Raw genomic sequence first — 57,671 nt, forward strand, 5'->3', positions numbered from 1 at the left:
GATGTCGGCGGTGCGGGTCCCGGCCGCGCGCACCATTCCCGCCAACGGACCGGTCGCGATCGTCAGTGGGTTCCTGACCGACCTGGCGCGGTTGCAGGATCGCGATACCGCCCAGGCCGCCGCGCTCACCGAAACCGCCATCGACCTGATCGCCTCGGCGGCCGCGCTGGTGGCGGGTCAGCCGCTGGCCGGTCCCGGCGAGAGTTCGCTGACCCGCGAGGGCGTGCTGGCCTATGTGCGGGCCAACTACACCGATCCGGCGTTGTCGATCGATGCCCTCGCGGCGGCGTGTTTCGTTTCCCGGCGATCGGTGTACCGCGTGTTCGAGGAGCACGGTGAATCGCCCACCGATCTGTTGCGGCGGCTTCGCGTGCGCCATGCGTGTGGAATGCTGGTCTCCAGACCAGACCTGACGTTCGCTGCCATCGGCGCGGCATCGGGCTTCGCCACGGAACGGCAGTTCTACCGGGCCTTTCGTCGGGAAACAGGCCGAACTCCCGGGGAGTACCGCCGGTTTGGCACGGACGGTCAGTCGAGTGGCACGGTATGACAGTTTATGTCCGCGCTATCTGCGAGAGAGTGAATCGAACACCTTTCAAGGATTGAGCGACAAGGGGTCACGATGTTTGGTCGGGTACGCGTTGCTGCGGTGCAAGCCGAGCCGAAGTGGTTGAACCTGTCCGCCGGGGTCGAGCAGGCCATCGGACTGATCGAAGAAGCCGCCGACGGTGGTGCTCGGCTGGTCGCGTTTCCCGAGACATTCCTGCCCGGATTCCCGTGGTGGATGTGGCTCAACTCGGTCGATTGGGGCGAGGAGTTCCTCGCCCGCTATCTCGCCAATTCCTTGACCGCCGACGGCCCCGAGTTGCGAGCCATCGCCTATGCCGCGCGCCGCAAGGGTATTCACGTGTCGATCGGGTTCGCCGAGCGCGCGGGCCGCGAGGTGTTCATGTCGCAGGCGCTCATCGATGTGCAGGGCGAGATCGCCCTCGCCCGCAAGGGGGAACCGACCGGCCTCGAGCGCACGGTCTTCAGCGCGGCCGACGACGAGGTGCTGGTGCGCGACACCGAGCACGGCCGGATCGGCGTGCTCGGCGGCGCCGACCACATGCGCGCCGCGCTGCGCGCCCGTATGCACGAAGAGCGCGAACAGATCCACATCGCGTCGTGGTCGGGCTTCACCGTGTACTACGGCGAGGGCAAGGAGTGGGGCCCGGAGCTCAACACCGCGGCCAGCGTGCGCTACGCGATGGACGGCGCGGCCTACGTGATCGCTCCCGTCGCCGTGGTGCCGGTCGCCGGCTGGGAGGTCGTCGACGCGCGCCTCCCCGACCGTCGGCTGCTACGCGGTGGTGGCGGCGTCTCCCGCATCTTCGGCCCCGGCGGCCTGGAGCTGGCCACCCCGCTGGCCGAGGGCGCTGAGGGCCTCCTCTACGCCGACCTCGACCTCACCCGCAGCCTCCGCTCCGCCCCGGCCGCCTGCGGCGAGCGCGAGAACTTCCGGGTGCCCAGTGGCCGGATCCGCCGGGAACCGGTTCAAGTCGAGCTGGCGGGCACCTGAGCGCCTGACGGGACTGTCCACGCCGGATACCGTAGGGACGATTACGCCTGACGTCGTGTGTCCCGGAGGGTTGGCTGCCCATGGCCATCGAACCGACAATGCTCGAGTTCTCCTCGCCGACGCCGCGGAGTGCGGCGCGCGACGAGTGGGAAGCGCTGATGTCGCGGACCTATGTGCCGCTCGCCGTCGACACCCATCCCGACCAGCCCTTCTACGGCCGGGTCAGCACCGGATCGCTGGCAGGCAGGGGGGATTTCAGTCTCACCACGGTCGCGGGGAGTAGTCAGGAGTTCCGTCGGACAGCGAGTCACATCGCCCGCTCCGACGACGAGTACCTGCTCGCCAGCATCCATACCGTCGGCCTGGCGTGCCTGAACCAGGACGGCAGGTCGGCGGTCGTCGGTCCCGGCGACATGGTCTTCTACGACACGTCCAGGCCGTACTTCTGGTCCAACGGAACCGATTTCGAGCAGGTCGTGGTGCAGGTGCCGATCCGGCTGCTCCGCGAGCAACCCGGTCTCGGCCAGCTGGACCTGCCGACCGCGGTCACCGTGCCCGCGGCCAGCGCGCCCGGGGTCGTGGCGAGCTTCTTCCGCGGTCTGGTCAGGGTCCGGCGGGAGGCGCCCGCCCAAGCGGAGGTGCTGGCGGGCAACGCCCTCGATCTGTTCGGATCCGCGGTGGTGCTGACCGCCGGATTGCGACCGGTCGAGGCCGCGGCCGACGCGCTCAATCGCGAACAGGTCCTGGTCTTCCTGCGCGAGCATTGCACCGACCCGGACCTGACCGTCGATGAGGTGGCGCATGCGTGCCATATCTCCCGCCGAACCCTGTTCCGGATGTTCGACGGCGCCGGTGACAGTCTCGCCGCGACCTTGCGCAAGATGCGCGTGCAGCGGGCGAAAAGGCTGCTGGCGCGGCATCGTTCGCATCCGCCGTGCACCGTGGCCTTCGACTCCGGCTTCGCCTCCGAACGGCAGTTCTACCGCGCCTTCCAGCAGGAAACCGGCATGACGCCCGGCGAATACCGTCGATCACACATCGGCTGACCCCTTCCGTTCCCGGCGAGCGTCGATGGTGAACGAACCGGCCGCGCCGGATGCGCACTGGTATCGGGTCTTCGGCACGCCCGGCTCGGTCGAGCCGCCGGCTGGCACTGATTGTCAGTGGGATGGCACGGCTGGTCTGTGGATCGGCGTACTCGCTGCCCGACACTGGATTCCAGTGCTGGGTGAGAACAGGGAGCGGGCACAATGGCGATTCGGGTTCGCGCCGCGGCCGTACAGGCAGAGCCGACGTGGTTACATCTGCCCGACGGGGTCGCGCAGACGATCGGATTCATCGAGGACGCGGCGGCGGGTGGCGCGCGGTTGGTCGCGTTTCCCGAGGCCTTCTTGCCGGGCTATCCGTGGTGGCTGTGGCTGAACTCGGTCGACTGGGGCGCGGAGTTCCGGGCGCGGTACCTGGCCAACGCGATGACCAGGGACGGCGCCGAGATGCGGGCCATCGCCGACGCGGCGCGGTGGGCGGGAGTGCACGTGGTGCTCGGCTTCGCCGAGCGCGCGGGCGAGGACCTCTATCTGGCGCAGGCCATGATCAGCCCCGACGGCCGGGTCCGGGTGTCGCACAAGCCGTCGCCGAGATCGCTGGAGCGGGAGGTGTTCGCCGACGGCATCGCGCCGCCGATGGTCCACCACACCGAGCTGGGCCGGATCGGGGTTCTCGGCGGCACCGATCACCTGTGCCCGGACCGGCGCGTCGCCCTGTGGCGGGAGCAGATCCACGTCGCCGCGTTCTCCGGGTTCACCGTGTGTCACGACGTCGACGACGACCTCGCCGTCGCGGTGAACAGCACGGTCGGCGAACAGTACGCCCGCGACAGCCGGACCGTGGTGATCGCGCCGACCGCGCTCGTCCCGATGACCGGCTGGGCCGTCGTCGACGCGCGCCCGCCGGGGCATCCGATGCTCAGCGGTGGCGGTGGGGTCGCCCGGATTCTCGGACCGGACGGCCGCGACCTGGTGCCGCCGCTGCCGCCCGGCAAGCCCGGGGTGCTGTTCGCCGACTTCGTCGTCGACGAGTCGGCGAATCCGTGGACGGACGGCCAGGGCTACCCGCGGGCCTGCTGAGGCCGGTCAGGACCGGACCAGACGCGCGATCGCGTCGGTCGCCTCCTTGATCTTGGCCTCGGCCTCGGGCCCGCCGGCCACCGCCGCGTCGACGACACAATGCGAGATGTGGTCCTCGAGCAGGCCCATCGCGACGGCCTGCAGCGCCTTGGTCATCGCCGAGACCTGGGTCAGGATGTCGATGCAGTACTTCTCCTCCTCGACCATCCGCTGCAGGCCACGCGACTGGCCCTCGATCCGGCGCAGGCGCTTGAGATAGTCCTCTTTGGCGGTGATGTAGCCGTGGCCCTGGTGGCCCGTGTGCTCGCCGCCGGTCGTGGTGTCGGGGGTGGGTGCGGTCACCGGAGGTCTCCTCGCCTGACGGGGTGCCCGGATTACCGAGCTGATACCCCCCTAGGGTACAGTTTCCGGCCGGAAATGTCAGATGCGGCCGCCGGCGCGGTCCCGGTGATGCGCCGGACCTGGCCGGACGGGAGAATCACCGGTATGAGTTCGCTTCCCCGGCCCGCACTCGCCGTCATCGGCGGCAGCGGTTTCTATGACTTCTTCGACAACGACGCGGTGCACGTCGAGGTCGACACACCGTACGGCGCGCCGAGCGCGCCCGTCGCCATCGGCGAGGTCGACGGGCGCGCCGTCGCGTTCCTGCCGCGTCACGGCAAGCAGCACGAGTTCGCCCCGCACACCCTGCCCTACCAGGCCAACATGTGGGCGTTGCGTTCGCTCGGCGTGCGTCGGGTGTTCGCGCCGTGCGCTGTCGGCAGCCTGCGCGCCGACTGGGGCCCGGGCACCGTCGCGGTGCCCGACCAACTCGTCGACCGGACGGCGGGCCGCCCGCAGACCTTCTTCGACGGCGGCGGCGTCCACGTCTCCTTCGCCGACCCCTACTGCGACGACCTGCGCACGGCCGCGGTCAAATCCGCGGGCGACGAACTGCGCGTCGAGGACTCCGGCACGATGGTCGTGGTGCAGGGCCCGCGCTTCTCCACCAGGGCCGAGAGCCGCTGGTTCGCCGGACAGGGCTGGGACCTGGTCAACATGACCGGTCACCCCGAAGCCGTGCTCGCCCGCGAACTCGAGATGTGCTACGCCGCGGTCGCTCTCATCACCGACCTGGACGCCGGCCTCGAGGAGGGCGACGGCGTGCACGCGGTCGACGTCTTCGCCGAGTTCAAGAAGAACCTGGGCCCGTTCAAGGAGCTGATGCGCCGCGCGGTCGCCGCGGTCGACGGCGAGGACACCTGCGAGCGCTGCCGCGTGCACGCCGGGGTCTCGCTGCCCTTCGAACTGCCCTGATCACCGCGCGGGCGCGGTGACCTGCAGCTGGGCCAGCACGAACGCGGGCGCCGTACCGTCGGCGCCCGCGGGCAGCGGCGACACCTCGACGTCGGCGACCAGCCAGCCGCCCGCCTCGGCCGCGAGCCGCAACCCGGTCATCCCCGCGCGGGCCGCGCCCGCCAGGATCTCCGCCCGCGCCGCGACGATTCGGGCGCGGTCGTCGGGGTGCGGGATCAGCCGCTCGTCGATTCCGCGCCAGCGCAACCCGGGCACCGGCTCGGTGACCCATCGCACCTGCCGGACCTGCGCGGTGTCGAGGATGCACAGGTACAGGCCCGGTTGCGTGTCGCGCAGGAGCGCGAGTGTCGCGGCCTCGAACGACTTGGGCTGCGGGGCGATGCTGTCGGTGACGTCCACTGTGAGGCCGCGCCACGAGAACCGCTGTGCCGCGGTCCCGTTGCGGGCCGCTACCAGCAATGACCGGGGTCCGGTCGTCGAGTGCACGGTGGCGATGCCCGACCAGCGGCTGTCCGGGTCCGAACGGGTCAGCGCGGCGACGATATCCAGCGCACGATCGAAGCGCTCGATCCGCTGGAAGGCCTCGGCGCCGGTGAATTCGCCCGGCGTGGAACCGAGATGGGAGCCGAGACCGTCGGGGCGGGTGCGCACCACCCTGGCCTGCGCGTCGATCTGGAACATGCCGACGCCGAGATCGTCGGCGGGCGCCCGCTCGCCCACCCAGACCTTCACCGCGTGCGTCCCGGCGTCGGGCCAGACCACCGGCTCGGCCCGCAACCGCAACTCCGACCAGGGCTGTCGCGACTTGGGCAGCACCCGATCGACCGGTGTGCCGGAATCGTGAGCGGTGGCGATCATCGGTTGCAGCGCGACGGGGATCGCGCGCTGATACGACGCCCACTCCCGCGGCGTCGACCCCGTGGTCAGCATCGACCACCTCGCGCCGAGCGTCTCCACCAGCTGCCACTGCCCGATGATCACCTGTTCTGCCCCCTTCGGTTACTCCCCACCTGCGGATATCGAACGAAATCGCCTGCGCCCATCGTGCCCGATCCGCCGGCCGCCGCGGGGCGGGGGTCCGTCGATAAGCTCGCGGTATGGACACACCGTTGCGGTTGGAGGTCATCGTCGCCAGTACCCGCCCGGAGCGGTTCGCGCCCGTGGTGGCCGACTGGTTCCTCGGTGTGCTCGGCGAGCGGCCGGAGTTCGCGGTCGGGGTGCTCGATCTGCGCGATATCGCCCTGCCCGTCGACCTCACCGAGACGCCCGAAGCCGACGCGTTCCGGGCCAGGCTCGCCGCGGCCGACGCCTTCGCCGTCGTCACCTCCGAGTACAACCACGGATATCCCGCGTCCCTGAAGACGGCGCTGGACAGTGCCAAACGGGAGTGGCGGGCCAAGCCGATCGGCTTCGTCTCCTACGGCGGTCTCTCGGGCGGCCTGCGCGCCGTCGAGCAATTGCGGCAGGTGGTCGCCGAACTGCACATGGTCTCGGTGCGCGAATCGGTGAGCTTCGCCCAGGCCAAGCGGCGCTTCGATGCCCAGGGCGCCACCGACGATCACGCCGCGATCGACGCGAGCGCGCGGATGCTCGGCCAATTGGCTTGGTGGGGAAGAACATTGCGGGCCGCCCGCGCCGCCGACCCCTACCCGGGCTGACCCGATCAAGCCGGTCCTCGTGGCATGCCCGGGCGGCCTGCGGCTACCGCCTCCGCTGACCGGTCAGGCAGGTGCCATCGAGCGTTGCCCGCGCGGCTGGCCGATGTAGGTCGCCTCGCGCGGGATCGACACCAGGGTGAGGTTCACCCTGGTGGTGCCGGTGCGCAGCACCACCCGGTTGCCGATCGCGCCCGGCTGGAAGATCTCCAGATCGGGGCGGGACGCGGGCCAGCCGTTCGGATCGCCGGTCAGGTAGACGGTGGTGACACCGGCGTGCGGCGCGGGGGCGAGCACACCGTCGACGACGGTGGCGGTGAAACCCGCGTCGGACTGGTGTGTTTCGACCGCGATGGTCAGCCGCTCCGGATTGCCGACGGTGTTGACCAGGTGCTCCCAGGCGTGCGCGCGATCGGTCCGCACGAGCACCCGCTCGCCGACGGCCAGCGCGCGGAACACCAACTGCTGGGCCAGATACAGCTCGCCGGCCACGTAGACCGAGGAGATACCGGCGCCGATGATCCTGGTGGCGACGCCGTTGCCCTCGTCGTCGGAGCCGAGCAGCTGGCCGCAGCCCGCCGACGGCAGGTGCAGCGCGCCGATGACATCGATCGGGTATTCGGTGGTCGGCACGGTGTCGTCCACCCCGGGCACCGCGATCGGCAGGTGCGCGAGCAGGGCGTCGCGGTGGCGGCCGTTCATCGAGATCATGCCCTTGGACGCGGTCTTCTCCGGCAGCTCCCGCGCGGTCAATCGCCATGCGGCACCGACACTCACCGACTCGGCGTCGCTGCCGGGGCGCAGCCGCACCGCGACAGTCGTGCCCCGCGAGGGCGCGACCCACAGCTGGGCGAGCAGATCCGAGCCGAGCTGCTTGGGGTCCACCGCGCTGCCGATATTGACGGTGTTGCCGATCTCGGCGAACTTCCACCGCTGGGTGAGCGTGCGCGGGTCGAGGCCCGCGGTGATCTGCTGGACGGCCTTGCGGATCTCGGGCGCGGTGAGGATACGCGCGCTGCAATCGGCGTCCTCGAGCGTGCGCATGATCCGCTGGGTGGCGATGGTGACCGCGCGCGAGGCGCCGTCGGTACCGCCGCCGCGCCGGGCCGTCGCGTCGGGGCATTGCACCGAGTCGTAGCTGATCGCGAGCCAGACCGTGCGGTGCGCGGTCGCGGGTAGCGGGCCGAGCAGAGACTCGTAGATCGCGCCCGCGGGCGTGCCGGAGCGGCTGCGGTGGCCGTGGCTGATGATGTCGATGCCGCTGAGCAGGATGTCGTGCTGGTGCAGACAGGCGGCCAGCTCGGGCAGGGGGAGCAGGTGGGAGGCGTGCACCGCGGTGCGGGCGATCCTGGTCAACCCGCCCTTCGGGGGCAGCACCTCGACCACGGTGACCACCCGGCTGCCATCCCAATACAGACCGAGCGAGCGGCCGTCGGTGTCACGGAAGTCGACGGTGTCGCCGAGGGTGTACTCGCGCTTGCCGAGATAGCGGCGGATCGTGCCGATCCAGTCGAGGATCGTGCGCTTGCCGATCGGGATCAGCGGCACGATCGCGACGACGATCGCGATGCCGAGAGCGGGGAAGGGGCCGAGGCCGCAGACCAGAGCCAGGAGCCCCACGGTCAGGCCGAGCACCTGCGCGATGAGCAGCTGCGGCAACGTGATGCGACCGAACAGTGGACGTGGACCAGCACCGGTGTACTCGGCCATTGGTTCCTCCCCCGAATGTGAACAAGTGCTGCCGGGAACTGTACTGTGTTGCCCGGACGAGAGCACTGTTCGGGGGAGGAACCATGCCTTCAAAACCCACCACACGCTGGCAGGTCAGCGGCTACCGCTTCCTGGTGCGGCGGATGGAGCACGCCCTGGTGCGCCGGGATGTGCGCATGCTGCACGATCCGATGCGCGCCCAGTCCCGTGCCTACGCGGTGGGTTTGGTGCTCGGCCTGGTGGTGCTGGCGGGCTGCGGCATCCTCGCGCTGCTGCGCCCGCAGGACAAGATCGGCGACAACAAGATTCTGATCGGCAAGGAATCCGGTGGCGTCTATGTCGTCATCGACAACGTCGTGCACCCCGCGCTCAACCTGGCCTCCGCCCGGCTCGCCGCCGGTGAGGCGGCCAAGGCGGTCATCGTCAAGGAGTCCGAGCTCGGCAAGAAGCCGCGCGGTCAGCTGATCGGCATTCCGGGCGCGCCCTCGTCGCTGCTGTACGACAAGGACGGCAAGGGCAGGCAGTGGTCGGTGTGCGACCAGCTCAAGTCCGACGGCACCGCCGATCTGACCACCTCGGTGCTGGCCGGTTCGCTCGATCTCGGCGACAAGGCCTCGGCGATGCCGACGAACAAGGCGCTGCTGGTCAAGGCCAAGGACGACGTCTTCCTCGTGTTCGACGGCAAACGCGCCAAGGTCAACATGAACGACCCGGCCGTCACGCTCGCGCTCGGGATCTCCGGTGTCACCCCGCGCACCATCAGCGAGGGCGTGCTCAACGCGATTCCCGAGGTCCTGCCGATCATCGCACCGGTCATCGACAACCCCGGTGGCGTGCCGTCCTACAACGTCAGTGGTCACAAGATCGGCGATGTCGTCCAGGTGTTCAACGCGCCCAACCAGGACTACGTGGTGCTGCAGGACGGTCTGCAGCCCGTCTCGGCGCTGACCGCCCAGATCATCCGCAACTCGGTCAACTCGACCATGCCGGGCACCACGATCCAGAACACCGAGCGCACCTACGCCAAGGAGTCGCGGGCGCTGAAGGTGGACAACTACCCGAAGGAACGACCGGTCCTGATCACCGCCAAGGATCAACCGGTCAGCTGCCTGTCCTGGAAGCCGATCCCCGGCGCCATCGACAACAACGACGCCACCGCGCGCGCCGAACTGACCGTGCTCACCGGTATCGACCTGCCCATCCCGGACAAGGCCAAGCTGGTCAGCCTCGCCCAGGCCGACGGCTCCGGCCCGAAGGCCGACTCGGTCTACATCCCGCCCGCCTCGGGCGCCTACGTCCAGACCACCGGCATCGAACCGGACAGCCGCCGCAAGGACAGCCTGTTCTACATCGCCGACACCGGAGTTCGCTTCGGTATCAAGAACTCCGACGCGGTGAAGGCACTCGGGCTGGAGAACGTGAAGGCCGAGCCCGCGCCGTGGCCGATCGTCGGGCTGCTCGCGGGCGGCCCGAGCCTGGGCCGGGAGGACGCGATGGTCGCGCACGACGGCGTCGCCCCTGACTCGTCCCCGGCCAAGCAGCCGGTGGCCACCGTCGCCAACAGCAAGTAGTCAGCCGACCGGCGGCGATTGCGACCGGGCGGCGCGCAATTCGGCGACCTCCGAACGCAACTCGCGCACCTCGTCGACGAGTTCGGCCAGCGTGCGTTCGGCGCGGTCGGTCGCGTCGTCGACGGTCTTGAGCTGCTCGACGACCCAGCTGGTCATGGTGCCGATGGCGAAGGAGATCAGGCCGATGCCCAGCGTCATCAGGACCAGTGACACCAGCCTGCCCTCGCTGGTCACCGGGTAGACGTCGCCGTAGCCGACCGTCGTCACCGAGACCGCCGACCACCACAGCGCGTCGCCGAAGGTCTCGATCTTGCTCTCGGGCGCACCGAACTCGGCGTCGAAGAAGGCCAGACTCGACAGCAGCAGGATCAGCAGCGAGCTGGTGCCGACGAAGGTGACCAGGCGCGTTCGCGGGTGCGTCGCGCGATTGAGCGTGTCGAGCAGCAGCAGCGCGGCGCGCACCAGACGCAGCGGACGAAACGGCGGCACCAGCACGACGAGCAGGTCGAGCGGATGCTTGCGGACGAATCGGCGCCGATCGGTGGACAACCGCAGCCGGACCGCGAAGTCCACCGCGAAGACCGCCCAGATCCCGACATCGGCCCACACCAGGCAGGCGTCCAGGGTCGGCGAAGCGTCGGTGTCGAGCACCCGCCACGCGTACAGCAGCAGGAACAGCACGGCCAGCACCATCATCGGCAGGTTGGTCGCCTGCTCCCACCGCTGCCGACGGGTCTGCGGGCGCTGCTCTGTGGTCAACGGATCCATACTGCTACCTGGGTCGACGGGCTGCGCGGAGTGCGCTCGACCAGGACGGTACCGCGTCCGCTCCCTCAGGTGTCCTCGCGTACTCCGAATCGACGCCGGATCGGGAACGAGGCGAGCATGCCGAGCACGAACAGCAGCCCGACCACGCCCGCGCCGATCAACCCGACGTTCCTGGCCGTGTTGTCCGGCACCGGGGCAGGCGCGGGAACCGCGAGCTGCACCTGCTTGGCCGGCGACGGCCGCTTGGGTGGCAGCGCCCCGGTGACCTCGGCGGTGAGCGCCGCGATCGGATCGACGCTGCCGTACCCGATGTACTGGTTCCAGCCCTCGGCGGGCGCGTGCGCGGTCGCCTGGATCCGCTTCATCACCTCTTTGGCACTGAGCTCGGGGAACCGCGCGCGCACCAGCGCCACCACCCCGGACACCAGCGGTGTCGCGAAGCTGGTGCCGCTGATCGGGCTGGTCTGGCCCTGCTGGTTCACCGTTCCGGTCGCGGTGCCGGGCCCGCGCGGGTTCAGCGAGGTCATGTTCTCGCCGGGCGCGGCGACGCTGAGCCACGGCCCGGCGACGGTGAACTTCGACGGTGCGCCGTTCGCGTCGATCGAACCGACGGCCAGCACGTACTCGTCCCAGCGCGCCGGGCTGACGTTCATCGCCGTCTTGGTCCACGGGTCGGCGTTGGGCTCCAGCGGATCGACCACCGTGTTCGCCGTCTTGCAGGTATCCGAATTACCCGCCGCCACCACAGGAACCGCGTTCTTGACCTCGACCGCGTACTGCAGGGCCGCGCCGATCGCGCGGTCGTTGACGTCCTTGTTGGTGCCACACCAGACTTCGGAGACGTTGATGACGCCCGCGCCCATGTCGGCGGCGCGCCGGATGGCCGAGGCCATCGTGTTCAGGTTGCCGTAGCCATCGGGCAGGTCCTCGGGCGCCTTGTTCCGGTTGGCGCCCTCCTTCTGATACATCTTGCTGGTCTGCCGGATCGTGAGGATGCGAGCCTCCGGCGCCACTCCCGCGAATCCCTGGCCGGGCACCTGGGTCGCCGCGATCAAACCGGCCACGAAGGTGCCGTGCGCGTCGCAGTCCTCGGCACCGTCACCGGAATTGGCGACGAAGTCGCCGGCCGCGATCATGTCGGGCAGGCGGTCGTGCCTGCTCACGCCGGTGTCGATCACCGCGATCAATTGGCCTGCGCCGCGCGAGAATTCCCATGCCCGAGCCAGATCGAGGGACCGTTGCGCGTCCGGGATGGCTGGCCCGTCGCCACCGGTGGCCACCGTGGTGCACACCGCGTTCGAGCCGACTTCGGTCTTCTCCGGCGGCGCGGCCGGATCGCCCGCGGGCAGATTGGCGGGATCGGCGGCGGGCGGCCGGTCGGCCGAGGCGGGCGCCGCGCCCAACCCGAACGACGCGCCCACACCGAGCGCCACGGCCGCCGCCGCGACGCGCAGGCTCGCGTTCACAGCCCGCGAACGAGGGAGTAGAGCTCGGCGACCCAGAACACCAGCGGCAGCACCGCGGCGACGAACGCGTACTCGAGCAGTTCGACCGCCCGGCGCATCGGCGGCGTCGCCGACTGGTTCGGCACGATCAGGCCGATCACCAGCGCGGCGATCAGGATCGCCAGCGCGGCGCCGAAAACCACCAGCGGCTGGCGCATTTCGAGCGCGACGCCGATCAGCATGATCAGCACGATCGACGCGCCACCGGCGATCAACACGATCGCCTGCTCGGCGCCGGCATAGGTGCGGCTGCGGAACATCAACACCGCGGCGCACACCAGCGCGAGCGCGATGCCGGGCCAGTACGGGTCGTCGGCGGTCGCGTCGATCGCCAGCAGCGCGCCGACGACGGTGACCAGCGTGGTCGCGGTGACCAGACCGGCGAGGTAGTTGCGGGCCCGCTCCGACCGGGCGCGCAACGCGTCCAGAGTGGGCAGCGCGCGATGGTCGTCCGGGTCGTCCTCGGTCGGATCGATCGGGGTGCCGGGGGAGGGGACCGGCGGCAGCGGCAGCTTCGCCAGCAGCATCGACACCCGCGGCGACAGCGAGAGCCCGAGGAGTCCGACCGCGGCGACGACCGCGCCGATGGCCTTGACCGGCTGGTCGGTGAGCAGCCCGACCAGCGCCGCCGGGATGACGAACACCGAGATCGCGGCCGCGCCGATGAACAGCGCGAGGCCGACCCCGGTGACGCGCCAGGCCAGCACGGCGGTCGCGCCGAACAGGGTGGCGCCGAGCAGCAGATGCGCCCAACCGTAGTGATCGGGCACCACCAGCATTCCGCCGGTGAACGCGGTCGGCAGCGCGCAGCCGCCCAGGACCAGCGCGGCCGAGGTGTCGCCGTACATGCGGCTGAGCACCGTGCCCGCGACCACGCACAGGATCGCGACCAGCAGCGCGAGCGAGCCGGTCACCCAGAACGGCAGCGCGTCCGGGGCGGCCAGCAAACCGAAGCAGCCGACCAGCATGGTGACCGCGGCGAGCACCGAACCGGTGATCCGCGCCGTCTTCGGGGTCCAGCTGCGGTAGTGGTCGGCGTCGGCGATCGCGACGTTGTACATGATGTCGTCGAACAGCGGCGTCGGCGCGGTGTGCGAGGCGCTCTCCAGCATGAGGAGCTCGCCGTCGCGCACCCCGTGCTCGCCGAGACTGAGCGAATTCGAGAACGGCGGATGACCGATGCGCGCGAGCACCCATTCGGCAGGCTCGTAGCGCTCACCGTCGTTGTCGAAATCGTTGGAACGGCTGTGCTGGGCGACCATGTCGACCACGCTCGGGATGACGAGCGCGACCGGTACGTCGACCGGAATCGCCATATCGACCTGCGTGTGCTTGGCCAGAATCGTCACCCGGGCCAGATCCGGTGCGCGAACAATGCCGCGCGCGGAATCCTCCTCGAGATGATCGAGTCGCGCGTGCGTCAAAACTCCCCCAACTCCGTCTCTACCTCGTGTTTCCGCTCGACCCCTCGGGCGATCGACAGTTTGCGGAACTCACCGTTCGGACAGCAGAATGCCTGACGAACCATACGACATGTCGGCCGCGACCTCTACACTGAGCCCGTCGCGAGGGAAGACAGCGAATAGTCAAGCAGGGGGAGTCTTCGACCATGAGCACAGTACGGTTCCAGCGCCGTGCCCGGCGCGAGATGCCGCGCACGCCGGGCGGCGAGGTCACCCTGCAGCCACCGCCCGAGATCCCCCGGATCACGCCGGGAAACCTGCTGATGAAGATGATGCCCGTCGTCATGGTCGTGGGCATGGTCGGCATGATGGCGCTGATGTTCACCCAGGGCAGCGGCATGCTGTCCAACCCGATGTCGATGATGTTCCCGCTGATGATGATCATGTCGATGGTCACCATGTTCGGCCAGGGCAGCGGCAAGGGCGCCAAGGCCGCCGAGGCCAACGAAGATCGCAAGGACTACCTGCGCTACCTCGACCAGGTCCGTAAGGACGTCGACGAGACCGCCAAGCAGCAGCGCGCCGCCGTCGAGTGGAGCCACCCCGAGCCCGGCCTGATCTGGATGCTCGCCGGCACCAGCCGCATGTGGGAGCGCCGCTCCGGCGACAAGGACTTCTGCCACGCCCGCATCGGCCTGGGCGGTCAGCGCCTGGCCACCCGCCTGGTCGCCCCGGAGACCGGCCCGGTCGAGGAGCTCGAACCGATCGCCGCGGTGTCCCTGCGCCGCTTCGTCCGCGCCCACTCCACCGTCCCCGACCTGCCCACCGCGATCGCGGTGAAGGGTTTCGGCACCATCGCCCTCGACGGTGACCGCGCCCAGGCCCGCGACATGACTCGCGCGATGTTGTTGCAGCTGTGCATGTTCCAGGCTCCCGACCAGGTGCTCGTCGCCGTGGTCTGCGGTCCTGACACCGCGCGCGAGTGGGAGTGGACCAAATGGCTCCCGCACACCCAGCACCCCGAGGTCTCCGACGGCATCGGCACCCAGCGCATGTTCTACGGCTCCATCCGCGAAGCCCTCAGCAGCCTGCACCCGCTGCTCGGCAACCGTGTGCGTTACTCGCGTAACCAGCCGAACAACCCGAACCTGGTGCACGTGGTGATCGTCGTCGACGGCGGCCTGCTCGAGGCCGAGGACGACCAGCTGCGCGAATCCGGCTTCGAGGGCGTCACCATCATCGACCTGTGCAATTACGCACCCCGCCTTGCCGTTTCGCGCGGCATCAAGATGGTCGTCGAAGACGGCGAATGCCTCGGCCGCGGCGCCACTGGCAACCAGGAACGCTTCGCCACCATCGACCGGGTCAGCGCCGAACAGGCCCAGCAGGCCGCCCGCCGCCTGGCCCCTTACCGCGCCGCCACCCAGCGCAGCAGCGACGTCGAGACCGACGAGTCCGAGACCATCTCGACCTGGTCGCAGCTGATGAACCTGGGCGACATCGGCAACTTCAACCCGGCCAGCGCCTGGCGCCCGCGGTACGGACGTGAGCGTCTGCGCGTGCCGTTCGGCCTCGGCGCCGACGGTGCTCCGGTCGAGCTCGACATCAAGGAAGCCGCCGAGAACGGCATGGGCCCGCACGGCCTGTGCATCGGCGCCACCGGTTCCGGTAAGTCCGAGTTCCTGCGCACCCTGGTGCTCAGCCTGCTCGCCACCCACTCGCCCGACCAGCTCAACCTGGTCCTGGTCGACTTCAAGGGTGGCGCCACCTTCCTCGGCCTCGACGGCGTCCCGCACGTCGCCGCCGTCATCACCAACCTCGAAGACGAGGCCGACCTCGTCGACCGGATGAAGGACGCCCTGGCGGGCGAGATGAACCGCCGCCAGGAGGTCCTGCGCCAGGCGGGCAACTTCGCCAACGTCTCCGAATACGAGAAGGCCCGCGCCGCCGGCGCCGACCTCGACCCGCTGCCCGCCCTGTTCGTCGTGCTCGACGAGTTCTCCGAACTCCTCACCCAGCACCCCGATTTCGCCGAGCTGTTCGTGATGATCGGCCGCCTCGGCCGCTCGCTGCACGTGCACCTCCTGCTCGCCTCGCAGCGACTGGAAGAGGGCAAGCTCAAGGGCCTCGAGTCCCACCTGTCCTACCGCATCGGCCTGAAGACGTTCTCCGCCAACGAGTCCCGCCAGGTCCTCGGTGTCCCCGACGCCTACAACCTGCCCAACTCGCCCGGTGGCGGCTACCTCAAGGCCGACTCCGGCGAGATCCAGCGCTTCCAGGCCTCCTACGTCTCCGGTCCCTACGTCGGCGGCGGCTCACAGCGCGAGGTCACCAGCGCGGGCATCGTCGGCGGCGAAATCGACGTCAACGCACGCCCGTTCAGCGCCAATCACGTCGCCTTCCGCACCTCCGACCGCGTGCCGGTGGCCCCGGAGTCGACCTTCGAGCCCGAGCCCACCGGCGACGACGGCGATCAGATGTCGAACCTGAACATGCTGGTCTCCCGCATCACCGGCCACGGCCGCCCCGCCCATGAGATCTGGCTGCCGCCGCTGGACGAGGCGCCGACGCTGGATCAGCTGAACCCGCGCTCGATCATCACCGGCGAGTACTCGCCGATCGCCACCCTGCGCGCCGCTATCGGCATCGTCGACCGTCCGTACGACCAGCGTCGCGACCCGATGATGCTGGATCTGTCGGGTGCCCGCGGCCACGTGGCCATCGTCGGTGGCCCGCAGTCGGGTAAGTCGACGGCCCTGCGTTCGCTGGTCATGTCGATGTCGATGACCCACACCGCCGAGCAGGTGCAGTTCTACTGCCTCGACTTCGGTGGTGGCACGCTGTCCAGCCTCGAGGGACTCCCGCACGTCGGCTCCGTGGCCAACCGCCTGGACCCGGACAAGGTGCGCCGCACCGTCGCCGAGATGAGCACCCTGGTCCGGCAGCGCGAGCAGCGCTTCCACCAGCTGGGCATCGAGTCCATGGTCGAGTACCGCCGCCTGCGCGCGATGGACCCCAACAGCAGCCCCGCCGCGGCCGGCGCACACGCCGACCCCTACGGTGACGCGTTCCTGGTCATCGACGGCTTCGGCACGATCCGCCAGGACTACGAGGCCCTCGAACAGCAGATCACCAACCTCGCCCTGCAAGGCCTCTCCTACGGCGTGCACGTCGTCATCGGCCTGTCCCGGTGGATGGAAGCGCGACCGGCCCTCAAGGACCAGATCGCCACCCGCATCGAGCTGCGCCTGGGTGACCCGATGGACTCCGACATCGGCCGCAAGTTCGCCTCGCTCGTGCCGCAGGGTCGTCCGGGCCGCGGTATCACCCCGGACGCACTGCACATGCTGATGGCCCTGCCCCGCGTCGACGGCAGCTCCGACCCGCTCGACCTGAGCGCCGGCGTCGCCCACGCGGTCGAACTGATCGCCCAGCGCACCCCCGGCCGCCCGGCCCCCGGCACGCGCACGCTGCCGGACCTGCTGGACCGGACCGAGCTGCTGCGCGGCATGCGCAACTGGCCCGCGGAAGTCGACCGGTCGCGTCCGAACATGCTGGTGCCGATCGGTGTCAACGAGTCCGAACTGGCGCCGGTCATGCTGAATCTGGCCGATACGCCGCACTTCCTGGTCTTCGGTGACAGTGAATGCGGTAAGACCGCGTTGCTGCGGGGAATTGTCCAGGGTCTCGTCGAGTCGAACGAACCGTCGCAGGCCAAGATCATCCTCGGCGACTACCGGCGCACCCTGCTGGGCACCATCGAGACCAATCACCTGGCCGGCTACGCGCCCTCGGCGGAGGTGCTCACGCCGTTCGTCCAGCAGGTCGTCGGGATTCTCAAGTCCCGGATGCCGGGTGCCAACATCACCCAGCAGGAGCTGCGAGCGCGATCGTGGTGGACAGGTCCCGAGCTCTACCTGATCATCGACGACTACGACCTGGTCGTCACCCCGTCGGGTAACCCGCTCTCGCCCCTGGTCGAATTCATCCCGCACGCCAAGGACATCGGCTTCCACCTGATCATCGCCCGCCGCTCCGGTGGCGCGTCGCGCGCGCTGTACGAGCCCGTGGTGTCGCGCATGCGCGACGTCGGTTGCATCGGCCTCGTGATGAGCGGCAGCCGGGACGAAGGCCAGCTCTTCGGCACCGTGCGCGCCAGCGCGATGCCTCCGGGGCGAGGAACCCTCGTGACCAGGAACGCGATCGATCTGGTGCAGTTGGCATGGGCACCGGCCTTGTGACCGACATCGACGTCGTGGTCGGTGATGCGCGCGTCCTGGCGCGCACCTCGGCCCGGCACGTGGATGTCGTTCCGACGGTGATGCCGGTGCCGAACGGCATCCTGGTCGGCGCGCCGACCGGCCCGTCGCAACCGGCGGTCTCGGCGCTGTCGCTGGCCGACTCGGCCTGGATCGGCTATGAGCCGCACCCGCTTTCGATCACCGCGGCCACCGACGCGGTGGTCGACGATGTCCTCGCGGGGGTTGCGCCGACTCCGCCCGGCGCGAGTATCGGTGTCGCACACCCCAGTTCATGGTCGACGGCGCGCCGCTCGATCCTGGCCCGCTCATTCGCCAGGTACTCGGGTGCGGTCACGTTGGAACCGATCGCCGCCCGCGTCGCCCGGCTGCGCCAGACACTGGCGACCACCGAGTTCGTCGTTGTCGTCGAAATCGACCCGCTGGCCGTCACGGTGAGCGCGGTCGACCGTTCCCGGGACCAGATCTCGGTCGCGGCCTGCGAGCACGAACCCACCCTGGGCGCGGGTGACTGGAACGACGACGACATCGATCGCCTGGCGGCCATGATCCGCGAGGTCTCCGACGGCTCCCGCCCGACATCGGTACTGGTCGTCGGCCCGGCCGACGACCACCTGCTGGAGCGCTTGCGCGAGTTCGCCGCCGAAACCTGGACCACCCAACCGACCCCGCTGGTCCAGCCGCTGGCCTTCACCGCGCTGCTGCTGCCGCAATCCGGACTCACCGACGACCGGGCGCGTCCGATCCCGGCACAGAACGCCGAATGGGTCGGCACCCTCCGCGAACGCGCCGCCGCCGCAGCACCCGAACCGCGCCTCGGCACCGCCAAAATCCTTGCGGCAGCAGCGGTATCGCTGGTGGTCGTCACCGCGGGCATCGTCGCGGTCGTGGCCACCCGCAGCACCGATGCCGACGCCGCGGAGGCCACCGTCGCCCAGACCACCTCAACCCCGACACCGGCGCCCCTGTCGCCGAAGCCGTCGACCACCCAGCCGACCGCTGCCCCTACCCAGCACGCGCTGGGCCGCGTCAGCTTCACCGTCCCGGCCGGCTGGCGCCTGGCCACCGGCTCACCAGCAGACCGCGCCGCGCTCGTTCCGCAGACAGCCGCCCCCGGCCGAATTACTGTGACGTACAACACTGTCGCGGACCAGGCTGGATATGATGAAGTGCTTAGGGACATCACCGCGCGGATCTCGCGCGCCGAGCCCGGGCGGTTCGGTACGCCGGAACGCGATGTGGTGTTCGCCGGGCGCCGGGGGATCGGCTACCAAGAGCTTCCTGGCGACGGTTCCGTCGTCAGGTGGTACGTCCTTCTCGACCATGGCGTCCAGACCAACGTCGGCTGCCAGCACGGCTCGGGAGGATGGGGGACTGTCAGTACTGCGTGCGAGGAAGTGATGCGATCAGTGTCGATCTCGCCGTAGGTTTCGGAAATTTCTCCGAAAGATGATGGAACCGAACGCACCGTCGGTGCGTCGAACCTAAGTAGAAGGGCTCAGATCGCCAGCAGGGGGGTCTGGTCCACCTTGACCACGAAGGAGCCAGAAGATGGGTTTCAACGCAACTCCTGACCAGATCAGGACGTTCTCCGACAAGATGAACCAGAAGCACGCCGACATCCAGGGGATGATCACGCGCGCCGAGGGGCATGCCAACGACGTCAACAACCCCTCCTTCCAGGGTGAGGCCGGCCGGGCGTTCCAGACGTCGATGCAGGAGTACCTCAGCAACGCCAAGCGTCTGAACGACGCGCTGGATCAGGCTGCTGACACCGTTGGGCAGATCGCGGGGAAGATCACCGACGCGGAAGTCGACAACGCTGCGCAGATCATGAAGAACAGCGAGTCCTCCGTCCCCCAGCTGAACATGACCACCACCACCACCTAACTCCGCAGCTAACTCCGCGACGACTTTCGAAAGGATTCACCATGGCTGACATCGGTTCAATCAGGTACGACTTCAACGCGATCAACGACGCCGGCGCAGGTCTGCAGTCTCAGGCGCAGAACATCACCACTGCTCTGCAGGACTACGAGAACGAGTTCCAGCGCTTCATCGAGGAGCACTGGTCCGAGGGTGAAGGCTCGACCGCCTTCGCGATCATGCAGACCAAGTGGCAGCAGCAGTCGATGGACCTGAACACGAGCCTCCAGAAGATCGGTGCCACGACTCTGTCGGGTTCCGAGAACATGAAGGCGACTGACGTCGCGCTCGCAAGGATGCTCGAGGGCTGACCGCGGGATTGAAGGCGGGGCGGGTTCAGGCTAGCGCCTGAACCCGCCTTCTTCGTACTCCAAACTTATTCAGTATTCGCGAGAAGCTTATATTGGGCCGCGGTTCGCTGATAGGTATCTTGCAGGTTGGTGCCGACTACTCTCGCTACATATCTGCCCACGACAATCCTGCACTGTGGTCGCAAGTTGCTGTATGTTTCATCTTCGATATCGACGGCGTAGCAGGCTGACGTCGGAATATTCGGGTGTGGAGTCGGTGGCATGAGGCCTGTCAGATCGTGGGCGCCGCCACCGAAAGCGGCTGAAAGTCTATCGGCTGCTTTGGCATCTCTAGCACGGTAGACGATGGCACCTCTGGCATCCGAAACATAATCTACACCGGCGTCCTCGAACGCTCTCGATATATCTAACGGACGTTTGGTGGACGATACAACTGCGCGTGCAGGGTATACCTGTGGAACATTGGCATTCTGTTCACTCGGAATGGTGCGACTGAGCATGCCATCGATGTCGAAGGGGAGTGTGGGTATATCGTGCAGCGGGGTTCTGTGATAATTTGGCAGCAGGCCTATCTGCTTATCATAGAATTTCTTGACTATATTTGAGTAGTCTGAGAAGTCTGGCGGTCGACTTACGGGATCGTCGATCTGCATATAGATCAGTATGTCGTCGTGCACAAGCCAAGAGCGCATCTTGGCGCCACCGAACGGATCCTGGCCCAAGATCTTGGTTAGCGCCGCCGGATGTCCGGGGATTGGGTAGGTATCGCCAGGAGTGCGGTCGACAAGCTTTTGTGCCGCGTTGCGGGCACTGTCGGAAGTCTCGAATCGGAGTGTGTAGGTCTCCAGGTTTCGACCAAGGGTTGGCCACTGGCGGCGTTGTCCGAATGTGCGCCATCCGGCTACCAGTCCGGGGACTTCGTTGGCGAAATCCCTTTCCTTTATTCCAGTAAACTCGAAATACGGTGGCTCGTCGGCTGTCACGCGTTGCCGGTACCCAAATATCGAGCCGTACGCGAATCGGTCATCGTATTCGAAGGGGATGGGCGTATGGTCGGCAATGTTCAATGCTTCACGGATTGCGCCAGACTGTGGAGTTCTGACGGAGGTGATGTCTATTGGCGAAGTCGGATAATTGCCGGAATCCAGCTTCGTGATGTCGATCGTGGTGGTGGAATCCTGCGAGTCGCCGCAGGCACTACTGAAGATGGCGGCAATCGCCAGTGTGACCGCCAGGGCGTTGCGCATTTCGTCACTCGCATTTCTTTAGAATTGCGTACTGTGCGGCTGTCCGTTCCTGCAATGAATGATCGACTTGAGCGGTCGAGTAGAACGAGGTCTGTGCGACGACGGCGACGTACCGATCGTAGACCACGGCGCACATGAGATCGTAATTCCGGCTAGGGTCAGGAGTATCCAGTCGCAAACATTGTGCGTCGGCGATGCCCGGTGGTGGCTCCAGGGCTACATCATTCTTACCTCGCCTGGACAGAAAAGTCTGCAATTGGAATGAAGATGCGAGATCTTTGGTTCGATAAACGGTGCTCCCGCGCCGTGCGATCAGATCAACGCCGGTTTCTTCGAATTTCTTGCGGGCTTCGGCTGGATTTCGTTCGAAATGTAGCATTCCGGCAGGTTGGAAATAGCCGTAATCCTCATCCGATTGAGACGAGTCGCGCTTTTGGTCTCGGACCATGGTTCGACGTACGAGGTTCTCTGGATCGAGTGGCTGGTCGAGGACGTCGTCCAGGGGAATCGGATTCTGTTGATCCAGCGATCGAACTTGCATCCCGAGGGTGTCCTCGACCGATATTGCGAGCTTTTCGGTGCCGGGCGTGGAGGTCCTAACTTCGGTCATCACGATGTAGGGGCCATGCGCAAGCCATGTGACGATCGTTTTGTCGTCGCTTGTGGACGACTTCGCGGTTGGATATCTGGGAGTATCGACTCGGCGCGGATTCGACGCCATCGTAATTCGGTCGAGTTCTTCGGTTGTCCGCGCGCTCACAGTGTCGGACGCGAATCGGAGAACCGCGATGGAGATCGATTTCGGACTGCGCACACTGCCGTTGGACTGGCTAGTTGAAACGCCCGTGACAAACTCGACGCTGTCCTTGAAAACGCGCAGATGCTCGTCGTGTATTCCACCCACGGTGGGGACGGCGTTCTGATCGCCGAAAATGCGGGTACGCCCGGGCACCTTGAGGTCTGGGTCGATGTCTATCGGATGTGCGAGAAAGTTGAGGAGACGCCGCCCCTCGACGAGCCGAACCTGCTCCGGACCTCTTGCTCCAGATTCGATTTCGAACGCGATGGGCTCCGTTTGAAAAGGGCCGGTTCGCAAAAAGTTGGAGTCCACACCGGTGGCGCCCGGAACTGGATTTCCTGTGATCTCTGATCCGCATCCTGTGCTTGCGGTGGTAACGATCCCAACGACCAGTGCTGCGCGCAGGCCGACCTTCAACCAAGACGATTCGGTGGTCATTGTGAGCACAACTTTCTATTTCATCGCCTTTGCGATGGCAGGAACGACCTTTTCGATGAGAATCTGCTGGGATTGGTCACTCCAGACCTGGAAAGCCTGAACGGCTGACGGGTCGTCGATGACCACGACATCGCCTCTTCCGCTGGTCAAGGAGTAGGGGAGTCCGCGGAACCCTCCATTGCCTGCCTGGCTGTCGGTCCGAAAGACAATGACCACATCAGTGTCATTCTTGACGCTGTAGTCTCCAACGGACAGCGGGCGGGGAGATTTCTCGTCGCCAACGGCCTTGTATTGCGAGTTGTAGTCGAAATCCAAGTCGCGCAGGAACTTCCACTGATCGCTCGGATTGAGCACCACGGAGAGTGACGAGTTGCCGAAGTTGTAGGCGGTGACGGTTTTTCCGCTGAACTCAGGGTGCTGGGTCCGGACTTGCGCCATCGGGTCACCGCCGCCGCCACTGGGTGAACTTCCGGATTTGGCCATGATGAGGATGCCCGTTCCGACCAATGCCGCGACGACCAGTGTGATGATCCCGGGCACCAGCAGCTTTCGGCCCCGCTTCGGCCGATGGGGCTTCGGATTCCGGGCAGTGAGTATGTCGTTTTCGGAGACGCCGCCCGTCGGGGGTGCATAGCCGACGACAGCGCGGCTGGGATCGGTGCCCCATTGCGGGGATACGACATCGGTGGCGGCGGTGACCGGGCCGTTGATCGGCATGCGTGGGGCAGTGTTGAACCCCTGGGACGCCGGCGCCTGCATCGGCGCGCCGAACAGGGCGTTGTGCGCGTCTTGGATGAATTCGCGGCAGGTGTTGTAGCGGTGAGCTGGGTCCTTGGCCATGACCTTGGCGATGACGTGGTCGATCGCGGGTGGGAGGTCGGGGCGGACGGCGGTGACTCGGGGTGGGGGCTCGTGGAGGTGGCCCATCATGACCATGGCCGGGACCGTGGCGGGGTAGGGGTTCTGGCCGGTGAGCAGTTTGTAGAGGGAGCAGCCGAGGCTGTAGATGTCGGCGCGGTGGTCGAGCTTGGTGCCCATCAGCTGCTCGGGGGGAGCGTAGGCGACGGTGGCCATGAAATTGCCGGTGGCGGTGAGGTCCTGGCCGTCGTCGGCGGATTTGGCGACGCCGAAGTCGGTGAGCAGGACGCGTTCCTCGTCGCCGTCCTCGGCCGCGGCGATCATGAAGTTGGCGGGCTTGATGTCGCGGTGCAGGAGGCCGCGGCGGTGCGCGTAGTCGAGGCCCTTGCCGACCTCGCCGATGATGCGCAGCGCTCGGTGCGGGGGCATCGCGCTCGGGCCCTTGGCCACCTCGGCGGAGGCATCGGTGCCGTCGACGTACTGCATGGCGATCCACAGCTGGCCGTCCTCGTCGCCGCGGTTGTAGACGGCGACGATGTTCGGGTGGTCCAGGCCGGCGGCGAGATTGGCTTCCCGTTCGAACCGGCCCCGGAATTCGGGGTCGGTGGACAGGTCGCCGCTGAGGACCTTGAGGGCGTCGCGGCGGGGGAGGCTGGGGTTCTGGGCGAGGTAGACGGTGCCCATGCCTCCGGCGCCGAGGACCTTGATCACTCGGTAGCCACCCACAATTGCGCCGGGCCGCAAGGCCATTCGCGTCTCCTCAATCCTTCGCGCGCCCCGCAGTGCACGTTCCAACAGGGCAATCTAGCAGGTGCTGTCGCACCCCACAGTGCTCGTGCGTGTCAGCTGAATCCGACCAGCAGCTTGTACTGTGCGGCGGCCCGCTGGTAAACATCCTGCAGGTTGGTGCCGGATACGCCGAACACATATCGACCGATCACACCGTGACACGTCGGGGGTGCGTCGGACGCGTACTTCACTTCGGGTTTCGCATTGAAGCAATGGACGACCGGAAGATTCGGCGGCCCGTCGACCTTCATGTAATCGGTATCGCTGGTCGTTTCGTTGTCCAGCGCCGCGCGGAAGCGGCCTGCCGCAGCCTCGTCGCGCGTGCGGTACACAGATCCGGTGTCGAATGCCACGAGGTCGACCCCGGCGTCGGTGTAGGCGGGCACCATGATCGCGGGATGCTCCTCGAGATGCAGAACAGCCTGGAGCGGATAGGCCGCGGAGCTGCTGGTTCCCTTCTTCGGGCGCTTCGCCGCCTCGGTCGGCAGCACATGACCCAAAAGGCCCTCGGTGTCGAGCGGCAGCTTATCGATCTCGTTCAGCGGCGTCGGGGTGTACGTGCGGAGCATCTCGAGCTGCTTGTCGAAATATTTGCGCACGACTTCGGCGTCCGCGGCCGGGTCGTAGGGGAGACCGATCGGATCGGTGACGTCGATGGACAGCAGCATGTCGCCGCGGACCAGCCAGGCGCGCAGGTGCTGCAGCCGCAGCGGGTCGGTTTTGACCTCCAACTTGGCCAGGCTGTCGGGGTAGCTCGGAATCTGATAGGCCGAGCTCGGCGTGCGGTTCGACAGTTCGGTCGCCGCGAATTTCGCCTGATCCGGCGTCGAGAAGCGCAGGGTGATCGTCGAGACTTCACGGCCGGCGTAGAGCTGGTCCCGCCGATTCGCGGAACTGTCCCATCCGGCGACGACACCCGGAACGACGGTATTGAAATCGGTGGATTCGATTCCCGAGCCGCTGAAGTACGGCGGGTCGACCGCGGTGATGTGCCGACCGCCGCTGAATCCGGTCGCGAAGATGAAGCGCGGATCGAATTGGGAGGCGATCGGAGTCGCGGCGCCGATGCGGATCGCCTCGCGCAGGGCACCCGAGGTCGGTACCCGACTGGGCTCCAGGTCGACCGCTGTCGTCGGGTAGTTGCCGGAATCCAGTTTGGTGACGTCGACGGCCGGTGCCGACGGTGTGGCGGCGTCGGAGCCGCCGCACGCGGCCAGTGCGAATCCCAGGGTCAGCAATGCGCTGCTCAGGCGAAGTTTTCGCGTCATCGTCTACTCGCTCTTCTTCAGGATCGCGTACTGCGCGGCGGTCCGTTCCTGCAGTGTCGCGTCGACCTGCAGTGCCGCACGTGACGATGTCGCCAGTGACATGACCACGGCGACGTAGCGTCCGTAGACGACGACACAGATCCCGTTGTAGCCACGGTTCGGGTCCGCTTCCTCCAGCCGGAGGCATTGGGCGTCGGCGATACCGGGCGGTGGATCGAGCGCACTGTCGCTCTTGCCCGGCTTGGCGAGGACGGTCTGGAGTGCGAACGCGGCCTCGACATCGCGGGTCCGGTACACGGTGCTGAAACGCCGACCGACCAGGTCGACGCCGGCCTTCTCGAATGCCGCGCGGGCTTCGGCCGGGTTCCGTTCGAAGTGCAGGATCCCCGACGGCTCGAAGGTGCCGAAGTCCTCTTCGTGGTAGCTCATGCCGTACGGGTCGCCCGCCGGTGACTTGCCGGTCGCCCGGCGCATGATGCCGTCGGGATCCAGCGGCAGGTCGAGCAGATCGTCGGGGGCGATCACCCGGTACTTGTCGAGGGCGGGAATCTGCAGGTCGAGGGCCTTCTTGATCTTGGTGGCCAAGCCGGCCGGATCGGAGGTCTCCTGCGACATGCTGACGGCGATCACGAACGGACCGTGCGCCTGGAAAGCGCTGACCGCGCTGCCGTCCTTGCTCGATGCGTTCGCCTCGGCGTAGCCGGGGATCGTCACCGGCTGGCGGGGATTTTCGCCGGTGGTGCTCACCTGGTACATCGCGGCGGCGGCGTTCTTGCTGTCCTGCGCGGTGGCGAAGTGCAGCACGCTCAGGTGCATTCCCTTGGAATCGCGCACGCTGCCGTTCGTGCGTGCCCCGGTGACGCCGGCGATGAAGTTGTTGTCGGTCACCGCGGCCTTGAACTGTTCGGGCAGGCCGTCGTCTTTCGACATGTCCGTGCCGTCGGCGAACACCCTGGTCGTGTCCCGCTTGGTCAGTTCTGGGTCGACATCGATCGGCTGGATCAGAACGTTGAGCAGTCGTCGCCCCTCGATCAACCGGACCGATTTCGCCGTGTCGGAGTACTTCAGCTCGAAGGTGGTCGGCTCGGTGACGGTCGCGCCGGTCTTGAGCGTCGCCAGGTCGACCGGTGTCATGCCGGGCTTGGCCTGGCCGGAAATCGGTGCCGCGCATCCTGATCCGACGACCAGGACGGTGAGCAGCCCGGCCAGCCGCAAGGTGTTGTTCATCTCGGGCATCCTCATCGGCGGGTGAGCAGAACGTATTGGGCGGCGACCTGCTGATGGAGGTCCTGCAGGTTCCCGTCGCGGATCTGCGCGGCGTAGCGGTCGACCTGCAGGTAGCAGATGTAGTCGGAGGTCTTCACCTCACCCTGGGACTCGTAGGTGTTGGCCCGGCACGCGACCGCGTCGGCCAGCTTGTCCGGCGCCGAAGCCTCCTTCGAGTCCTCTTCCGGCTTCTTCCACTCGTCGACGAGGGCCTTCGCGCCCGCCGTCGTGGTGGACCGGAAGACGACCGAGTCGCCGAAGGTGATCAAGTCGACGCCGTTCTTGGTGAAAGTGTTCAGCAGATCGGCGTCCGGATCGGCGAACAGGCTCAGTGCCCCACGGCCGGTGAAGTATCCGTCGGGCTGCGCGCGGACCGGTGCCGACGGATCCGAGGGCAAGGTCCGCCCGAGCAGCCCGGTCGGATCGAGCGGGACGCGTTCGAGCTGGTCCGACGGGGTCGGCACGAATTTGTCCAGGAGTGGGATCTGCACCGCGAGCGCTCGTTCGACCTGTGCGGTCAGCGAGGCCAGATCGGGTGCCTTGGTCTCGTCATCGATCTTCATGAAGATCACGTAGCGGTCGTGGACCGTCCAGGAACCGATCGAGGAGACCGACGGCCGCCAGTGCGCGTAGGTCTTCGGGTACTTGGTGATCGACACGGATTCGTTGTCGGCGTTGAAGGTGAAGTCGTCGTGCTCGAGGGTCGGACCGACGGTCTCCGCGGTCTTGGCATCGGGGAAGATCAGGACCGAGAGGTTGAGGCTGCGCCGCGGCTCGCCCCCGCTGGGACCGGTCGCCCAGGTGTTCAGCCAGCCGGCGACCAGATCCTCGGCGACCTCGTCGAAGGTGTCGTTGATGATGAGCTTGCCCAGGCCCTTGCGATTCAGCACGATCTGCGTGGGATGGACCAGCGATTCCCGGCGATTGTCGTAGACATAGGCGGGGTCGATCTCGAAGGGGACGGCCACGTGGTCCGCGAGCCGCTGCGCCTCCCACGCCCGCCCCTGGTTCAGGCTCTTGGCGTTGCCGACCGTGCGCGGCTGGGTCTGGTAATTGCCGAAATTCAGGTTCGACGAGTCCGGCTCGGTGCGCGTCGCGCTTCCCGATACCTGCGAGCCGCAACCGATCACGGTGGCGGAAACCACGACGGCGACTGCCGCCTGAACCGCTACGCGCGCCATCGTTGCACCACGGTTGAGCAGCACGCTCTCCCCCTCCAACTGACTAACTGATCCGATCGTGGGCCGACTCGGTCCGAGTCACAGGCCCACCCTTCCCCGGTGATCTGGCTCGCGGGCATAGTAGCGCACCCGCTTGCTCCGAGCTCGCGCTCCAGCAGCGGAGGGCGCCGACGCCGACCGGTCGGGCGGGCTACTTGATCCGGCTCTCGAGGATCGGGACCAGTCGCGACAGCAGGGTCTGTTCCGAGCTCGACGTCCAGGAGCGCATCGCGGTGACGCTGATCGGGTCGTCGATCGGAATGACGGTGGCGCGGGAGCCGGTGATCTGGAAGGGCAGGCCGAGGAGGCCGCCGCCGCCGGCCTTCGCGTCGCTGCGGACGGCGAGGATGTAGCTGTCCTCGGGGACGTCGAGGCGGTCGAAGGAGTTGGCGACCGGGCGGGGCGAGGGCTCCTCGCCGGTCTTGGTGTAGTTGAAGTTGTAGACGAAACCGAGGTCTTCGAGGAATTTGGTCTGCAGGGTGCCGCCCAGATAGGTGGCGACCTTGTTGTCGGCGTCGACGTCGACCATCAGGACGGTCTTGCCGGTGAAGGCCGGATTGTCCTTGCGGGCCTGCTCGATCGGGCTCAGCGCGGCGGTCGAGACGGCGGTGGTGCCCGACCCGCCGGTAGCCGGGGTGTCACCGGCCGACGCCCAGATGCCGATGCCCGCGGCCACCGCGACGACGGCGACCAGGGCGCCGAGGGCGAGGACCAGGCGGTTCTTCGAATTCTTCGGTGGGTCAGCGTGATTCGTCGCTCCGATCGCGGTCACGGCGGTGGGGGACCACTGGGTGTGGGTCTGGATCGGGTGCGTCGCCGACGTGTGGTGGCCGGGGGGAGTCGAGCCGGGGACGAGGGCGGCGGTCGCGGCGGCGGTGAAGTCGCGGCAGGTCGAGAACCGTTCGTTCGGGTTCTTGGCCATGGCGCGCGCGAAGACGTGGTCGATCGCGGGCGGCAGGCCGGGGCGCACGGCGGTCGCGCGGGGCGGCGGTTCGTGCAGGTGGCCCATCATCACCAGCGCAGGCTGGGTCGCGGGATACGGGTTCTGGCCGGTGAGGAGTTTGAAGAAGGCGCAGGCCAGGCTGTAGACGTCGGCGCGGTGATCGAGGTGACCGCCCGACAGCTGTTCCGGCGGGGCGTAGGCGATGGTGGCCAGGAAGCTGCCGGTCTGGGTGAGCTCGGAGGCGTCGTCGGTCGACTTGGCCACGCCGAAGTCGGTGAGCAGCACTCGCTCGTCGTCGCCGTAGGTGTCCGAGAGCAGGAAGTTCGCGGGTTTGACGTCGCGATGCAGCAGGCCGCGGTGGTGTGCGAAATCGAGGCCCTTGCCGACCTCGGTGGTGATGCGCAGGGCGCGCAGCGGGGTCATCGCGTGCGGGTCGCGGGCGAGTTCGGCGGCGGCGTCGGTGCCGTCGACGTACTGCATGGCGATCCACAGTTGGCCGTGCTCCTCGCCGCGGTTGTAGACCGAGACGATATTCGGGTGGTCCAGGCCGGCGGCGAGATTGGCTTCGCGTTCGAAGCGGGCGCGGAACTCGGGGTCGCGGCTGAGTTCGGGGCTGAGGATCTTGAGCGCGTCGGTGCGCGGCAGGCTCGGATGCGCGGCCAGATAGACCGAACCCATGCCGCCCGCGCCCAGCTTGCGGATGATGCGGTAGCCACCGACGATGGTGCCCGGGCTCATCGTCATCTCTTTCGGTCTCCTGACTCGTTCCGTGTGCCGCGCTCCGGCGGGAGCATACTGGCCACCCCGTCGACCCGCAGTGCGCAGATCACCGGCTGTTGGCGAAGACGGCGTACTGCGCGGCAGCGCGTTGCTGAGCGTCGAGGAGTTGCTCGCTGCTGACGATCCCGACGTACTGCTTGTAGGCGAGCAGGCAGCTGAAACGCTTCTTCGCGGCCAGCTGCTTGTTCTCCACACAGGTCGCGTCGGTGAGGTTGGGCGGCGGGGCGACATCGGTCGCGGCGGGCCAGAGGAACAGCTTCTCCGACACCGCGCGGCGCGCTGTCTCGGCGTCGGGCGTGCGGATGCCGATCGAGCCCCACGACAGAGCGACCTGCTGGGCGTTCATCTTCGTCAGCTGCTGCTCGATGTACTGGCGGTGATCCGGGAGCGGTCCGCCGGAGTAATGCAGAATGCCGTGTGCGCCGGTGACCAGGAAGGACGAGCTCTCAGGGCTGGTCAGTTCGTCGGGGTTGAGGGTGCGCATCAGGAGATGATCGGGGTCCCAGGGCAGGGTCATGAGCTGTTCGTCGGTCAGCGGCGTGGTCTGGGCCAGCGACTCGATCTGCTTGGTGAGCGCCGACTCGGCGAGGGCGGTGAGCGCGGGCAGGTCGGGCGTCGCCACCGAGAGCAGGAAGGCGATCACATACGGACCCTGCGGCAGCACGACCCGCACGAACGGCGCGTCGGGGCGCCACTGCGCATGGGCGGCAGGGTATTTCGGCAGTGACACCGGCTGGTTGCGCCCCTCCTGCGCGGCGAAATCGGCGTCGTGGAATTCCTTGGCCGCCGCGGTGGCCCGCTCGCCGTCGGGGAACTGCAGGATCATCGTGGTCGCGGTAAGGCGGTTGCTGTCCTTCTTGGTCGGCCAGGTGTCGCTGGTACTGACGCTGAGATCCTTCGACGCGCCGCTGGAATGGAAGCCGTAGAGCATCTTGTGCTTCTGCGCGATGGCCGACATCGCGGTCTGGTTGCCGAGTTCGGCCGGCAGCAACCGGGCGTTGTCGGCGTCGGCCCGGTTGCCGTAGATCATCTGCGGGTCGATGTCGTAGGCGGTGATCGCGTAGTCGGCGATCCGCATGGCCGCCAGCTTGTACATCTCGTAGAAGGCCGGGATGGGATCGTCGTCGTGGGCGTTGGGCGGTTCGACCGGGTACGCGCCGACATCGAGAGTGCGGACATCGATCTCGCCCGGCACGCCGGTGCCGGACACGGTGGCACCGCAGGCGGTGAGGACGGCGGTCAGCAGGGCGGCGATCAGCACCGTGGCGGTGCGCTTGCGGACGGTCATCGGGCGTTCACCAGCAGGGCGTACTGGGCGGAGATGCGCTGCTGGGCATCGAGGAGCTGGTTCGACCAGACGTAGGCGGCGTAGCGGTCGTAGGACACCGCGCAGTAGAAACGGACGGCGAGCTTCTCCCGGCCGATGTATTCCTTGCACTTGGCGCTCGGCAGATTCTTGGGTGGGTCCGCGGCGGTGAACTTGCGGGTCAGGCCGCCGAGTTCGTCGCGCACCGCCTGCGCGCCGGCGATGTCACGCGCGCGGTAGACGTCGGAGCCGTCGTTGGCGAACAGGTCGACGCCGTTGTCGGCGATCATCTTCGTCGTACTCTCCGGGTCGGAGGAGAAGTGCCGCGCGGTGCGGCCCGCGTACACCCCTGGCGGGTTGATCCACGAATCCTCGCGCGGCCGTGGGGCGGTGCGGCCGAGCATGTTCTCGCGGTCACGCGGCAGCGTCATCAGTTTGTCGACGGGGGTGGGGGTGAATTTCGCGACCGAGGGCACGATGGTGTCGAGGCTCTTGCGGGTCAGGTCGAGCAGAGCCTGTTTGTCCACCTTTTCCAGATAGATCTTCAGGTAGTCGTAGAACCAGGTGTAGATCACGAGATGGCCGGTGGCGAACCAGGATCCGATCGATTGCTGGTCGGGCTGCCAATGCGCTTTCGCGGCGGGATAGCCGGGAATCTCGAGCGGCTGGTTGTTCGGCGCGTAGCCGAAATCGAGTCGTTCCAGGGCGGTCGCCGCGGCGGCGGCTTTCTGCTCGTCGGGGAAGATCATCACGGCATTGACCATGTCGATGCCTTTGTTGTCGGGCGCGGTCTGCGCCGAACTCACGAAACCGCCGATGAAATCCGGCGCGATCTCGCCGAATCGATCGACCGCCATGATCTTGCCGAGCGAGGCCTCGGCGTCGATGAACACCGTGGCGATCGACGGATTGGCGTGGATGAAGCGCGCGTCGACGTCGGCGGGCGTGGGAACGTGGTCGCCGAGCCGCTCGGCTTCGATGAATCGCGCCTGGTCCTGGTTCGCGACCGTGCCGACCTGGCGTGGCTGCGTCGCGTAGGCGCCGACATCGAGGGTGGCGATATCCACCGGACTATCGCTCGCGCCGGACGGTTCGTCGCCGGTGCCGCATGCCACGACGACACCTGCCAGCACGGTGGCCGCCAGCGCGGCGCACGCGGTCCTGGCTGATCTCGTGGCTCGCAACTCGATCATTCCTCCCCGAAACGATGGTCGGCGGAATACTACGTCACCGAATTCGGGGATGGGTGGGGCCGTGGTGCGGCTACGGACTCACAAACTATTCGCGAGCAGGGCGTACTGGGCGGAGATCTTCTGGCGGACGTCGGGTTCCTGGTCGGAACTGACGATGCCGAGATAGCGCTTGTACGGGACGTAGCAGCGGTATTTGTACTCTTCCTCGGCGTCGCCCTGGTTGTTGAGTTGCAGGCATTTGGCGCCGGGGATGTCGGTAGGGGCGGGCAGGGTGTCGTAGTGGCCCGCGCTGTCGATGAGGCCGGTCATCAGGGCCTTGGCGGCGGCCAGGTCGCGCACGCGGGTGATGGAGCCGCCGTCGACCAGGGCGACGGCCTCGGCGCCGGTGGACTCGACCAGGCGCTGGCGGGTGGTCTGGTCGTCGGCGTTGTTGACCAGGTGGGCAGGGTTGTAGACGGCGAAGGAGTGTTGGTCGGGGTGCTCGCCGGACCGGTCCTCGACCACGGCGCGGGCCAGGAGGCGCTCCGGGTCGATCGGCAGATCGCCGAGTTTGTCGAAGGGGGTGGGGGTGAAGGTGGCGAGCTGGGTGAGTTCGGCGGCGAGAGTCTTGTCGACCCAGGCGGTGAGGTCGGCGGCGTCGGCGCGCGGGCGCTGGATGAACAGCGAGATCACGAACTCCTTGTGCGCCAGGAACGCGCCGATGGTCGGCACGTTCGGGCGCCAATGAACGTAGGCCTCGGGGTATTTGGTCGAGGGGAGCTTGCGGTTGTCCGGTGACACCGCCAGGTCGACGTCCTCGAGTTCACGGGCGGCGAGGGTCGCCGCGGTGGCATCCGGGAAACGGAAGACAGCGGTGGTCACAGCGGTCGCGTCGGCCGCGGGGCGCTTCTGGCCCGACGGATCGGGCTTGTCGGAGCCCAGCGCGGCATAGCCGGTGACGAATTTACGGTTCTCCAGAACAGGTTTGGAGACATTGGCGACGAAGTCGAGCGCGCGCTCCACATCGGGGACCACGGTGCCGCCGCGGCCGTGGGACAGCGACGGATCGATCCGCACGGCGGGGATGACGGCCGCCGACATGCGGGTGCCCTCGACGAGCGCGCCCCGGCTGCCCGCGGTGTCGTCGTAGCTGTGGTGATCGGTGGCGTAGGTGCCCGTCTCCAGGCCGCGCACATCGGGTTCGGCGGCGACCGGGGTTCCGGTGACCGCGCAGCCGGTGAGGGCGGCGGCGATCATGGCACCACAGAGTGCGGACGCGATACGGATCTTCGTCGAATAGATCATCGGTGCCCCTTGATGTTCCTCCCGCGGTCCCTTGAAGTTACCGGACCAACGGCGCCCAGGGGGACCTATGTGGGCGGGTTTGCCATAGTCTGGAGGACATGGCGACGACCCTGCTGCGCAGTTCCGGTAGAGGCCGATACCTGTGAGGGATCGGCAGGTCGAAGTCGTGCTCGGAAGTCATGCGGTCGCGCGCGTCGCGGGCGCGGTGATCGTGGTCGCCCATCGCGGGCACGGCAGGCTCACTCCCGACGACACCGCGGCGGTCGCGCTGGAATCGCTGGCCGAGCTCGTGCGCGCCGCCGCCGAGGAAGCGCCGGGCGGACCGGGGTCGGTGGTCGCGCGGGAGGCGACGCGCTGGCTGATGAAGTACGCCGAGCAGATCTCGCCGGGCACGCCGATCGATTTCGGGGTGCTCTCGAGCGCCGACAACGGCGGGGTCGCGATCTTCCTGCACGGCGCGGTGACGGCGGTGCTCGCCGGGGACGGCGCCGCGGAGTACTACCGGGGTAGCGACGCCGCGTTCACCGTCGACCGGGTGGCCTCCGAGCCGGCCACCGCGGTCGCGCTGTTCGTCGACGACGCCAAGGGCCGCATTCCCGATCTGCCGCCGGAGCGCGGTGTCGGGTGGCTGGTGGAGGGGATCGCGCAGGCGGGCGGCGCCGTGGTGTGGTTCAACGGGACCCGCTCCCGGGTCCGCACCGCCGAACCGGCGGCGGGCACGCGCAGGCCACCGCCGCCCACCGCCCGCATCGATCGGGAACCACGTCCGGCGCAGGCGGATTCGCGTCCGGCCGAGCCGCCCGCCACCGGGATGCAGCCGGCGACGTCGCTGATGGACGCGGCCACCGGTGCCACCGGACCGGCGCACGCGGCCGTCGACCCGCACAACGCCGAGACCAGGAACGCGGGCACCAACCCCGCGCCTGAACCCGACCCCGACCTGCAGCGCCGCCTCGAGGCGACGGCCAGGTCGACGGTGCTCACGGTCAAGGTGATGGGATTCAAGTGCGCGCGTGCGCATCCCAGCGATCCGCGCTCGGCGTTCTGCACGGTCTGCGGCATGCCGGTCGACCAGACCCAGGCGCTCAGCGAGGTGGTGCGTCCGCCGCTGGGCATGCTCGTCCTCGACGACGGCATGACCTACCTACTCGCCGCCGACGCGGTGATCGGCCGCGACCCGGAGAACTCCGAAGCCGCCCAGCGCGGGCTCATCCCGCTGCGCGTCGACGACACCTCCGGCGGCATGTCCCGCGCGCACGCCGAAGTACACCTGGTGAGTTGGGACGTCCAGCTCGTCGACCGCGGTTCGACCAACGGCACCCGTACCCGCCTGCCCGGCTACCGCGACTGGATCCGGCTCACCCCGAACCAGCCGATGGTGCTGATCCCCGGCACCGAGGTGATGATCGGCAACCGTGTCCTGCGCTTCGAGCCGGCCGCACCACCCCCGTTCGGCTGACAGAGCCGCACACCACCACGCCCGACCCCACGGAGGGGCGGGTCAGCCGGCGCCCTGAACCCAGCCACCGCGCCCGACCTCTAGGGAGGGCAGGCAGGCGAAGCCTGCCGTCGCGGCCGTCCCGTCGGTCAGGTGCCGTGGCGTCCGCGACGAAGGAGCAAGCCACGGCACCTGACCGACGGGACCGGAGGGGCCGCGACCTCGAGCGCGCCAGCGCTCCAACAACTCAGCTGTACCGCGACAAGCAGGTGGTCTCGCCGTTGAGCACGCCCGCCCGGAAGGCGTCGACGCGGGAGAAGCCGCTGGGGACGGTGTTGCCCTCGGTGTCGCTGGCGGCCAGGCCGTCGGTGAGCAGGCCCGAGACGGCCTCGTCGAGGTCGCCGGCCGAGAGCTGGATATCGCCCTGGCTGACCGGGCGGCCGGGCTGGGCCAGCTTGCCGGTGACGACACCGGACAGGCAGGCCGCGCGCAGACCGGTCTTCGCGCCCGTCAGCGCCTGGCCGTGACTGCGCTGCACGGCGAGGGTGTAGCGGGAGATGAACACGACATAGCCGTTGTAGTCGCCGCTGACCTTGACCGGGAGCGGGCCGTCGTCGTCGGTGTCGACCGAGCCGCGCTGCGCCAGCGCGGGCACGTCGGTGGCGATGACGTTCCTGGCCGGGCAGTAGGTGACCGGTTCGGTGGCGGTGCCGTCCTTGCAGTCGATCCTGGCGCCGGAGTATTCGTAGGTCGGAACGTCCTCGACCGGCAGGATCGACTGCAGCGCCTTGCTCAGCTCGACCAGGTTCTCCTTGGAGATCGGGTACTCGCCGCGGCCCTGGTCGCCGGAGAAGCTCTGCGGCAGGTTGCCGCGGCGCTGGTCGATCTCCTCGTCGTCGATGCCCTTGCAGCCGCGCGGGCCGTCGGTGAAGCCGATCTGCACCGCGGTGACACGCTCGAAGGCCGAGCCGTGCACGCTCTCGGGGTCGTCGGGGTCGGAGTCGCGGATCGAAACCGTCGCGGCCAGGACGGAATTCAGGCCGTCGGAGGTGTTGATCGTGAAGTGCTTGGACTTGCCCTCGGCGACGTGGCGCATGAACGCGCCGGCGAAGCAGTCGGCCTGCTGTTCCTTGACCAGGACCGGGGTCTTCTTGGTGACCAGCTTGGCCATGGTCTGGATGGCGTGGCCGTACTCGTGGGCCAGCACCATGACCACCGACATCTTCCCGAAGGTCTCGCTCATGGTGGGCAGCAGCATCGCGCGGTCCCAGCCGATGGAGTTGTCGCTGCGGCAGTAGGCGGCGTTGACCAGGTGGTAGGTGGTCTCCTTGCAGAATTCGATCGCCTGGTTGCGCGAGGCCCTGGCGTTCCAGGACACCAGCTTCTCGACCGGCTCGAAGGTCTCGCCGCGGAACTCGACGCCGAAGGCGTCCTTCCAATACGACTGGATGTCGTCGATCGCGTTGAGTGCCAGCGCGTCGACCTCGCCGCCGTCGCCGTTGGACGCGGTCAGCGCCGAATCCGGCACGTTCGGCCGCGGGCCGTTCGGGCCGCCGGTGGTCGGCAGCCCGGCCACCTGGAACGGGTCGTCGTAGATCGAGACCCCGTGGCCGTCGATCGCCCGCGTGCAGCCCGCACTCAGCAACGCGCATAGCACGGCGGTGATCGCAATGAGCACTTGGGGTTTCGGCATCAGTCCCCCTGGTCGGCCGGATACTTGTGCAGGTCGATCGCCGGATCGGGACTGAAGCCGTCTCGGGGGCACCGCCGATGTCCGGGCGATGGCATAGTATCCGCTCCATGTCTTCACCGGGGGCGCAGACCATCACCGTGCGCCATGATGGAACCGAACGAGTCTTCGAAGCGAGCCAGCAGATCACCATGGGCCGGGCGCCCGAAGTGACGCTGTTCGTGGACAGTCCGCTGGTCTCGCGCGTGCACGCCACTCTGCGTTTCCAGAACGGCGCGTGGGTGCTCGCCGACAACGGCAGCACCAATGGCGTTTTCGTCGACGCGCGCAGGCTGAGTCAGCCTGTGTCGATCGATCGGCCCACACAGGTGCGTCTGGGGGACGCTATCAGTGGGCCGTTGCTGCATCTGGTGCCCGCGGCGCCATCGTCGCGGCATGCCGCGACGATGCTCGCACCGCCGTCCCAGCCGCAGCAACAGCAACGTCCGCCGCAACGTCCGCAGCAGCAGCCCTACCAACCGCCGTCCAGACCGGCGCCGCAGCAGCCGCAGTACGTGCCGACCTCGCAGCTGCCGTCCCAGCCGATGGCGCCGCAGGACAACATCAACATGACCCGCCGCGCCGACTCCTCGATGCTGCCGCCGGTGCGCAAGTCGGCCTCCACCGAGCCGGTGGCGCGCGGCGATCGCATTCCGCCCGGCGGCCTGAGCATCGGCCGAACCTCCGACAATCAGATCGTCGTCAACGATCCGCTGGCCTCGCGCAAGCACGCGCGCCTGGTGTCCTCGAACGAGGGCCTGGTCATCGAGGACCTCGGGTCGGCCAACGGCACCTTCGTCAACGGTCACCGTCAGCAGCGCACGGTGCTGCGCGAGCGCGACATCGTCACCATCGGCAATATCGACTTCGTCGTCACCCAGGGCGCGCTGGCGCATCGGCAGAAGCCGGTCGCCGAGCTCGGCCTGACGGTGCACGGGGTCGGTTTCACCGTCGAGGGCAACAAGCAACTGCTCGTCGACGTCAACATGCAGGCCGGTCGTGGCACGCTGACCGCGCTGATCGGCCCCTCGGGCGCGGGCAAGTCGACGCTGTCGAAGCTGATCGCGGGCAGCACCCAGCCCTCCGGCGGTGTGGTCACCTTCGAGGGCCGCAACCTGCACGCCGAGTACGAGGCGCTGCGCTCCCGTATCGGCATGGTCCCGCAGGACGACGTGTTGCACCGTCAGCTCACCGTCCGCCAGGCCCTCGGCTTCGCCGCCGAACTGCGGCTGCCGCCCGATACCACCAAGGCCGACCGCCAGCAGGTGATCGACGGCGTCCTGCAGGAGCTCTCGCTCACCCAGCACGCCGACACCCGCGTCGACCGGCTCTCCGGCGGTCAGCGCAAGCGCGCGTCGGTGGCGATGGAGCTGCTGACCGGTCCGTCGCTGCTGATCCTCGACGAGCCGACCTCGGGCCTGGACCCGGCGCTGGACCGGCAGGTCATGCAGATGCTGCGCGAACTGGCCGACGCCGGTCGCGTGGTGATCGTGGTGACCCACTCGGTCGCCTGCCTGGACATGTGCGACCAGGTGGTGCTGCTCGCGCCGGGCGGCAAGACCGCCTTCGCCGGGCACCCCGGTGGCGTCGGCGCCGCGCTCGGCACGACCGACTGGGCCGAGATCTTCGCCAAGGTCGCGGCCAACCCGGACCAGGCCTTCGCGGCCTATCGCTCCAGGCAGGCCTACGTGCCACCGCCGCCGCCACCCGCGCCGCTGAACCGCGGCAACGCGGGCGCGCCACCGCAGTCGAGCGGGATGCGCCAGTTCAGCACGCTGGCGCGCAGGCAGTTGCGATTGATCTTCGCCGACCGGGGCTATCTGATCTTCCTGGTGGTGCTGCCGTTCATCCTCGGCGCGTTGTCGCTGGTGGTGCCTGGTAGCGACGGCTTCACCGAGGGGCCGCTGATCGCCCAGCCGGACGGATCGTTCGCGCGATCCAGCGGTGGCGAGGCGCAGCAGCTGCTGGTCGTGCTGATCCTCGGCGCGTGCTTCATGGGCGCCACGCTGACCGTGCGCGACCTGGTCGGTGAGCGGTCGATCTTCTATCGCGAGCGCGCGGTCGGCCTGCTGCCGTCGGCGTATCTGATGGCCAAGATCGTGGTGTTCAGCGTGACCGCGTTCCTGCAGTCGGCGGTGCTGGTCGGCATCACCTTCCTCGGCAAGAAGGCGCCGCCGGAGGGCGCGCTGATCCCGAACGGCAGCGTCGAGCTGTACTTCGACATCGCGATGACCGCGGTCTGCTGTGTGGTGTTCGGTCTGCTGATGTCGAGCCTGGCCAAGTCCAACGAGCAGGTCATGCCGATGCTCGTGGTGATGATCATGGTGCAGCTGGTGATGGCGGGCGGCCTGATCCCGGTGACCGACCGGGTCGGCCTCGAGCAGGTGTCGTACCTGTTCCCGTCGCGCTGGGGTTACGCCGCGGGCGCGGCGACCGTCGACCTGCGCGAGCTGGTCATCGGTGCGCAGGAGGATCCGCTCTGGGAACACAAGCCGGGGATCTGGATCCTCGACATCGTGCTGTTGATCGTGATCACCTCGATTCTGGCGGTCATCACCTGGAGCCGGCTACGCCTGAAGAAGTCGCAGGCATGAGCGGTCAGCGCCCGGAGGCGGCAGCTCGCGTCACCACGGAGGGCGCCCGAGCATGCCTGAGCGGGCACCGCATGAGCGGTCAGCGCCCGGAGGCGGCAGCTCGCGTCACCACGGAGGGCGCCCGAGCATGCCTGAGCGGGCACCGCATGAGCGGGGATCGCAAGGTCAGGGCCATATCGGCGGGCATGCTGCGCGTGTCGCCCGCCGACCGGGCACACTTGAGCCTGTGACCGTTCGAGTTGGGGCCCTGCATCTGGGGTGGGATGTGGTGTCCGTTGCCGCGGGCGGCGGTGAGACTCCGATCCGCCCGGTTCAGGTGGAGGGCACCTACACCCCACCCGCCTATCTGCTCGCCGACGCCGCGGGCAGGCTGCACACCGCAGGTGTCGACCGGCAGCGACCGGATCTCGGCATGGCGATCGCCGACGTGCGCGACATCCTCGGGCACCCGCAGATCGTCATCGCCGGCGCCACCTGGCCCGCCGAGCTGGTGTTCCGGGCCCGGCTCTACAACCCGCTGGCCGCGGTCGGCAAGTACCTGCGCGGCAAGCCGCAGCTGGTCGCGCTGCCGTATCCGGACAGCTGGCCGGAGGAGAAGGTCGACACCTACGCCGCGCTCGTCGAGCAACTCGACGTGGTGGTCGAGCCGCTGCCGGAGAGCGTCGCGCTGTCGGGCTACGTGCGCGCGCTCGGGCTGGTCTCGCCGCCCAGCGAGCGGCACCGGCACGGTATCGGCGCGACCGGCGTGTACTCCGACGGCCGCACGCTGCTGGTCGTCGCGGTGCACGGCGACGACGAGCAGCCGACCGAATCGGTCGAGGTCGCGGTGACCGCGGAGGCGCTGCGCGATGCCCGCTCGGCCGACAATGTGGTGATCGAGGCGATGGCGGCGGCCCGCTCGATCGGCGCCGACACCTCGACGGTGCTGCTGGCGGGCAATGTCTGCTTCAACGACGCGCTGCGGCTGGCCTTCCAGAACCACCTCGGCCAGCGCCTGCACGTGGCCGATCACCCGATGCACGCGCTGGTTCTCGGTGCCGCGCATCTGCTGGTCACCGAGCCGGACCTGGACGAAGACGACTATCCCGAGACGCAGCACCCCGGCCAGGGGTATGCCGCGCAGGTCGGCTGGGGCGCCCCGGCGCCGCAGACCGGTCAGCCGCCGAGCCCCGCGGGCATCGTCGCCGGACCGCCCGCGCAGGCGAGCGGATCGCCGCGGCACGCGCTGGCCGAGCCCGACGACGACGATCGCCGCGGCAAGCTGATGGGCAAGGTGAAGAAGGGCTTCTTCGGGGCACCGGCGGTGCTCGGCATGGTCGCACTGGCGGCGACGGGCCTGCACGCGAATGCCGCCGGTCCCGCGGTCGCGGCCGAGGGGGAGCGGGTGACCTGCGCGTTCACCCCGTACGCGAACACGGTCCCGCCGGAGGGCATCGCGAGCGCGCGCGGCGGCGGCCTGATCGAGGACAACGCCTGCGTCACCCCGGGCATCGATACGCTGCGCTACCTGATCCCCGGGCCCGCGGGCGCGACCGACCCCGGCCCGCCGGTGGTGATCTAGCCGCTCGCCCGATTGTGGTGGCGTGATGCGTAGCTGGTATCGTGGCTCGCTGGCGTGTGGAACGCCGAACCGTTCGCGGATCGGCGTCTCCTCGAAGTCCCGGGTCTCCACCGGCCGCCGGGACGCTCTCGAACCACACCCGTGGCCGGCAACACCGACGACAGACAGGGAACGACTGTGCCTACGTACAGCCCCAAGGCGGGTGACGTGACCCGTAAGTGGTACGTCATCGACGCCACTGACGTAGTCCTCGGCCGTCTTGCCGTGCAGGCCGCTGGCCTGCTGCGCGGCAAGGGCAAGCCGACCTACGCCCCGCACGTCGATGGTGGCGACTTCGTCATCATCATCAACGCGGACAAGGTTGCCATCTCCGGCAACAAGAAGCAGGACAAGCTCATCCACCACCACAGCGGACACCCGGGCGGCCTCAAGTCGCGCACTGTCGGCGAGGTGTTGGCGACCCGTCCCGATCGTCTCGTGGAGAAGGCCGTCAAGGGCATGATCCCGAAGAACAAGCTGGGTAACGCGATCGCGGGCAAGCTGAAGGTCTACGCAGGCCCGAACCACCCCCACGCCGCGCAGCAGCCGGTTCCGTTCGAGATCAAGCAGGTGGCCCAGTGACCGCTCCTGAAGAGTTCAACGAAGAGTACGACGTGGTCGACGAGACCGTGGTCGAGGTTGTCGAAGACGGCGAAGGCTACGAAGCCGAGTACGTCGAAGAGGCCACCTACGCCCCGATCGTGATCGATCGCCCGGTGCAGACCGTCGGCCGCCGTAAGGAAGCCGTCGTTCGCGTGCGCCTGGTTCCCGGCTCGGGCAACTTCGTGCTCAACGGCCGCACCATCGAGGACTACTTCCCGAACAAGGTGCACCAGCAGCTCGTGAAGTCCCCGCTGGTCACCGTCGAGCGTGTCGAGAGCTTCGACATCTTCGCTCGCCTGGTCGGTGGCGGCCCGTCGGGTCAGGCAGGCGCTCTGCGTCTGGCCATCGCCCGCGCGCTGATCGAGGTCACCCCCGAGGATCGCCCCGCGCTCAAGCGTGCCGGCTTCCTGACTCGTGACCCGCGTGCCACCGAGCGTAAGAAGTACGGTCTGAAGAAGGCCCGTAAGGCGCCTCAGTACTCGAAGCGCTGATTTACGCACTGCCGGCCACCGTCCCGCGCATACGCTAGGTATGCTGCCCGCGAGAGCGGGGAGGGGCTCGGTCGGTGGAGCACGTGTGCGAGAGCAGGCTTCCAGCACGGCTGGTCGCCTGCTCTCGTGCTGTATTCGGGGACCTACTACCAGTAGAGGGTTTTATGGGACGGCTGTTCGGCACAGACGGTGTTCGCGGGCTCGCCAACGAGTCACTGAGCCCGGAACTGGCGATGCGCGTCGCGGGTGCGGCCGCGCAGGTGCTCTCGCGCGGCAAGAAGCGCGCGGTCGCGGTGCTCGGCCGGGATCCGCGGGCCAGCGGCGAGATGCTCGAGGCCGCGGTGACCGCGGGCCTGACCTCCGTCGGTGTCGATGTCCTCTCGGTGGGTGTGCTGCCCACGCCGGCCGTGGCGTACCTGACCGGCCTCTACGACGCGTGCTTCGGCGTGATGATCTCCGCCTCGCACAATCCCATGCCCGACAACGGCATCAAGATCTTCGCGGCGGGCGGGCACAAGCTCGACGACGCCGTGGAACAGCGGATCGAAGCGCTGATCACCGAGGGTGTCACGGTGCGTCCGACCGGTGCGGGCATCGGCCGCGTGCGCGGCGACTACACCGTCGAGGGCACCCACGAACGCTATGTCGAGCACCTGCTCGAGTCCACCGGCCAGGACCTGTCCGGCCTGACCGTCGTCGTCGACTGCGCGCACGGCGCGGCCTCGGAGGTGGCGCCGCAGGTGTACCGGGAGGCGGGCGCGACGGTGATCGCGATCAACGCCGAACCCGACGGCCTCAACATCAACGACGGCTGCGGCTCGACCCACCTGGACGCGGTTCGCGCCGCCGTCCTCGCCCACGGCGCCGACCTGGGCATCGCCCTCGACGGCGACGCCGACCGGTGCCTGGCGGTGGACGCCGCGGGCGAGATCGTCGACGGTGACGCGATCATGGCCGTGCTGGCGCTGGCGATGCGGGAGTCGGGCGAGCTCGTCGCCGACACCCTGGTCGCGACCGTGATGAGCAACCTCGGCCTGCACATCGCCATGCGCGCCGCCGGGATCACCGTGCTCACGGCCGCCGTCGGTGACCGCTACGTGCTCGAAGAGCTGCGTCGCGGCGGGTTCAGCCTCGGTGGCGAGCAGTCCGGGCACGTCGTGTTCCCGCGCTACGGCACCACCGGTGACGGCGTGCTCACCGGCCTGCGGCTGATGGCGCGGATGGCCCAGACCGGGCGTCCGCTGAGCGAGCTGGCCGCGGTGATGAGCACCGTGCCGCAGGTGCTGGTGAACGTGCCGGTCAGCGACAAGGCCGCGGTCGCCGCCGCTCCCGAGGTGCGGGACGCGGTCGCCGAGGCCGAGCGGATTCTCGGCGAGTCCGGCCGGGTGCTGTTGCGGCCCAGTGGAACCGAGCAGCTGGTGCGGGTGATGGTCGAGGCCACCGACCCGGCGCAGGCGCGTCAGCTCGCCGACGATCTGGCCAAACGGGTCGCGGCAGTCTGACTCCACCTGGCGGGTCGCGCCCGGCCCATCTACTATCGGCATACGCCGTAGGACCTGTGTGCCGGTGGCGCGTGTGCTGCTCGGCGCACCGGATAGTTTGGCGCGCAGCACGATTCGAAGGGGGCCGATTCATGCCGCCGCTGTCTGCCCGGAACTACCGCGACGACCGCTACCCGGTCGACTACGGCGAGCCCGATCCCTACCACCGCTGCGGTGGCGCGTGCGGCCGGCCGGGGTGCCGGGATGTGCCGCAGGGGTATTCGCACACCGTCCCGATCCGCGACGAGGGCTACGGTCAGCCGGTCGAGCACTACGAGCCGGTCGGCGAACCGTCGCGCGGGTATTCCTTCCCCGTGCCACGGGTGCCGCGCTCCCGGTCGTTCGTCGTCGTCGTGGCGATCCTGTTCGTGACCGGTCTCGCCGGACTGATCGGCGCGAAACTCGGGTCCGACATCGACCTGTTCGGTGCTGCGGAAGCGGCCGTGGTGCAGTCGTTCTGATCAGAACTGGCCGACGGCGAATCCGCTGAACAGCACCAGGAACCCGACGATCTCGCCCACCATCAGCCCGTACATCGACAGCCGCAGTTCGGCGGGGATCCGCCCGGCGAACTGGTTGGTCGTGTCGCGCCGCCACCCGTGCAGCGCGTAACTGGCGATCGCACCGGCGAAGAACGCGAGAATCACCAGGTCCGCACTCAGGTTGACCACCGTCGGCCACGCGCTGAGCTCGGTGAACACCGCGAGCAGCACGCCTGCGAAGGAATACAGCAGCGCCGCGCGATGCGCGATGTCGACGTAGACGTGCGCCGCGCCCGCGGCCGAGGTACGGATGCCGTGGTACTTCCACACCCCGAGCAGCAGGGCGCTCAGGAAGATCAGCCCGGTGACGAGCAGCGTGACGCGGGTGTCGATCCCCAGTGCGATGTCCATGGCACGTCCTAACCCTCGGTGAGCGACCCGCTCGTCATGTGCCAACGGCGGGTCGCACGAACAGAATCCAGCATCCGGCGATCATGCGTCACCAGAATCAGCGTGCCGGTGAAGGATTCGACGGCCTGCTCGAGCTGTTCGATGGCGGGCAGGTCGAGGTGGTTGGTCGGCTCGTCCAGGACCAGCAGGTTCACCCCGCGCGCCTGCAGCAGCGCCAGCGCGGCGCGGGTGCGCTCGCCGGGCGACAGGGTGTCACAGGCCCTGGTCACGTGTGGACCGCGCAGGCCGAATTTCGCCAGCAGCGTGCGCACGTCGGCATCGGGCCACTCGGGCATCGCGGCGCTGAAGGTGTCGGCCAGGGCGTCGGGTCCGCGGAACAGCCCGCGAGCCTGATCGACCTCGCCGATCAGCACACCGGAACCCAGTGCGGCCGAACCGGAATCGGGCGCGATCTTACCCAGCAGCAAACCGAGCAGGGTGGACTTGCCCGAACCGTTGGCGCCGGTCAGCACGATCCGGTCGGCCCAGTCGATCTGTGTGGTGATCGGCCCGAGGACGAAATCGCCGCGCCGCACGACGGCGTTCGCCGCGGTCGCCACCACCGCGCCGCTGCGGGGCGCGGTCGCGATCTCCATCCGCAGCTCCCACTCCTTGCGCGGCTCCTCGACCACGTCCAGCCGCTCGATCCGGCGCTGGGTCTGCCGGGCCTTGGCGGCCTGCTTCTCGGTGGACTCGGCGCGGGTCTTGCGGCCCATCTTGTCCGAGTCGTTCTTGCCCTTGCGCCGCGCATTGCGCACGCCGTGCTCGAGCCAGTTGCGCTGCATCTGCGCCCGCGCCTCCAAACCAGCCTTGGTGTCGGCGAATTCGTCGTAGGCCTCGCGGGCGTGTTTGCGGGCGATCTCCCGCTCGGCCAGGTACGCCTCGTACCCGCCGTCGTAGAGCCCGACCTGCTGCTGGGCCAGATCCAGCTCCAACACCCGATTCACGGTGCGCGCCAAGAACTCCCGATCATGGCTGATCACCATCAAGGGCACCCGGACACCTGTGACGAAGCGCTCCAGCCGGTCCAGGCCGTCGAGGTCCAGATCGTTGGTCGGCTCGTCGAGCAGCAGAATGTCGAAGCGCGACAACAACACCGAAGCCAGCCCCGCGCGGGCGGCCTGACCGCCGGACAGTCCCGTCATCGGGGTATCCAAGCCGCTGACCAGTCCGTGGGTGAGCCCGAGATCGGCGGCCACCTCCTCGGCGCGCTGGTCCAGATCCGCGCCGCCGAGTGCCAGCCAGTGCTCGAGAGCGGGCGAATAATCGTCGTCCCCGCCGTCACCGAGCCGTTCCGCCGCGGCGTCCATCACCTGCTGCGCGTGCGCGACCCCGGTCCGGCGGGCCAGGAACTCGAGGACCGTCTCGCCCTCGATCCGCTCCGGCTCCTGCGTCAGATACCCGACCGTCGCGTCCGGCGGGCTGAGCGTGATGCTGCCCTCGCCGGCCGCCCCGTCGGCCAGCATCCGCAGCAGCGTCGACTTGCCCGCGCCGTTGACCCCGACCAGCCCGATCACATCGCCGGGCGCAAGGGTGAAATCGAGGTCGGCGAACAGCGTCCGCTCGGCGTGGCCGGCGGACAGACCGGTGGCTTGCAATGTCGTGCTCACCGCCTAAGTCTGCCCGCCTCGGGGTCGGACCCTGAGATCGGGCCCGCCGGAAATCAGGGTGCGGATGGGTCTGCCGACCGATGCGGGCCGGGGTCCCGGCTCGGCACAGTGGAGTCATCACCACTTCCCGAGGAAGGCAACACACAATGACTGCCCCCGTCCGCCGCTTCACCCGTTCGACCAGCGACACATGGATCGCAGGCGTCTGCGGTGGCATCGCCGAGTACTTCGGCTGGAACGCCAACGTCGTCCGTCTGGTCTTCGTCGTCTCCTGCCTGCTGCCCGGCCCCCAGTTCCTCCTCTACCTGGTCCTGTGGCTGATCATGCCCAAGAAGTAAGGCCCGACCGCTCCGGCAACCGCTCGCGGATGACAGGATGGTGGCAACCCCGCCGCGCCGTCATCCGCGAGTTTTCCGTTTGAGGAGGAGTCCCATGGTCACCTCGGGCGACATCCCCGGCCTCGGCCTACCCGACATCGACGCCCATTCCCCCCTGGGCGGCCTCGGCCCGGTCGAGCTCCACACCCCGTCCCAAGACCTGGACGGCGACGGAGTAGTCGACTCCCTGACCGACGCCACCCCCCACGACACCACCATCTGGTCCGACTACGACCACGACGGTTTCGCCGATCACGTGACGGTGGTCGAGGCGGATGGGGATTACGCGGCGTGGGAGTACCACCGACATCCCGACGGGACATCGGAGTGGCGCAGGACCGACCAGGGGAACCTGGGGAAGTGAGTGAACTCGGCCCGCCGGTGAGGGAACCGGTGGGCCGGTTCGCGCGTCGAAATAGGTAGTGCGCCGCCGTGGCGTGTTCGAACTCGGCTGAAGGTGGGGGAATGGGCGACACAGTTTCGGGCGGACTCGTGGTGAACCAGGCCGCGATGACGCAGACGGTCAACAGCTTGAAGGACACGGTGTCGACCACCCGTACCTCGGCGAAGCAGGTCGCGACGTCGGAGTGGGTCGCAGCCGATGCCGGACGTGCCTATACCGGGAGCGGGCAGAAGATCGATGCCGCGTTGGATCGGGTCGTCAGCTGGGCCAAGGTCTGGACGAGTGCGTCCGAGGGGCTCGCTGATGCGATCGGCAAGGCGGCCATCGAGTACACGGATGTCGACACGAAGACCGCCCGTGGACTCGACGGTGCCGCGCCGGCGCCCGCGAAGTGAGGCGGGTCGATGACCAAGTCAATGAATGATCTCCTCGACGAGGGCGCTCCCGGTCTGCAGTACTTCGAACAGCTGGGCCCGCGCTATGTCGCGGCCTTCGGCGGGAGTTTCAATTTCTACGAGTTCGTGCGGCCGTACGACAACGAGCGCGAAATGAACATCACCAAGCTCGAAGCCGCCGCCAGTGCGCTCCGGCAGCTGTTGACGACGGCTGATTCCAAGATCACCGCACAACAGTCGGCCGCCCAGTCGATGCAGACAGGCTGGCAGGGTGCGGCCGCTGAAGCCGCCGCGGGTCAGCTGAGCCGGATCGCGACGATGGCGGGCGAGGACCGTGACGCGGTACGGAAGTTCGAAGCAGCGCTGACCAAGGCGGCGGCGGAGATCCCCGGTCTCGTTAAAGCCAAGGCGGACACGGTCTTGAAGTTGACCGACGGCGCGGTCGAGTTGTATGTCGGGGGAAAGACCAAGAAGATGCCGACAGTCGGCGGATTGGATCCGACCGCCATCGACAGGGTTATCCGGGGCGCCGAGACCGGGCACGCCCTCGACAACGACTTGGACACCATGACAGGGCACCGCAATTCGGCAGGTGCGGAGGATGTGCCGAACAGCGCCAAGGAGATCAAGAACAGGACCTCAGCGGAATACAAGGACGCGATCAAGGCGATCTGCAAGCGGTGGCTGTCGGTGGTCTTCATGCCTGATTACAACGGCAAGGTGCAGATCTTCAACGATCAGTGCACTACGACGAAGATGGCTATCGAAACACTCTTCAACGCCGCCGAGACCGCTGCCGCAGGCGTCGTCGAACGAAGCTACCCGTCCGTGTCCGGAACCGGTACCGCACCAGTCGAAACCAAACAGCAGCCGCAGGGCGACCAGCCGAAGACAACGGGGGACCAGACGACCACGGCGGGCACCCAAGCTGGCGATCAGACGACATCGAACGGTGGTCAGACGACGGCCGCCGGTACCCAGTCCGGCGATACGACCACCACCGGGTCGACTGTCAAAACGACCACTGGGACAAAAGACACCAGCACCACAGACGATGACACGACGGACGACGACGACTCGGACACCAGCGAGGCGCTCAGCACTCTGACCTCGACGATCAGCGAGCTCGGCACCACCCTCTCGGAGTCATTGACCGGCGATCTCGGCGACACGCTCACCTCCGCGATCGAATCGGTGGGAACGTCCATCAGCGATGGCATCGAGCAGATGACAGAACAAGCGAGCAGCTTGCTGTCCGGCGGGACCGAGGCCTCGTTCCAGCTCGGTGACACCAAGGTGAGCATCGAAGCGGGCGAGAACGGGCTGTCGCTGACGACGACCGATGCCAACGGCGGGTCGACGCAATACAAGCTGACGTTGGACGAGAACGGGATTCCGGTCCTGACGCAGGATTCGACGTCAGCCGATGGCACGACCACCGGACAAACGGGCGTACTCGGCTCGGGCACACCGCAATCCGGAACAGGTGAAGGCGAAGCCGGTCTCGCTGATGCGGGTACCGGAGGCCGTGGTGGCGCGGATGCGACCACATCCGAGACTCCCGATCTGACGAACGCCCCGGTCACCAGCGAGATCGGTTCGGGCGAACAGTCTTCGGGTTCCGTCGCTGGTGGTGTGCCCGTCGGTCCCCGGTCGACCAAGCAGGAGACCGACGGTGAGCACGTGCCGAGCGTCGAGGATCACCCGGTGAGCGACCCGGGCGACAGCGGCGCGGTTCTCGCCGAGGCAGGGCCGCTGTGACCGCGGTGAGCGCTGCCGGTTCGCCATCGATTCCGGGAGAATGATCGACTGTGGACTACGCGGCAGAGATCGAGCAGATCGCGGCGGACGCGCGTCGGCGTTCGGCGATCTTGATGGACGAGATCGACGAGATCAACCGTCAGACCTCGCTCCGTGCAGAACAGTTCGCGGTCGACGCCGCCCAGCGGCTACGCGAGCTGGCCGATGCGGAGCCGGAAGCGGAGGTTGCGGAATCCGCTGAACCGCAACCGGTCCAGCCCGAACCGGTGTACGAGCCTGCCCGCGCTGCCGCACCCCCGGTGCTCGCGACCTTCGTCCCCGACCCGTCGATGACTCCCGAGCAGCAGCGGCAGGCCGAGATCCGGGCAGCGGTCGCGCGGGCTCGGGCAGCGCGGGAAGCTCGGTCGACGGTGGCGCCGTCCGACGGCGACTACGATTCCGAATCCGAGTACTACCGTCGCTCTACTTGGCTGGACTGACGAGGTCTGATCGGACAACCTAGGCGCATTCGGGGTGCGCCGAAGACTGGGAGGAATCCGGGTCAGGCCGCACTGAACCCGATATCGGCAGGAAGAATGTACGGATCTGTACGGTTTTCGGTAGCTTTGCCTGCGTCATCGTCCATCCGGACGAGTACCCCGAGACCGACCGTCGGCGCGGTCGCGCGATGAATGAAGCCATCCGCCTGCTGACATCGGCGGCGACACCCGACCCCGAGTTCGGCGACGACCTCGAGGCCGTGCGTAGCACGGAACTGCGGTCCCGACGTGAGGCGTTCGTGGAAATGGCGACCGCCGCGTTTCCGCCACAGCCGTTCGACATGCTCGCGGCCCGAATTCGTGCGGGTGTGTGGGCCGATCTAGCGCGGCGGGGCCAGGAGATCGGTGCCCATGACGTCCTGGTCGCCGCTACCGCGATGAGCATCGGCTGGCAAGTCGCTACGGCGAACGTCCGCCACTTCGAACGCATTCCAGGACTCGAGGTTCGAGCGGTCCGTCTCAGCTGAAGACGCGACCGAGTCGATCGCGTGGAGATCGGTTCCGGCCAACCGGACCGGATTGCGCAGTGCGCGGTTCAGTCTGCGTTGCGCCGGGTCGTCAGGCGAATCGCGAGAGCCACGAAGACGACGGCCACCGAGAGGGCACTCCACATCAGCAGCGACGGCTCGTTCTGCGTGTACATGATCGGAACGGCGGCGGTGAGTGCCGCGGATCCGCCGGCCAGTGTCCAGGTGACCGGTGCTTGCTGCGGGCCGGTGCGGAGTGCGGGGGGTTGCGCGATCAGCAGGATCAGCGCCAGCAGCGCGAGTGGTGGGATCGTGAGTTGCAGGAGGTAGAGGTTCGGCCAGAGGCTCCACCACCCCTGATCCATCGTGAGATAGATCAGCTCGATGGCGCCGACCAGCGTGACGGGGACGGCGGCGAGAACCGCGGCCACGCCCGCATCGAGGGGCTTCGGTGCCCGCGTGCTGAAGATGACCGCCAGGGCGCTGCCCATTGTCGCGGCGGCTGATATCACTACGGCGGCGCTCACCGCGGCCCTCGGGAAGGAACCTTGTCCCAGTGCCAGGGCCAGCGGGCTGCCGATCGCGCAGATCGTGAGGCCGACGGCGAGTGCTGTTCGAGATCCGAGGAGATGGCCCCATCTGGCCGCCGACACCAACGGGACCAGCACGGCCAGCGCAAGGGCGGGCCCCACCATGACCTCCGGGTACCACCTCAACCAGTAGGCCAGTCCGCGGGTGCTGAGCGCGAGAGCGAAGAACGCGCACCACAGCGTCAGCAACAGGGGACTTCGGCCCATCGGGCCCGGGTGCCGCGGTGGCACGCGCGCGGGTATCGCGGGCGGAGGAAAGTTGTGCGGCGGTGCGGCGATGGGCCGGGCATTCGCTGGTAGCGGTGGTCTCCCAGCGGGGGCGGCGAAGCCCGCCGGTGCGGCAGCGTGATTGCCCACCGCACGAGCGGCTGCCAGGGCGAACTCCGTGCAGGAAGCGAACCGGTGATTCGGATCCTTCGCCAATGCGCGTTGGATAACCAAGTCGAGCTCGGGCGCCGATCCCGGTCGTCGTTCGGACACCCGAGGTGCCGGCGCGGCCAGGTGGGCGCCGATCACCGCGGCCGGGTTCGTGGCGGTGAAAGGGGGTGTGCCGGTGAGGAAGGTGAATAGTGTGCAGGCCAGGGAATACTGGTCGCTGCGGTGATCCAGTATTCGGCCGGAAAGCTGTTCAGGAGACGCGTAGGCCAGCGTGGCGGTGAATGTGCCGGTCTGGGTAACGCCGTTGACATCGTCGCGGAGCCGCGCGATGCCGAAGTCCGCGAGGAGCACCCGTTCGGGTAGGTGCGGATCAGGACTGGACAGCAGGATGTTGGCGGGCTTCACGTCGCGATGCAGGATGCCGCGACCGTGGGCGAAGTCCAGCGCCGCGGCGATTTCGATGATGATGCGGATCGCCCGCGCCGGATCGACGCTGCCGAGGGTGCCGCCATCGCATCCGGGAACGTATTGCATGGCGATCCACAGATTCGGCCCTTCGATGCCGCGATCCTGCACGGCCACGATGTTCGGGTGATCGAGTCGTACCACCAGATCGGCTTCACGTTCGAATCGCTGCCGAATCTTATTGTCGCCCAGTAGATCTGCGTTGAGAATCTTGAGAGCTACCTGGCGCGGCAGTCGCGGATGCCGGGCGAGATACACCGTACCCATTCCGCCTCTGCCCAGGACCCGTTCAATCCCATAGCCGGCGAAGGTCTCCGAAATCCCCCTGGTGTCCACAGTTGTTCCTGCTCTTTCTGGCGTCGCGAGGTTCGGCGGATGCGTCCGGTGATCGGTTCCTCCGGGTGACTTACAGCGGGCCGGCCTCCGCCAGTTGTGCACCCGAATCGCCGGCCTGGGTATCGGGGACCGTAGGTGGTGGTTCGGCGGCGGGCTCGTCCTCGGCGGTCCAGGCCGGGGCGCCGTGGTAGCTACCCGGGTTGTGTTCGGCTTCCTGGCCTTTGGCGTTGAGCGAGCCAGTCGGATTCGGCGTCGCGCCGGACGATGTCCCGGCGTCTTCGAGGCCCGCGGGGCCTTGGCCGGAGGATGCCGAGGGCTCGCCGGTGCCGACAGAGCCCGTCGAGGCGGTGTCGCTCACCACGGGGATGCCGTTCTCGTTCAGGGTGAGGCCGTATTGATGGGAGGTGCCGGTGGAGTCGGTTGTGGTGAGTTGAAGCTGTCCATCCGTGCCGGTGTCCAAACTCAAAGTGGTTCCCGCAATATTGAATTCGGTCGAACCGGTGCTGCTGAACAGAGTGCTCAACTGCTCGATGCCGCTGGTGATCGATGTGCCGAGCGAGCTGAGGCCGGTGCCGATCGATTCGGCGATGGACTCGGCAGAGGTCGATGATCCCGAGGTCAGGCTCGACAGTTCGCTGACCACGGAGCTCAATGTCGACAGTCCACTCGAGACCGTGGAGAGCAGGCTGCTCAGGTCCGTGGTCGAGCTGTCGTCGTCATCGTCATCGTCATCTGTCGATGTCGGGTTCGTGATTCCGGCGGTGGTTGTCTTCGTCTCGTCCGTTGTCGTGCCGGTGGTGTCTCCGGTTGTCGTGCCGCCGGCGCCGGTCGAGGTGTCGGTTGTGGTGCCCGCCGGGTTGGTCGCCGGTGATGTGCCCGGTGACTGGGGATTCGGTTGCTCGGTGGTCGGAGCTGGTGGCGTGGACAGATGCTCGACATTGTTCAGTGCGTCGGTGACGACCTTCAGATATGCCTTGACCGCCGTGTCTGTTTCGGTGCACAGATTCGTGTAGGCCCTGAAGTATCCCTCGGCGCTCTCGCGAAAGTGTTTGCGCCATTGGTCGCAGAGTGCCTGGGCTTGATCATCGAAATAGGTGGGGTCCATCCCGGCTCTGTAGTCCGTGAGAACATCTGTGGTTCTGGCGACACCGAACACGCCACGGTCCATCAGTTCCTCGACACGAAATCGGACCTTATCGCCGATTCCTCGTCGTTCGGCATAGTTGAGGATCAACGACACATCATCGTCGCCTGACGACGCGTCGTCGCCGCCTTTGTCGTTGAAGGTTAGGCCGCCCCAACTTCCATTGGTCATGTCGACGCCATTGATTTTGGTGACTTCGTAGAGCTTGCCGAAGGCGTTGGCCTTTCGCTGTAGGCAGCTCTTGATCCCGTCGACGGCGGCTTCGAGAACAGTGGGCAGCTGGCCGATTTCCGTGGCTGCTTCGTCGGACCAGGAGTTCAGGTTGCTCAGCTTGACCTTCGCCGCGCTACCACTCGTGCCCTGCCATGCGCCGTCGAGGACCCGCACGGCCTGCTCCTGATCACTCTGCGCGGTCTCGATCTTGGGCATCGCGGCTGAAATGCGGCGAGCGGCTCCGACGAGATTGTTCAGCTTCATGTCCGCTTGCTTGAAGTACGCCTTGGCCATTGCGTCTTCGGAGTCCAGCGAGATGCCGGTGGCCGCGGGGGCCCCGGAGAGCTCGTACCGTTCCTGTACCAGATAGAACCACTTCAGGAACGGTTTGTAGACGTCACCGCCCATGCTTCCGTTCGAGGCCCAAGGTGTCGACCCGTACGACAGGATCTGGCTTGCGTCGAATGCCGTGTTGTACGTGCCGGAGTCGGCCGAGATCGTCTCGTCGACTTCGACGTCGCCTGCGGCATGATCGCCGTAGCCCGCCCACACGGCGGACCTGTCGGTTCCGGCCCCGTTGACGGTGACCCACGCGCCCGCATTGCCCGCACCCAAGCTGAGCTTGGAATCGTCCGACATGGCCTACTTCCCCCCGATGGTCAGATCGCCCTTGGTGTCGACCGAGACCGTATTGATCGCGGCGGAGAACTGCGCGTCGGTGTACTGCACGCTGTCGGCGCTATTGGTCAGCGCGTCGCCGAATGCGGTGCAGGCGCTCGACCAGTTCTTCACCGCGGTGGTGGTGTGCTCGAAGCCAGTGACGATAGCCGCCGCTTCGGCGGCGTACTCGGCGCCCAGGTCGTTCTTGTCGAACATGTTTCCCCAGGACCCGGCGACCGCCGACAGTTCTTGCGCGGCGCCACGCAGCTTGGCGCTCTGTGCGCGGACAGTGTCCGCGTTCATGTTCAACCAGTCACTCACCGGAAATCCCCTCCATACCGCTACACCAGCCACGAGTCACGGCCGAACCCATTGGCTCGTGCGTCGTCGACGTCGGTCCAATCCGACGGCTGCACATAGACTTCCCGGCTGTGGGCCGGTGATGCCGCTTGCTGTGCTCGCATTCGGTACTCGTACATCAGTCGGTCGCGTTCCTCGCGGGCTTCTCGCGCCGCGCGTTCCTCCGGCGTCTCGGCGCCGAACCCCATCGCGGCGACTCGCTCGCCGATCTGCTGGGTCGCCTCGTCGGCTTCGCGCTCGACCTGTTCGACCCGGCTTTCGACCTGATGGGTGGCGGCGATGTGGTCGTTGGTGATGCTGTCGATTCTGGCGAGCCAGTTCATCGCGGACCACCGCCCCATGGTGTCGACATGGCATGTTCCTCTTGTTCGTGCAGCCGGGTGAGGGCTCGATCGATCCAGTTCGTGAAGAGCGTGGTCAGGTCGGCGGCGCCGGCCCGACTCAGCCGTACGTGCTCGCGATTGCGCTGCATGAGATAGCGACCGTCGTCGGTGAAATCGAACCAGCGTGCGCTGGACCGGGGTTCGGGGCGATCGGTGATCGGGCCGGTGCGCAGTTGTGCCCAGGCGGAACCTTCGCGGGGGAAGGTGATCGCCGCGCGGCCCGCGATCGTGGACTGCTCGCCTGGAGTCCACTGAGTACGTGGACTCTCACGGATGCTCTGCCCGGTGATGGTGGTCGCCGTGATACTCGCCGCGAGTCCGTCACTTTGTGTCCACCTGCAGCCCAGCCACTTGCGAGAGCTACCCGGAGTATTCCAGTTGTTGTCCTCGCTCCCAGTCGATGTCGGAGCCACGGTCGCCTGGTCATCCGGGCTGTCGGATCCACGCCCGCTCACCGCCAGCATCCCCGCGACAGCCAAGCCGGCGACCAGCGTCGTTCTCCGACTCGCCTGCACAGGTTTCTCCTACCGATTCCGGCACCCCGGGACTCCCCGCCCGATGAGCAACGACCTTACCGGACCGTCCAGGCGGCACGAGGCTGCTCATTCGACGCCGAACCGCAGTTCCGGTAGATCATCGCGACGGATCCGTTCCTATGGGGATTGGACGCGGCACCGGCCCTGTCGGTTCCCTGTTCCGTCAACGAGTGTCGCGGCGACGTACCTGCACGACTCGTGGGGTGGCGGAGTCGTCGCGACCAGACCGGGGGTTCCAGATGTGGCGCGCGAGATCTGGGATCGTCGGTCGGCCTCCGTCGCTCGGGCGAATCTTGACCAGCCCGAAGATCAGGTCACCGACACTCGCGCGTGCCCATCGCGGTAGCAGTACCGAGTTGACGATGATGACTGTCGCGACAGGCAGGACCACGACCGCCAGCAAGAGGCCCTCCGGGCTCTCGGGAAGTGCGATCAGGGACAGGCACGAGCCGAAGAACGTTGCCAGCCACAAGCATCCGTCCACCGTGCTCGCCAGGGAAGCGCGCATCGAACGAGGCGAGGGGTACCTCGGATCTCCCGGCGCACCATGATATTTCGCGACCTGCCGCTGCGTGGTATCGGCGGTGCGGTGCTCGGTCTCACCCGTGTTCATCGCGCCATTCTCACACGGGTAGGGTCGCGCTCACCGGGTGGCGGGATTCAGGGTATGGGGAGGAAAATTCTCGTGGAGAACAGGCTGGACGAGTCGATCGATCACGCACGCCGGTTCGCCGAACAGCTCGAGAATACGGCGAAGAGGTATGACGAGTTGCAACGCTCGATGGTCGCGCTGGCCGTTACCGCGAGATCGACGGACGGCAGCGTCGAAGTGACCGTGGACAGCAACGGGGTGCCCAGCGCGATCACCCTGGCCGAATCCACTCGGGGAAGGGATCCCGTGGTGGTGTCGGCCGCCATCATGGAATGTATGCGGAGTGCGCAGGCGAAACTTCGCCGGCAGGTCACGAATCTCGTGAGCGACGTGGTCGGGAACGATGCGCCTGCTGTCGACATGATCAGTCGATACGAGCAACGGTTCCCTGATCCGGAGCCGATCGGTACGGCGGAACAGGACCTCGAGGCACCGAATTCCTTCGCACCGGAACATGCCTCGCGGCCACCAGCCGGGGAAATCGCCTATCCGCCGCCGCCGAGTCCCGCGCAGCAGTGGAGCCGAAAGCCGAACCGCGAAACGGTCGTCGCGCCGGATGAGCCCGACGAGGACGAGCGGTACTACAGCCGGAAGTCGTGGCTGGTCTGATCATGGGGAGTCCTGCTGATTTTTCGATTGATCCGGATGAAGTCCGCGCGCATGCGGCCAAGATGACGAACCTGATGTCGAAGATGACCGCGGCTTTGGAAGCCGCCACCTATCTCGGCTCCGCCGATGACGGGTTCGGTGAGATACCTCGACCGTTCGTCGAATGGATATACGACGACGATCACGAGACGGCGATCGCCGCGATTCGGAAGTTGGCCGAATCGGTGTCGGTACTGCCCGGCAAGCTCGAGACCGTGGCGTCGGCGGTCGAAGACGTGGACGGAAAGTTCCGTGCGAGCTTGGATGGACTGAAAGCTGGGATCGCTGCATCGAACGGGGGTCGGTAGCAGTGGTCGGTTTCGATGACCCGAAGGCGCCTGAGAACGGGCTGCTCGCGAGTGGTGTGGACTCCAACCAGGCGTATTACCAGGAGGATGTGTCACTTCTTTCCAACGTCGGTCTCAACGGTGACCAGAAGACAGGCACCCCTGGGATTCTGAAGGGCACGATCGCCGGCGACGCGTGGGATGTGTACGGCAACTTCGCGTCGGGGCAAGTCGACGCCGCCATGCTCGGCATGCTCGGATTGGCGGGCAGTGTAATGGAAGTCGCCTACAAGGTGTTGGATCCGTTTGCCTTCATCGGTAGTCAGGTCGCGAAATGGATACTCGACCACGTGGAGTTCATGCGGAAGGGCTTGGACGAGTTGGCCGGCAACCCGGACATCGTCGAGGCGTATGGAAAGTCTTGGACGAAGATCTCCACCGAATTGACGTCCGTTGCCGCCGACTGGAAGTCCAGCGTAGAGCAGGATATCGACGATTGGCAGGGTGCTTCCGGTCAGCAGTATCGGGTCAGTGCCTCCAGCCTCATCGATCAAATCGATGCCGCTAGTGGCATCGCGGCCACGATGGGCAAGTCGATGGAGTCGGTGTCGAAGGCGGTCGACGCTGTTCGCACTCTGGTCCGCGACCTGCTCGCCAACTTGGTCGGCGCGGCGATCGGCTGGACGATCGAACTCATAGCGACGAGCGGTGCGGCGGCCGCGCACGTGATTCCCGCCGCACTGCGCCGAATAGCCCGGGACAGTCTTTCCTACACAGACATGCTGAACGATCTGAAGAAGATCTTCACCGACATCAAGACTCTGATGGAGCCGATCGGCAAGGTCGGCGCGATCCTGACCGGTGGTTCCGGTCTCAATCAGGAGCAGCCGCAGTCCGCGTGATGTCGCACGACTCGAAGGTCGTCCGGTCGGATTCCCGCTGAGCTGGACTACTTCCGGATCAGCTTGGCGACTGTGCCGAGGGAGAGTTTGGGGGCTTCCTCCTCGACCACCGCGGTCGGGTCGACGACCTTGGTGTGGGGGAGGGCTGCTTCGGG

General features: G+C 67.5%; 53 protein-coding genes (2 of these 53 cut by a window edge). 27 read left to right on the plus strand and 26 right to left on the minus strand.

The window, feature by feature from the left end; all coding sequences use genetic code 11:
- The 4 genes from Q7X29_RS06850 to Q7X29_RS06865 all read left to right on the plus strand — a co-directional run.
- Positions 1–550, plus strand: partial view of an AraC-like ligand-binding domain-containing protein gene (locus Q7X29_RS06850; protein WP_316573558.1) — the 3' portion only. It extends 455 nt beyond the left edge of the window; only the last 550 of its 1,005 coding nucleotides appear in the window; its start codon lies beyond the left edge, outside the window; it ends in the stop codon at positions 548–550.
- A 72-nt stretch (positions 551–622) separates the two neighbouring features.
- Positions 623–1,561, plus strand: a complete 939-nt coding sequence (locus Q7X29_RS06855) for a nitrilase-related carbon-nitrogen hydrolase (protein WP_218717573.1) — start codon at positions 623–625, stop codon at positions 1,559–1,561.
- 80 nt (positions 1,562–1,641) lie between these two features.
- A complete protein-coding gene (locus tag Q7X29_RS06860; RefSeq protein WP_316573559.1) occupies positions 1,642–2,607 on the plus strand; it encodes a helix-turn-helix domain-containing protein in 966 nt (321 codons plus the stop codon).
- Between the two features lie 204 nt (positions 2,608–2,811).
- Positions 2,812–3,687: a nitrilase-related carbon-nitrogen hydrolase gene (locus Q7X29_RS06865; protein WP_316573560.1), complete on the plus strand. Its 876-nt coding sequence runs from the start codon at positions 2,812–2,814 to the stop codon at positions 3,685–3,687.
- 6 nt (positions 3,688–3,693) lie between these two features.
- On the opposite strand, the gene Q7X29_RS06870 is transcribed toward Q7X29_RS06865, so the two are convergent.
- Positions 3,694–4,029: a metal-sensitive transcriptional regulator gene (locus Q7X29_RS06870; protein WP_218717576.1), complete on the minus strand. Its 336-nt coding sequence runs from the start codon at positions 4,027–4,029 to the stop codon at positions 3,694–3,696.
- A gap of 144 nt (positions 4,030–4,173) precedes the next feature.
- On the opposite strand from Q7X29_RS06870, the gene Q7X29_RS06875 reads away from it, so the two are divergent.
- A complete protein-coding gene (locus Q7X29_RS06875; protein ID WP_218717577.1) occupies positions 4,174–4,983 on the plus strand; it encodes an S-methyl-5'-thioadenosine phosphorylase in 810 nt (269 codons plus the stop codon).
- Here Q7X29_RS06875 and Q7X29_RS06880 read toward each other — a convergent pair whose 3' ends face one another.
- Positions 4,984–5,964, minus strand: coding sequence for a GAF domain-containing protein (locus Q7X29_RS06880; RefSeq protein WP_316573561.1), 981 nt, complete (start codon positions 5,962–5,964; stop codon positions 4,984–4,986). It lies immediately after the preceding gene.
- 116 nt (positions 5,965–6,080) lie between these two features.
- On the opposite strand from Q7X29_RS06880, the gene Q7X29_RS06885 reads away from it, so the two are divergent.
- The gene (locus Q7X29_RS06885; protein WP_218717579.1) at positions 6,081–6,641 is read left to right on the plus strand and encodes an NADPH-dependent FMN reductase; all 561 of its coding nucleotides are present in this window, start codon (positions 6,081–6,083) and stop codon (positions 6,639–6,641) included.
- Positions 6,642–6,704: 63 nt separating this feature from the next.
- Here the strand turns inward: Q7X29_RS06885 and eccE are convergent, their stop codons facing one another.
- Positions 6,705–8,348 carry a type VII secretion protein EccE gene (gene eccE, locus Q7X29_RS06890; protein ID WP_316573562.1) on the minus strand — a complete coding sequence of 548 codons (1,644 nt, stop codon included), beginning with the start codon at positions 8,346–8,348 and terminating at the stop codon, positions 6,705–6,707.
- Positions 8,349–8,431: 83 nt separating this feature from the next.
- Here eccE and eccB point away from each other — a divergent pair, with 83 nt between their 5' ends.
- On the plus strand, positions 8,432–9,919 hold the full coding sequence (eccB, locus tag Q7X29_RS06895; protein ID WP_316573563.1) for a type VII secretion protein EccB: 1,488 nt from the start codon (positions 8,432–8,434) through the stop codon (positions 9,917–9,919).
- Here the strand turns inward: eccB and Q7X29_RS06900 are convergent, their stop codons facing one another.
- From Q7X29_RS06900 to eccD, 3 genes are all read right to left on the minus strand, one after another.
- Positions 9,920–10,687 carry a potassium channel family protein gene (locus Q7X29_RS06900; protein ID WP_316573564.1) on the minus strand — a complete coding sequence of 256 codons (768 nt, stop codon included), beginning with the start codon at positions 10,685–10,687 and terminating at the stop codon, positions 9,920–9,922. It abuts the gene before it with no gap.
- A gap of 65 nt (positions 10,688–10,752) precedes the next feature.
- Positions 10,753–12,153, minus strand: coding sequence for a type VII secretion-associated serine protease mycosin (gene mycP, locus Q7X29_RS06905; RefSeq protein ID WP_316573565.1), 1,401 nt, complete (start codon positions 12,151–12,153; stop codon positions 10,753–10,755).
- Positions 12,150–13,616, minus strand: a complete 1,467-nt coding sequence (gene eccD, locus Q7X29_RS06910) for a type VII secretion integral membrane protein EccD (RefSeq protein WP_218717709.1) — start codon at positions 13,614–13,616, stop codon at positions 12,150–12,152. The genes mycP and eccD overlap by 4 nt, the downstream gene beginning before the upstream one ends.
- A 185-nt stretch (positions 13,617–13,801) precedes the next feature.
- On the opposite strand from eccD, the gene eccCa reads away from it, so the two are divergent.
- The 4 genes from eccCa to Q7X29_RS06930 all read left to right on the plus strand — a co-directional run bounded on the left by eccCa (position 13,802) and on the right by Q7X29_RS06930 (position 20,091).
- Positions 13,802–17,836, plus strand: coding sequence for a type VII secretion protein EccCa (eccCa, locus tag Q7X29_RS06915; protein WP_218717710.1), 4,035 nt, complete (start codon positions 13,802–13,804; stop codon positions 17,834–17,836).
- Positions 17,818–19,281: a type VII secretion-associated protein gene (locus Q7X29_RS06920; protein ID WP_316573566.1), complete on the plus strand. Its 1,464-nt coding sequence runs from the start codon at positions 17,818–17,820 to the stop codon at positions 19,279–19,281. Before eccCa ends, Q7X29_RS06920 begins: the two co-directional genes overlap by 19 nt.
- A gap of 124 nt (positions 19,282–19,405) precedes the next feature.
- Positions 19,406–19,744, plus strand: coding sequence for a WXG100 family type VII secretion target (locus Q7X29_RS06925; protein WP_316573567.1), 339 nt, complete (start codon positions 19,406–19,408; stop codon positions 19,742–19,744).
- A gap of 41 nt (positions 19,745–19,785) precedes the next feature.
- Complete coding sequence (locus tag Q7X29_RS06930) at positions 19,786–20,091, plus strand: WXG100 family type VII secretion target (RefSeq protein ID WP_316573568.1); 306 nt, start codon at positions 19,786–19,788, stop codon at positions 20,089–20,091.
- Between the two features lie 65 nt (positions 20,092–20,156).
- Here the strand turns inward: Q7X29_RS06930 and Q7X29_RS06935 are convergent, their stop codons facing one another.
- From Q7X29_RS06935 to Q7X29_RS06980, 10 genes are all read right to left on the minus strand, one after another.
- Positions 20,157–21,338, minus strand: coding sequence for a DUF7373 family lipoprotein (locus Q7X29_RS06935; protein ID WP_316573569.1), 1,182 nt, complete (start codon positions 21,336–21,338; stop codon positions 20,157–20,159).
- A 4-nt stretch (positions 21,339–21,342) separates the two neighbouring features.
- Positions 21,343–22,575, minus strand: a complete 1,233-nt coding sequence (locus Q7X29_RS06940) for a DUF7373 family lipoprotein (protein ID WP_316573570.1) — start codon at positions 22,573–22,575, stop codon at positions 21,343–21,345.
- Positions 22,576–22,590: 15 nt separating this feature from the next.
- On the minus strand, positions 22,591–24,183 hold the full coding sequence (locus Q7X29_RS06945; RefSeq protein WP_316573571.1) for a serine/threonine protein kinase: 1,593 nt from the start codon (positions 24,181–24,183) through the stop codon (positions 22,591–22,593).
- A gap of 92 nt (positions 24,184–24,275) precedes the next feature.
- Positions 24,276–25,490 carry a DUF7373 family lipoprotein gene (locus Q7X29_RS06950; protein WP_316573572.1) on the minus strand — a complete coding sequence of 405 codons (1,215 nt, stop codon included), beginning with the start codon at positions 25,488–25,490 and terminating at the stop codon, positions 24,276–24,278.
- A gap of 3 nt (positions 25,491–25,493) precedes the next feature.
- Positions 25,494–26,717 carry a DUF7373 family lipoprotein gene (locus Q7X29_RS06955; RefSeq protein WP_316573573.1) on the minus strand — a complete coding sequence of 408 codons (1,224 nt, stop codon included), beginning with the start codon at positions 26,715–26,717 and terminating at the stop codon, positions 25,494–25,496.
- A gap of 11 nt (positions 26,718–26,728) precedes the next feature.
- A complete protein-coding gene (locus tag Q7X29_RS06960; protein WP_316573574.1) occupies positions 26,729–27,937 on the minus strand; it encodes a DUF7373 family lipoprotein in 1,209 nt (402 codons plus the stop codon).
- Between the two features lie 190 nt (positions 27,938–28,127).
- Entirely contained in the window at positions 28,128–29,663 is a 1,536-nt protein-coding gene (locus Q7X29_RS06965) for a serine/threonine-protein kinase (protein WP_316573575.1), read from the minus strand.
- A gap of 82 nt (positions 29,664–29,745) precedes the next feature.
- Positions 29,746–30,987 (minus strand): DUF7373 family lipoprotein, encoded by a 1,242-nt coding sequence (locus Q7X29_RS06970; RefSeq protein WP_316573576.1) that lies wholly within the window; start codon positions 30,985–30,987, stop codon positions 29,746–29,748.
- Positions 30,984–32,198: a DUF7373 family lipoprotein gene (locus Q7X29_RS06975; protein WP_316573577.1), complete on the minus strand. Its 1,215-nt coding sequence runs from the start codon at positions 32,196–32,198 to the stop codon at positions 30,984–30,986. The genes Q7X29_RS06970 and Q7X29_RS06975 overlap by 4 nt, the downstream gene beginning before the upstream one ends.
- A 78-nt stretch (positions 32,199–32,276) precedes the next feature.
- Positions 32,277–33,482 (minus strand): DUF7373 family lipoprotein, encoded by a 1,206-nt coding sequence (locus Q7X29_RS06980; RefSeq protein ID WP_218717723.1) that lies wholly within the window; start codon positions 33,480–33,482, stop codon positions 32,277–32,279.
- A 166-nt stretch (positions 33,483–33,648) separates the two neighbouring features.
- Here Q7X29_RS06980 and Q7X29_RS06985 point away from each other — a divergent pair, with 166 nt between their 5' ends.
- Complete coding sequence (locus Q7X29_RS06985) at positions 33,649–34,941, plus strand: FHA domain-containing protein (RefSeq protein WP_316573578.1); 1,293 nt, start codon at positions 33,649–33,651, stop codon at positions 34,939–34,941.
- A gap of 226 nt (positions 34,942–35,167) precedes the next feature.
- On the opposite strand, the gene Q7X29_RS06990 is transcribed toward Q7X29_RS06985, so the two are convergent.
- Positions 35,168–36,613 carry a neutral zinc metallopeptidase gene (locus Q7X29_RS06990; protein WP_218717725.1) on the minus strand — a complete coding sequence of 482 codons (1,446 nt, stop codon included), beginning with the start codon at positions 36,611–36,613 and terminating at the stop codon, positions 35,168–35,170.
- A 107-nt stretch (positions 36,614–36,720) separates the two neighbouring features.
- Between Q7X29_RS06990 and Q7X29_RS06995 the strand changes: the two genes are divergently transcribed.
- The 6 genes from Q7X29_RS06995 (at position 36,721) to Q7X29_RS07020 (ending at position 43,939) form a co-directional block, all read left to right on the plus strand.
- On the plus strand, positions 36,721–39,243 hold the full coding sequence (locus Q7X29_RS06995) for an FHA domain-containing protein (protein WP_218717726.1): 2,523 nt from the start codon (positions 36,721–36,723) through the stop codon (positions 39,241–39,243).
- Between the two features lie 226 nt (positions 39,244–39,469).
- A complete protein-coding gene (locus Q7X29_RS07000) occupies positions 39,470–40,804 on the plus strand; it encodes a hypothetical protein (protein ID WP_316573579.1) in 1,335 nt (444 codons plus the stop codon).
- A gap of 177 nt (positions 40,805–40,981) precedes the next feature.
- On the plus strand, positions 40,982–41,425 hold the full coding sequence (gene rplM / locus Q7X29_RS07005) for a 50S ribosomal protein L13 (protein WP_022567307.1): 444 nt from the start codon (positions 40,982–40,984) through the stop codon (positions 41,423–41,425).
- Positions 41,422–41,937 (plus strand): 30S ribosomal protein S9, encoded by a 516-nt coding sequence (gene rpsI, locus Q7X29_RS07010; RefSeq protein ID WP_308248438.1) that lies wholly within the window; start codon positions 41,422–41,424, stop codon positions 41,935–41,937. The genes rplM and rpsI overlap by 4 nt, the downstream gene beginning before the upstream one ends.
- Before the next feature lie 164 nt (positions 41,938–42,101).
- Entirely contained in the window at positions 42,102–43,439 is a 1,338-nt protein-coding gene (gene glmM, locus Q7X29_RS07015; RefSeq protein ID WP_218717727.1) for a phosphoglucosamine mutase, read from the plus strand.
- 131 nt (positions 43,440–43,570) lie between these two features.
- Positions 43,571–43,939, plus strand: coding sequence for a hypothetical protein (locus Q7X29_RS07020; protein ID WP_316573580.1), 369 nt, complete (start codon positions 43,571–43,573; stop codon positions 43,937–43,939).
- On the opposite strand, the gene Q7X29_RS07025 is transcribed toward Q7X29_RS07020, so the two are convergent.
- Together Q7X29_RS07025 and Q7X29_RS07030 are read right to left on the minus strand one after the other, a co-directional pair.
- Positions 43,940–44,371, minus strand: a complete 432-nt coding sequence (locus Q7X29_RS07025) for a hypothetical protein (protein ID WP_218717729.1) — start codon at positions 44,369–44,371, stop codon at positions 43,940–43,942.
- Between the two features lie 8 nt (positions 44,372–44,379).
- Complete coding sequence (locus tag Q7X29_RS07030; RefSeq protein WP_316573581.1) at positions 44,380–46,020, minus strand: ABC-F family ATP-binding cassette domain-containing protein; 1,641 nt, start codon at positions 46,018–46,020, stop codon at positions 44,380–44,382.
- Between the two features lie 146 nt (positions 46,021–46,166).
- Here Q7X29_RS07030 and Q7X29_RS07035 point away from each other — a divergent pair, with 146 nt between their 5' ends.
- The 6 genes from Q7X29_RS07035 to Q7X29_RS07060 all read left to right on the plus strand — a co-directional run bounded on the left by Q7X29_RS07035 (position 46,167) and on the right by Q7X29_RS07060 (position 49,962).
- A complete protein-coding gene (locus tag Q7X29_RS07035) occupies positions 46,167–46,358 on the plus strand; it encodes a PspC domain-containing protein (protein ID WP_316573582.1) in 192 nt (63 codons plus the stop codon).
- A gap of 94 nt (positions 46,359–46,452) precedes the next feature.
- Positions 46,453–46,761 carry a DUF6802 family protein gene (locus tag Q7X29_RS07040; protein WP_218717732.1) on the plus strand — a complete coding sequence of 103 codons (309 nt, stop codon included), beginning with the start codon at positions 46,453–46,455 and terminating at the stop codon, positions 46,759–46,761.
- Between the two features lie 101 nt (positions 46,762–46,862).
- Positions 46,863–47,195, plus strand: coding sequence for a hypothetical protein (locus tag Q7X29_RS07045; protein WP_316573583.1), 333 nt, complete (start codon positions 46,863–46,865; stop codon positions 47,193–47,195).
- Positions 47,196–47,204: 9 nt separating this feature from the next.
- Complete coding sequence (locus Q7X29_RS07050; RefSeq protein ID WP_316573584.1) at positions 47,205–48,956, plus strand: hypothetical protein; 1,752 nt, start codon at positions 47,205–47,207, stop codon at positions 48,954–48,956.
- A 50-nt stretch (positions 48,957–49,006) separates the two neighbouring features.
- Positions 49,007–49,435 (plus strand): hypothetical protein, encoded by a 429-nt coding sequence (locus tag Q7X29_RS07055; RefSeq protein WP_316573585.1) that lies wholly within the window; start codon positions 49,007–49,009, stop codon positions 49,433–49,435.
- 188 nt (positions 49,436–49,623) lie between these two features.
- A complete protein-coding gene (locus tag Q7X29_RS07060) occupies positions 49,624–49,962 on the plus strand; it encodes a PIN domain-containing protein (RefSeq protein ID WP_316573586.1) in 339 nt (112 codons plus the stop codon).
- A 68-nt stretch (positions 49,963–50,030) separates the two neighbouring features.
- Here the strand turns inward: Q7X29_RS07060 and Q7X29_RS07065 are convergent, their stop codons facing one another.
- The 6 genes from Q7X29_RS07065 to Q7X29_RS07090 form a co-directional block, all read right to left on the minus strand.
- Positions 50,031–51,731, minus strand: coding sequence for a serine/threonine-protein kinase (locus tag Q7X29_RS07065; protein ID WP_316573587.1), 1,701 nt, complete (start codon positions 51,729–51,731; stop codon positions 50,031–50,033).
- Positions 51,732–51,801: 70 nt separating this feature from the next.
- Complete coding sequence (locus tag Q7X29_RS07070) at positions 51,802–53,727, minus strand: hypothetical protein (RefSeq protein WP_316573588.1); 1,926 nt, start codon at positions 53,725–53,727, stop codon at positions 51,802–51,804.
- Positions 53,728–53,730: 3 nt separating this feature from the next.
- Complete coding sequence (locus tag Q7X29_RS07075) at positions 53,731–54,069, minus strand: hypothetical protein (protein WP_218717738.1); 339 nt, start codon at positions 54,067–54,069, stop codon at positions 53,731–53,733.
- Between the two features lie 20 nt (positions 54,070–54,089).
- Positions 54,090–54,431, minus strand: coding sequence for a hypothetical protein (locus Q7X29_RS07080; RefSeq protein WP_218717739.1), 342 nt, complete (start codon positions 54,429–54,431; stop codon positions 54,090–54,092).
- A complete protein-coding gene (locus Q7X29_RS07085; RefSeq protein ID WP_316573589.1) occupies positions 54,428–55,006 on the minus strand; it encodes a hypothetical protein in 579 nt (192 codons plus the stop codon). Before Q7X29_RS07085 ends, Q7X29_RS07080 begins: the two co-directional genes overlap by 4 nt.
- Before the next feature lie 184 nt (positions 55,007–55,190).
- Positions 55,191–55,640 carry a hypothetical protein gene (locus tag Q7X29_RS07090; RefSeq protein WP_218717741.1) on the minus strand — a complete coding sequence of 150 codons (450 nt, stop codon included), beginning with the start codon at positions 55,638–55,640 and terminating at the stop codon, positions 55,191–55,193.
- 72 nt (positions 55,641–55,712) lie between these two features.
- Between Q7X29_RS07090 and Q7X29_RS07095 the strand changes: the two genes are divergently transcribed.
- Genes Q7X29_RS07095 through Q7X29_RS07105 form a run of 3 tightly spaced genes read left to right on the plus strand, consistent with a single transcriptional unit; the run spans position 55,713 to position 57,516 of the window.
- Entirely contained in the window at positions 55,713–56,288 is a 576-nt protein-coding gene (locus Q7X29_RS07095) for a YbaB/EbfC family nucleoid-associated protein (protein ID WP_316573590.1), read from the plus strand.
- A complete protein-coding gene (locus tag Q7X29_RS07100; protein ID WP_316573591.1) occupies positions 56,276–56,635 on the plus strand; it encodes a hypothetical protein in 360 nt (119 codons plus the stop codon). Before Q7X29_RS07095 ends, Q7X29_RS07100 begins: the two co-directional genes overlap by 13 nt.
- A 2-nt stretch (positions 56,636–56,637) precedes the next feature.
- Positions 56,638–57,516, plus strand: coding sequence for a hypothetical protein (locus Q7X29_RS07105; protein WP_316573592.1), 879 nt, complete (start codon positions 56,638–56,640; stop codon positions 57,514–57,516).
- Between the two features lie 47 nt (positions 57,517–57,563).
- Here the strand turns inward: Q7X29_RS07105 and Q7X29_RS07110 are convergent, their stop codons facing one another.
- A protein-coding gene (locus Q7X29_RS07110; protein ID WP_218717745.1) for an alpha/beta hydrolase crosses the window boundary here: on the minus strand, positions 57,564–57,671 show its final stretch. Its footprint extends 750 nt past the window's final position; only the last 108 of its 858 coding nucleotides appear in the window; its start codon lies off the right edge, out of view; the stop codon is at positions 57,564–57,566.

Origin of the sequence: Nocardia canadensis (assembly GCF_032656385.1) — a bacterium.
GTDB lineage: Bacteria > Actinomycetota > Actinomycetes > Mycobacteriales > Mycobacteriaceae > Nocardia > Nocardia canadensis.

Excerpts from the sequence above, each read along its gene's own strand:
- Q7X29_RS06970 (WP_316573576.1), bottom strand. The coding sequence starts at position 30,987 with ATGACCGTCCGCAAGCGCACCGCCACGGTGCTGATCGCCGCCCTGCTG.
- Q7X29_RS06945 (WP_316573571.1), bottom strand. The coding sequence starts at position 24,183 with ATGGCCTTGCGGCCCGGCGCAATTGTGGGTGGCTACCGAGTGATCAAG.
- Q7X29_RS06885 (WP_218717579.1), top strand. The coding sequence starts at position 6,081 with ATGGACACACCGTTGCGGTTGGAGGTCATCGTCGCCAGTACCCGCCCG.
- Q7X29_RS07090 (WP_218717741.1), bottom strand. The coding sequence starts at position 55,640 with ATGAACACGGGTGAGACCGAGCACCGCACCGCCGATACCACGCAGCGG.
- Q7X29_RS06925 (WP_316573567.1), top strand. The coding sequence starts at position 19,406 with ATGGGTTTCAACGCAACTCCTGACCAGATCAGGACGTTCTCCGACAAG.
- Q7X29_RS06855 (WP_218717573.1), top strand. The coding sequence starts at position 623 with ATGTTTGGTCGGGTACGCGTTGCTGCGGTGCAAGCCGAGCCGAAGTGG.
- Q7X29_RS06900 (WP_316573564.1), bottom strand. The coding sequence starts at position 10,687 with ATGGATCCGTTGACCACAGAGCAGCGCCCGCAGACCCGTCGGCAGCGG.
- Q7X29_RS06930 (WP_316573568.1), top strand. The coding sequence starts at position 19,786 with ATGGCTGACATCGGTTCAATCAGGTACGACTTCAACGCGATCAACGAC.
- Q7X29_RS06860 (WP_316573559.1), top strand. The coding sequence starts at position 1,642 with ATGGCCATCGAACCGACAATGCTCGAGTTCTCCTCGCCGACGCCGCGG.
- Q7X29_RS06950 (WP_316573572.1), bottom strand. The coding sequence starts at position 25,490 with ATGACGCGAAAACTTCGCCTGAGCAGCGCATTGCTGACCCTGGGATTC.
- Q7X29_RS06935 (WP_316573569.1), bottom strand. The coding sequence starts at position 21,338 with ATGCGCAACGCCCTGGCGGTCACACTGGCGATTGCCGCCATCTTCAGT.
- Q7X29_RS07045 (WP_316573583.1), top strand. The coding sequence starts at position 46,863 with ATGGGCGACACAGTTTCGGGCGGACTCGTGGTGAACCAGGCCGCGATG.
- Q7X29_RS06865 (WP_316573560.1), top strand. The coding sequence starts at position 2,812 with ATGGCGATTCGGGTTCGCGCCGCGGCCGTACAGGCAGAGCCGACGTGG.
- Q7X29_RS06940 (WP_316573570.1), bottom strand. The coding sequence starts at position 22,575 with ATGACCACCGAATCGTCTTGGTTGAAGGTCGGCCTGCGCGCAGCACTG.
- Q7X29_RS07020 (WP_316573580.1), top strand. The coding sequence starts at position 43,571 with ATGCCGCCGCTGTCTGCCCGGAACTACCGCGACGACCGCTACCCGGTC.
- Q7X29_RS06920 (WP_316573566.1), top strand. The coding sequence starts at position 17,818 with ATGGGCACCGGCCTTGTGACCGACATCGACGTCGTGGTCGGTGATGCG.
- Q7X29_RS06980 (WP_218717723.1), bottom strand. The coding sequence starts at position 33,482 with ATGATCTATTCGACGAAGATCCGTATCGCGTCCGCACTCTGTGGTGCC.
- Q7X29_RS07050 (WP_316573584.1), top strand. The coding sequence starts at position 47,205 with ATGACCAAGTCAATGAATGATCTCCTCGACGAGGGCGCTCCCGGTCTG.
- Q7X29_RS06990 (WP_218717725.1), bottom strand. The coding sequence starts at position 36,613 with ATGCCGAAACCCCAAGTGCTCATTGCGATCACCGCCGTGCTATGCGCG.
- Q7X29_RS07040 (WP_218717732.1), top strand. The coding sequence starts at position 46,453 with ATGGTCACCTCGGGCGACATCCCCGGCCTCGGCCTACCCGACATCGAC.
- Q7X29_RS06960 (WP_316573574.1), bottom strand. The coding sequence starts at position 27,937 with ATGGCGCGCGTAGCGGTTCAGGCGGCAGTCGCCGTCGTGGTTTCCGCC.
- Q7X29_RS07080 (WP_218717739.1), bottom strand. The coding sequence starts at position 54,431 with ATGAACTGGCTCGCCAGAATCGACAGCATCACCAACGACCACATCGCC.
- Q7X29_RS06955 (WP_316573573.1), bottom strand. The coding sequence starts at position 26,717 with ATGAACAACACCTTGCGGCTGGCCGGGCTGCTCACCGTCCTGGTCGTC.
- Q7X29_RS07070 (WP_316573588.1), bottom strand. The coding sequence starts at position 53,727 with ATGTCGGACGATTCCAAGCTCAGCTTGGGTGCGGGCAATGCGGGCGCG.
- Q7X29_RS06965 (WP_316573575.1), bottom strand. The coding sequence starts at position 29,663 with ATGACGATGAGCCCGGGCACCATCGTCGGTGGCTACCGCATCATCCGC.
- Q7X29_RS06975 (WP_316573577.1), bottom strand. The coding sequence starts at position 32,198 with ATGATCGAGTTGCGAGCCACGAGATCAGCCAGGACCGCGTGCGCCGCG.
- Q7X29_RS07060 (WP_316573586.1), top strand. The coding sequence starts at position 49,624 with ATGAATGAAGCCATCCGCCTGCTGACATCGGCGGCGACACCCGACCCC.
- Q7X29_RS07035 (WP_316573582.1), top strand. The coding sequence starts at position 46,167 with ATGACTGCCCCCGTCCGCCGCTTCACCCGTTCGACCAGCGACACATGG.
- glmM (WP_218717727.1), top strand. The coding sequence starts at position 42,102 with ATGGGACGGCTGTTCGGCACAGACGGTGTTCGCGGGCTCGCCAACGAG.
- Q7X29_RS06875 (WP_218717577.1), top strand. The coding sequence starts at position 4,174 with ATGAGTTCGCTTCCCCGGCCCGCACTCGCCGTCATCGGCGGCAGCGGT.
- eccE (WP_316573562.1), bottom strand. The coding sequence starts at position 8,348 with ATGGCCGAGTACACCGGTGCTGGTCCACGTCCACTGTTCGGTCGCATC.
- Q7X29_RS07025 (WP_218717729.1), bottom strand. The coding sequence starts at position 44,371 with ATGGACATCGCACTGGGGATCGACACCCGCGTCACGCTGCTCGTCACC.
- Q7X29_RS06995 (WP_218717726.1), top strand. The coding sequence starts at position 36,721 with ATGTCTTCACCGGGGGCGCAGACCATCACCGTGCGCCATGATGGAACC.
- eccCa (WP_218717710.1), top strand. The coding sequence starts at position 13,802 with ATGAGCACAGTACGGTTCCAGCGCCGTGCCCGGCGCGAGATGCCGCGC.
- eccB (WP_316573563.1), top strand. The coding sequence starts at position 8,432 with ATGCCTTCAAAACCCACCACACGCTGGCAGGTCAGCGGCTACCGCTTC.